General features: G+C 66.5%; 57 protein-coding genes and 1 pseudogene (2 of these 58 only partly in view). 29 read left to right on the plus strand and 29 right to left on the minus strand.

The window, feature by feature from the left end:
- From ACFYOW_RS30040 to ACFYOW_RS30060, 5 genes are all read left to right on the plus strand, one after another.
- Positions 1-1,594, plus strand: partial view of an ATP-binding protein gene (locus ACFYOW_RS30040; RefSeq protein ID WP_387293441.1) — the 3' portion only. The gene continues 1,199 nt to the left of window position 1, outside the view; the window shows 1,594 of its 2,793 coding nt (coding positions 1,200-2,793); its start codon lies off the left edge, out of view; the stop codon is at positions 1,592-1,594.
- The gene (locus ACFYOW_RS30045; RefSeq protein ID WP_040695425.1) at positions 1,591-1,998 is read left to right on the plus strand and encodes a roadblock/LC7 domain-containing protein; all 408 of its coding nucleotides are present in this window, start codon (positions 1,591-1,593) and stop codon (positions 1,996-1,998) included. The genes ACFYOW_RS30040 and ACFYOW_RS30045 overlap by 4 nt, the downstream gene beginning before the upstream one ends.
- Before the next feature lie 7 nt (positions 1,999-2,005).
- Positions 2,006-2,380 (plus strand): DUF742 domain-containing protein, encoded by a 375-nt coding sequence (locus ACFYOW_RS30050; protein ID WP_040695427.1) that lies wholly within the window; start codon positions 2,006-2,008, stop codon positions 2,378-2,380.
- Positions 2,381-2,468: 88 nt separating this feature from the next.
- The gene (locus tag ACFYOW_RS30055) at positions 2,469-3,026 is read left to right on the plus strand and encodes an ATP/GTP-binding protein (protein WP_040695543.1); all 558 of its coding nucleotides are present in this window, start codon (positions 2,469-2,471) and stop codon (positions 3,024-3,026) included.
- Positions 3,019-3,855 (plus strand): hypothetical protein, encoded by an 837-nt coding sequence (locus tag ACFYOW_RS30060; RefSeq protein ID WP_387293442.1) that lies wholly within the window; start codon positions 3,019-3,021, stop codon positions 3,853-3,855. Before ACFYOW_RS30055 ends, ACFYOW_RS30060 begins: the two co-directional genes overlap by 8 nt.
- A gap of 19 nt (positions 3,856-3,874) precedes the next feature.
- Here the strand turns inward: ACFYOW_RS30060 and ACFYOW_RS30065 are convergent, their stop codons facing one another.
- Positions 3,875-4,687 carry a VOC family protein gene (locus ACFYOW_RS30065; protein WP_387293443.1) on the minus strand — a complete coding sequence of 271 codons (813 nt, stop codon included), beginning with the start codon at positions 4,685-4,687 and terminating at the stop codon, positions 3,875-3,877.
- A gap of 124 nt (positions 4,688-4,811) precedes the next feature.
- On the opposite strand from ACFYOW_RS30065, the gene ACFYOW_RS30070 reads away from it, so the two are divergent.
- Positions 4,812-5,837: a glycoside hydrolase domain-containing protein gene (locus tag ACFYOW_RS30070; protein WP_387293444.1), complete on the plus strand. Its 1,026-nt coding sequence runs from the start codon at positions 4,812-4,814 to the stop codon at positions 5,835-5,837.
- Positions 5,838-6,262: 425 nt separating this feature from the next.
- On the opposite strand, the gene rpmF is transcribed toward ACFYOW_RS30070, so the two are convergent.
- From rpmF to mrf, 3 genes are read right to left on the minus strand one after another with little or no spacing between them, the layout of a single operon-like run.
- The gene (rpmF, locus tag ACFYOW_RS30075; protein WP_387293445.1) at positions 6,263-6,436 is read right to left on the minus strand and encodes a 50S ribosomal protein L32; all 174 of its coding nucleotides are present in this window, start codon (positions 6,434-6,436) and stop codon (positions 6,263-6,265) included.
- A 1-nt stretch (position 6,437) separates the two neighbouring features.
- A complete protein-coding gene (locus ACFYOW_RS30080) occupies positions 6,438-6,713 on the minus strand; it encodes a type B 50S ribosomal protein L31 (RefSeq protein ID WP_387293446.1) in 276 nt (91 codons plus the stop codon).
- Complete coding sequence (gene mrf / locus ACFYOW_RS30085; RefSeq protein ID WP_387293447.1) at positions 6,710-8,029, minus strand: ribosome hibernation factor-recruiting GTPase MRF; 1,320 nt, start codon at positions 8,027-8,029, stop codon at positions 6,710-6,712. Before mrf ends, ACFYOW_RS30080 begins: the two co-directional genes overlap by 4 nt.
- A 102-nt stretch (positions 8,030-8,131) precedes the next feature.
- On the opposite strand from mrf, the gene rpmB reads away from it, so the two are divergent.
- The 4 genes from rpmB to rpsR are packed head-to-tail and all read left to right on the plus strand — an operon-like array spanning position 8,132 to position 9,142.
- Positions 8,132-8,368 carry a 50S ribosomal protein L28 gene (rpmB, locus tag ACFYOW_RS30090; protein WP_387293448.1) on the plus strand — a complete coding sequence of 79 codons (237 nt, stop codon included), beginning with the start codon at positions 8,132-8,134 and terminating at the stop codon, positions 8,366-8,368.
- Between the two features lie 10 nt (positions 8,369-8,378).
- On the plus strand, positions 8,379-8,549 hold the full coding sequence (gene rpmG / locus ACFYOW_RS30095; RefSeq protein WP_387293449.1) for a 50S ribosomal protein L33: 171 nt from the start codon (positions 8,379-8,381) through the stop codon (positions 8,547-8,549).
- Entirely contained in the window at positions 8,549-8,854 is a 306-nt protein-coding gene (gene rpsN, locus ACFYOW_RS30100; protein ID WP_387293450.1) for a 30S ribosomal protein S14, read from the plus strand. Before rpmG ends, rpsN begins: the two co-directional genes overlap by 1 nt.
- Before the next feature lie 33 nt (positions 8,855-8,887).
- Complete coding sequence (gene rpsR, locus ACFYOW_RS30105; RefSeq protein ID WP_355176510.1) at positions 8,888-9,142, plus strand: 30S ribosomal protein S18; 255 nt, start codon at positions 8,888-8,890, stop codon at positions 9,140-9,142.
- A gap of 60 nt (positions 9,143-9,202) precedes the next feature.
- Here the strand turns inward: rpsR and ACFYOW_RS30110 are convergent, their stop codons facing one another.
- Positions 9,203-9,787 carry a LysM peptidoglycan-binding domain-containing protein gene (locus ACFYOW_RS30110; protein ID WP_387293451.1) on the minus strand — a complete coding sequence of 195 codons (585 nt, stop codon included), beginning with the start codon at positions 9,785-9,787 and terminating at the stop codon, positions 9,203-9,205.
- Positions 9,788-10,033: 246 nt separating this feature from the next.
- Here ACFYOW_RS30110 and ACFYOW_RS30115 point away from each other — a divergent pair, with 246 nt between their 5' ends.
- Entirely contained in the window at positions 10,034-10,492 is a 459-nt protein-coding gene (locus ACFYOW_RS30115) for a hypothetical protein (protein ID WP_387293452.1), read from the plus strand.
- Positions 10,493-10,642: 150 nt separating this feature from the next.
- On the opposite strand, the gene ACFYOW_RS30120 is transcribed toward ACFYOW_RS30115, so the two are convergent.
- The 10 genes and pseudogenes from ACFYOW_RS30120 to ACFYOW_RS30165 all read right to left on the minus strand — a co-directional run bounded on the left by ACFYOW_RS30120 (position 10,643) and on the right by ACFYOW_RS30165 (position 20,081).
- Positions 10,643-10,816 carry a hypothetical protein gene (locus tag ACFYOW_RS30120; protein ID WP_387293453.1) on the minus strand — a complete coding sequence of 58 codons (174 nt, stop codon included), beginning with the start codon at positions 10,814-10,816 and terminating at the stop codon, positions 10,643-10,645.
- A pseudogene (locus tag ACFYOW_RS30125) lies at positions 10,813-12,009 on the minus strand (family 20 glycosylhydrolase). Before ACFYOW_RS30125 ends, ACFYOW_RS30120 begins: the two are co-directional and overlap by 4 nt.
- 135 nt (positions 12,010-12,144) lie before the next feature.
- Positions 12,145-13,719 (minus strand): bifunctional phosphoribosylaminoimidazolecarboxamide formyltransferase/IMP cyclohydrolase, encoded by a 1,575-nt coding sequence (gene purH, locus ACFYOW_RS30130; RefSeq protein ID WP_387293454.1) that lies wholly within the window; start codon positions 13,717-13,719, stop codon positions 12,145-12,147.
- Positions 13,716-14,348 (minus strand): phosphoribosylglycinamide formyltransferase, encoded by a 633-nt coding sequence (purN, locus tag ACFYOW_RS30135; protein ID WP_387293533.1) that lies wholly within the window; start codon positions 14,346-14,348, stop codon positions 13,716-13,718. Before purN ends, purH begins: the two co-directional genes overlap by 4 nt.
- A gap of 117 nt (positions 14,349-14,465) precedes the next feature.
- On the minus strand, positions 14,466-16,019 hold the full coding sequence (locus ACFYOW_RS30140) for a DUF6350 family protein (protein WP_387293455.1): 1,554 nt from the start codon (positions 16,017-16,019) through the stop codon (positions 14,466-14,468).
- Between the two features lie 83 nt (positions 16,020-16,102).
- Positions 16,103-17,155, minus strand: a complete 1,053-nt coding sequence (locus ACFYOW_RS30145; protein WP_387293456.1) for a DUF5336 domain-containing protein — start codon at positions 17,153-17,155, stop codon at positions 16,103-16,105.
- A gap of 214 nt (positions 17,156-17,369) precedes the next feature.
- Positions 17,370-17,627: a hypothetical protein gene (locus ACFYOW_RS30150; RefSeq protein ID WP_387293457.1), complete on the minus strand. Its 258-nt coding sequence runs from the start codon at positions 17,625-17,627 to the stop codon at positions 17,370-17,372.
- An 82-nt stretch (positions 17,628-17,709) separates the two neighbouring features.
- A complete protein-coding gene (locus tag ACFYOW_RS30155) occupies positions 17,710-18,930 on the minus strand; it encodes a tetratricopeptide repeat protein (protein WP_387293458.1) in 1,221 nt (406 codons plus the stop codon).
- A gap of 11 nt (positions 18,931-18,941) precedes the next feature.
- Positions 18,942-19,106, minus strand: coding sequence for a hypothetical protein (locus tag ACFYOW_RS30160; protein ID WP_387293459.1), 165 nt, complete (start codon positions 19,104-19,106; stop codon positions 18,942-18,944).
- A gap of 405 nt (positions 19,107-19,511) precedes the next feature.
- A complete protein-coding gene (locus tag ACFYOW_RS30165) occupies positions 19,512-20,081 on the minus strand; it encodes a BTAD domain-containing putative transcriptional regulator (RefSeq protein ID WP_387293460.1) in 570 nt (189 codons plus the stop codon).
- A 168-nt stretch (positions 20,082-20,249) separates the two neighbouring features.
- Here ACFYOW_RS30165 and ACFYOW_RS30170 point away from each other — a divergent pair, with 168 nt between their 5' ends.
- On the plus strand, positions 20,250-21,191 hold the full coding sequence (locus ACFYOW_RS30170; protein WP_387293534.1) for an undecaprenyl-diphosphate phosphatase: 942 nt from the start codon (positions 20,250-20,252) through the stop codon (positions 21,189-21,191).
- 57 nt (positions 21,192-21,248) lie between these two features.
- On the opposite strand, the gene sucD is transcribed toward ACFYOW_RS30170, so the two are convergent.
- Both sucD and sucC read right to left on the minus strand, forming a co-directional pair.
- Positions 21,249-22,163, minus strand: coding sequence for a succinate--CoA ligase subunit alpha (sucD, locus tag ACFYOW_RS30175; protein ID WP_387293461.1), 915 nt, complete (start codon positions 22,161-22,163; stop codon positions 21,249-21,251).
- 11 nt (positions 22,164-22,174) lie between these two features.
- Positions 22,175-23,341 carry an ADP-forming succinate--CoA ligase subunit beta gene (gene sucC, locus ACFYOW_RS30180; protein ID WP_387293462.1) on the minus strand — a complete coding sequence of 389 codons (1,167 nt, stop codon included), beginning with the start codon at positions 23,339-23,341 and terminating at the stop codon, positions 22,175-22,177.
- Positions 23,342-24,043: 702 nt separating this feature from the next.
- Between sucC and ACFYOW_RS30185 the strand changes: the two genes are divergently transcribed.
- Together ACFYOW_RS30185 and ACFYOW_RS30190 are read left to right on the plus strand one after the other, a co-directional pair.
- Positions 24,044-25,126: a peptidoglycan DD-metalloendopeptidase family protein gene (locus tag ACFYOW_RS30185; RefSeq protein ID WP_387293463.1), complete on the plus strand. Its 1,083-nt coding sequence runs from the start codon at positions 24,044-24,046 to the stop codon at positions 25,124-25,126.
- A gap of 329 nt (positions 25,127-25,455) precedes the next feature.
- Positions 25,456-27,078, plus strand: coding sequence for a peptidoglycan DD-metalloendopeptidase family protein (locus ACFYOW_RS30190; protein ID WP_387293464.1), 1,623 nt, complete (start codon positions 25,456-25,458; stop codon positions 27,076-27,078).
- Between the two features lie 35 nt (positions 27,079-27,113).
- Here ACFYOW_RS30190 and ACFYOW_RS30195 read toward each other — a convergent pair whose 3' ends face one another.
- Positions 27,114-27,539 carry a hypothetical protein gene (locus tag ACFYOW_RS30195; protein WP_387293465.1) on the minus strand — a complete coding sequence of 142 codons (426 nt, stop codon included), beginning with the start codon at positions 27,537-27,539 and terminating at the stop codon, positions 27,114-27,116.
- Between the two features lie 52 nt (positions 27,540-27,591).
- Positions 27,592-30,219 (minus strand): DNA helicase PcrA, encoded by a 2,628-nt coding sequence (pcrA, locus tag ACFYOW_RS30200; protein ID WP_387293466.1) that lies wholly within the window; start codon positions 30,217-30,219, stop codon positions 27,592-27,594.
- Between the two features lie 379 nt (positions 30,220-30,598).
- Here pcrA and ACFYOW_RS30205 point away from each other — a divergent pair, with 379 nt between their 5' ends.
- A complete protein-coding gene (locus ACFYOW_RS30205; RefSeq protein WP_063036882.1) occupies positions 30,599-30,889 on the plus strand; it encodes a chorismate mutase in 291 nt (96 codons plus the stop codon).
- A 118-nt stretch (positions 30,890-31,007) separates the two neighbouring features.
- Here ACFYOW_RS30205 and ACFYOW_RS30210 read toward each other — a convergent pair whose 3' ends face one another.
- Entirely contained in the window at positions 31,008-32,462 is a 1,455-nt protein-coding gene (locus tag ACFYOW_RS30210) for an NAD-dependent succinate-semialdehyde dehydrogenase (protein WP_387293467.1), read from the minus strand.
- Positions 32,463-32,657: 195 nt separating this feature from the next.
- Here ACFYOW_RS30210 and pgi point away from each other — a divergent pair, with 195 nt between their 5' ends.
- Positions 32,658-34,295: a glucose-6-phosphate isomerase gene (gene pgi / locus ACFYOW_RS30215; protein WP_387293468.1), complete on the plus strand. Its 1,638-nt coding sequence runs from the start codon at positions 32,658-32,660 to the stop codon at positions 34,293-34,295.
- 3 nt (positions 34,296-34,298) lie between these two features.
- Here the strand turns inward: pgi and ACFYOW_RS30220 are convergent, their stop codons facing one another.
- Both ACFYOW_RS30220 and ACFYOW_RS30225 read right to left on the minus strand, forming a co-directional pair.
- Positions 34,299-34,721: an SRPBCC family protein gene (locus tag ACFYOW_RS30220; protein ID WP_387293469.1), complete on the minus strand. Its 423-nt coding sequence runs from the start codon at positions 34,719-34,721 to the stop codon at positions 34,299-34,301.
- A gap of 82 nt (positions 34,722-34,803) precedes the next feature.
- Positions 34,804-35,481, minus strand: a complete 678-nt coding sequence (locus ACFYOW_RS30225) for a nucleoside/nucleotide kinase family protein (RefSeq protein WP_387293470.1) — start codon at positions 35,479-35,481, stop codon at positions 34,804-34,806.
- 124 nt (positions 35,482-35,605) lie between these two features.
- Here ACFYOW_RS30225 and ACFYOW_RS30230 point away from each other — a divergent pair, with 124 nt between their 5' ends.
- A complete protein-coding gene (locus tag ACFYOW_RS30230; RefSeq protein WP_387293535.1) occupies positions 35,606-36,781 on the plus strand; it encodes an RNA-guided endonuclease InsQ/TnpB family protein in 1,176 nt (391 codons plus the stop codon).
- A gap of 111 nt (positions 36,782-36,892) precedes the next feature.
- Here the strand turns inward: ACFYOW_RS30230 and ACFYOW_RS30235 are convergent, their stop codons facing one another.
- Positions 36,893-37,570, minus strand: coding sequence for a class I SAM-dependent methyltransferase (locus ACFYOW_RS30235; protein ID WP_387293471.1), 678 nt, complete (start codon positions 37,568-37,570; stop codon positions 36,893-36,895).
- A gap of 74 nt (positions 37,571-37,644) precedes the next feature.
- Between ACFYOW_RS30235 and ACFYOW_RS30240 the strand changes: the two genes are divergently transcribed.
- Positions 37,645-38,511, plus strand: a complete 867-nt coding sequence (locus ACFYOW_RS30240; protein WP_387293472.1) for a helix-turn-helix transcriptional regulator — start codon at positions 37,645-37,647, stop codon at positions 38,509-38,511.
- A gap of 14 nt (positions 38,512-38,525) precedes the next feature.
- Here ACFYOW_RS30240 and ACFYOW_RS30245 read toward each other — a convergent pair whose 3' ends face one another.
- Both ACFYOW_RS30245 and ACFYOW_RS30250 read right to left on the minus strand, forming a co-directional pair.
- A complete protein-coding gene (locus ACFYOW_RS30245) occupies positions 38,526-40,145 on the minus strand; it encodes an acyl-CoA dehydrogenase family protein (RefSeq protein ID WP_387293473.1) in 1,620 nt (539 codons plus the stop codon).
- Positions 40,132-40,761 carry a TetR/AcrR family transcriptional regulator gene (locus tag ACFYOW_RS30250; RefSeq protein WP_387293474.1) on the minus strand — a complete coding sequence of 210 codons (630 nt, stop codon included), beginning with the start codon at positions 40,759-40,761 and terminating at the stop codon, positions 40,132-40,134. The genes ACFYOW_RS30245 and ACFYOW_RS30250 overlap by 14 nt, the downstream gene beginning before the upstream one ends.
- 54 nt (positions 40,762-40,815) lie before the next feature.
- Between ACFYOW_RS30250 and ACFYOW_RS30255 the strand changes: the two genes are divergently transcribed.
- Both ACFYOW_RS30255 and ACFYOW_RS30260 read left to right on the plus strand, forming a co-directional pair.
- A complete protein-coding gene (locus ACFYOW_RS30255; protein WP_387293475.1) occupies positions 40,816-41,589 on the plus strand; it encodes a crotonase/enoyl-CoA hydratase family protein in 774 nt (257 codons plus the stop codon).
- Between the two features lie 2 nt (positions 41,590-41,591).
- The gene (locus ACFYOW_RS30260; protein WP_387293476.1) at positions 41,592-43,151 is read left to right on the plus strand and encodes a hypothetical protein; all 1,560 of its coding nucleotides are present in this window, start codon (positions 41,592-41,594) and stop codon (positions 43,149-43,151) included.
- Here the strand turns inward: ACFYOW_RS30260 and ACFYOW_RS30265 are convergent.
- Entirely contained in the window at positions 43,138-44,364 is a 1,227-nt protein-coding gene (locus ACFYOW_RS30265; protein ID WP_387293477.1) for an FAD-dependent monooxygenase, read from the minus strand. The two genes, ACFYOW_RS30260 and ACFYOW_RS30265, sit on opposite strands and share 14 nt — an antisense overlap.
- Before the next feature lie 77 nt (positions 44,365-44,441).
- Between ACFYOW_RS30265 and ACFYOW_RS30270 the strand changes: the two genes are divergently transcribed.
- The 3 genes from ACFYOW_RS30270 to ACFYOW_RS30280 all read left to right on the plus strand — a co-directional run bounded on the left by ACFYOW_RS30270 (position 44,442) and on the right by ACFYOW_RS30280 (position 47,412).
- Positions 44,442-44,993 carry a TetR/AcrR family transcriptional regulator gene (locus ACFYOW_RS30270; protein WP_387293478.1) on the plus strand — a complete coding sequence of 184 codons (552 nt, stop codon included), beginning with the start codon at positions 44,442-44,444 and terminating at the stop codon, positions 44,991-44,993.
- A gap of 276 nt (positions 44,994-45,269) precedes the next feature.
- Positions 45,270-46,460, plus strand: a complete 1,191-nt coding sequence (locus ACFYOW_RS30275; protein WP_387293479.1) for an NAD(P)/FAD-dependent oxidoreductase — start codon at positions 45,270-45,272, stop codon at positions 46,458-46,460.
- 10 nt (positions 46,461-46,470) lie between these two features.
- Positions 46,471-47,412: a sigma-70 family RNA polymerase sigma factor gene (locus ACFYOW_RS30280; RefSeq protein WP_387293480.1), complete on the plus strand. Its 942-nt coding sequence runs from the start codon at positions 46,471-46,473 to the stop codon at positions 47,410-47,412.
- Between the two features lie 72 nt (positions 47,413-47,484).
- On the opposite strand, the gene ACFYOW_RS30285 is transcribed toward ACFYOW_RS30280, so the two are convergent.
- A complete protein-coding gene (locus ACFYOW_RS30285; protein ID WP_387293481.1) occupies positions 47,485-48,162 on the minus strand; it encodes a pyridoxamine 5'-phosphate oxidase family protein in 678 nt (225 codons plus the stop codon).
- A gap of 81 nt (positions 48,163-48,243) precedes the next feature.
- Here ACFYOW_RS30285 and ACFYOW_RS30290 point away from each other — a divergent pair, with 81 nt between their 5' ends.
- The 5 genes from ACFYOW_RS30290 (at position 48,244) to ACFYOW_RS30310 (ending at position 53,334) form a co-directional block, all read left to right on the plus strand.
- Positions 48,244-49,641, plus strand: coding sequence for a PLP-dependent aminotransferase family protein (locus ACFYOW_RS30290; RefSeq protein WP_387293482.1), 1,398 nt, complete (start codon positions 48,244-48,246; stop codon positions 49,639-49,641).
- Between the two features lie 167 nt (positions 49,642-49,808).
- Positions 49,809-49,967, plus strand: a complete 159-nt coding sequence (locus ACFYOW_RS30295) for a DUF397 domain-containing protein (protein WP_387293536.1) — start codon at positions 49,809-49,811, stop codon at positions 49,965-49,967.
- 174 nt (positions 49,968-50,141) lie between these two features.
- Entirely contained in the window at positions 50,142-50,387 is a 246-nt protein-coding gene (locus ACFYOW_RS30300; RefSeq protein WP_387293483.1) for a DUF2630 family protein, read from the plus strand.
- Complete coding sequence (locus ACFYOW_RS30305) at positions 50,384-51,814, plus strand: dihydrolipoyl dehydrogenase family protein (protein WP_387293484.1); 1,431 nt, start codon at positions 50,384-50,386, stop codon at positions 51,812-51,814. Before ACFYOW_RS30300 ends, ACFYOW_RS30305 begins: the two co-directional genes overlap by 4 nt.
- Before the next feature lie 14 nt (positions 51,815-51,828).
- The gene (locus ACFYOW_RS30310; RefSeq protein ID WP_387293485.1) at positions 51,829-53,334 is read left to right on the plus strand and encodes a carboxylesterase/lipase family protein; all 1,506 of its coding nucleotides are present in this window, start codon (positions 51,829-51,831) and stop codon (positions 53,332-53,334) included.
- A 1-nt stretch (position 53,335) separates the two neighbouring features.
- On the opposite strand, the gene ACFYOW_RS30315 is transcribed toward ACFYOW_RS30310, so the two are convergent.
- Together ACFYOW_RS30315 and ACFYOW_RS30320 are read right to left on the minus strand one after the other, a co-directional pair.
- Positions 53,336-54,205, minus strand: coding sequence for an Fpg/Nei family DNA glycosylase (locus ACFYOW_RS30315; RefSeq protein ID WP_387293486.1), 870 nt, complete (start codon positions 54,203-54,205; stop codon positions 53,336-53,338).
- A 152-nt stretch (positions 54,206-54,357) separates the two neighbouring features.
- A complete protein-coding gene (locus tag ACFYOW_RS30320) occupies positions 54,358-55,221 on the minus strand; it encodes an NAD(P)H-binding protein (RefSeq protein ID WP_387293487.1) in 864 nt (287 codons plus the stop codon).
- A gap of 120 nt (positions 55,222-55,341) precedes the next feature.
- Here ACFYOW_RS30320 and ACFYOW_RS30325 point away from each other — a divergent pair, with 120 nt between their 5' ends.
- A protein-coding gene (locus ACFYOW_RS30325; RefSeq protein ID WP_387293488.1) for an Lrp/AsnC family transcriptional regulator crosses the window boundary here: on the plus strand, positions 55,342-55,803 show its 5' end (the start). It continues 483 nt past the right edge of the window; 462 of the gene's 945 nt are visible here — the first part of the coding sequence; its start codon is at positions 55,342-55,344; its stop codon lies off the right edge, out of view.

Consider the following 55,803-nt stretch of genomic DNA (forward strand, 5'->3'; position numbering starts at 1 on the left):
AACCCTTTCCCGCCGTAGCCAATCCCTCGTCGAACAGCAGTTGTCGCTGATCGAGGATCTGGAACACGACGAGGACAATGCCGAGCGGCTACAGAGCCTGTTCCGCCTCGACCACCTCGCCACCCGCATGCGCCGCAACGGCGACAACCTGCTGGTGCTCGCCGGTACCGCGCTGCGCCGTGGTCAACTACATCCGGTGCCGCTATCGGACATGCTCTGGAGTGCGGTCTCCCAGGTGGAGGACTACCAGCGGGTCGAAATCGGCGCGGTGCCCGACGGCATCGTCGCCGGTGAGCCCGCTGTCGATATCGAACATCTGCTGGCCGAACTGATCGATAACGCGCTGCGCTACTCCCCGCCGACCACACCGGTCGCGGTGATGGTGGCGCGCGCGGTCGACGGCGGCTACCTGATCGAGATCACCGACCGCGGCCTCGGCATGTCACTCGAGGATCTGCAGCTCACCAACGACCGTCTGGCCTCCGGTGGTGAGGTTACCGTCGAAACCGCCCGCCGCATGGGCCTTTTCGTCGTCGGCCGCCTCGCCAAGCGACACACCATCACGGTGAGCCTGCGCCGCACCTCGACCATGGCGCAGCAGCCCGGCATCACCGCGAGCGTGCACCTGCCCGGTGCGCTGGTCGCGCCGCCGCTCGATGCGACCGATCCGAACCAGCGGGCCATCGAAGCGCAGGTCATGACCGCGTTGCCCGCGCCATCGCAACAACAGCCGCCGCGCACGCTGGTGCCGGTGCCGAGCCTGCCACAGCGTGAACCGTCGCGCTTCGCGGTCACCAGTTCCGGTCTGCCACAACGTCGTCCGACCATGCGCGTCGCCGACGCGCCTGAAGTACCGATACCCGGCGATGATCACACCGAAACCTCGGTCGACGTATTCGCCGAGAATCCGAGCAGCCGCCGCGGCGAGGACGACCGGTCCCGCATCGCGCCGTTCGGACCGCCGACCCCGACGGATGAGCCCGCCACCGGACCGAATTCGGTCATCGACGTGGAACCGCAGGTGCCCCTGGGCGCGGTCACCGATATGTGGGCCGAACAGCCCGACGAGCCAGTGGACACCGGATCGAACCCGATAGTCTCCCGGGAGCCCGCCGAGCCGTATCAGACCGCCGTCCTGCGGCCGACGCTGCCGACCAGAAAGCCCGCCGCCGCAACGGAACCCGAGCCGACCTCGACCCGACTACAACCGGTCTCGGCCGACGCCGCGACCAACACCTCTACCCGACTACAGCCGGTGCAGGGCGAATCGCCCACCCCGATCTATCAGCGGATGGTCTCGGAGTGGTTGGTCGAACCTGCGACGGCGCAACCATCGCCCTCGGCATGGACCTCCCCTGCCGACGCGGGCTGGACGGCGGCCGAGCAGGCCAGCCATCCGACCGCCGAGGCGCGCACCGTCGGCGGACTGCCGATCCGCAGGCCCGGAGCGCAATTGGTGCCCGGCGGCCTCGCGCCGGTCGAGGAACCCGGCGTTCGCGATCCGGAGGAGATCCGGAACAACTTGACCAGGCATCTCAGTGGGGTCCGCAGCGGGCGGGCCGAAGCGCAGTACAACGACGGAGGGCTTGTATGACCAACCCGAACAGCACCACGGACGAGAACCTCAACTGGCTGGTTGCCCGCTTCACCAAGGATGTGCCCGGAGTGTCGCACGCGGTGCTGGTGACGGCGGACGGTCTGCTGCAGGCGACCAGCCCGAATCTACCGGCGGACCGCGCCGAACAGCTCTCCGCGGTCACCGCGGGTCTGGCCAGCCTCGCCACCGGAGCGGCATCGCTATTCGACGGCGGCAAGGTGATGCAGTCGATCGTGGAGATGCAGCGCGGCTACCTGTTGGTGATGAGCGTCGGCAATGGGTCGCACCTGGCCGTGCTCGCCAACAAGTCGCACGATATCGGTCGGATCGGCTACGAAATGGCCCTGCTCGTCGACCGTGTGGGCACGGTGGTCACGGCCACCGCCCGGACAGCCGTCTGATCCAACGATGTCGAGTCCATTCGGCCACGGACCGAACCGGCCGACCACCCGCGTCAGACCGTATGCCCTGACCTCCGGGCGTACCGAACCCGCGGTCGACCTACCGCTCGAAGCGGTTATCGAAACCCTGTCGTACACTGCGCATCTCGATTGGCCGGCGGGCGATCTGCGCACCGAGATCCTGCGGCTGGGCACGCACCGGCTGTCGGTCGCCGAGATCGCCGCCCACCTGGATCGACCGCTCGGCATGGTCCGGGTCATGGTCGGTGACCTCGTCGTCGACGGCGCGCTACGCGTGCATTCGACACTGACCGACGAGGCGAGCTTCGACGAGCGCCGTTCCCTTATGGAGAGGACTTTGCGTGGACTCCGTGCCCTATAGGCAAGGCGGAAATTACGGGCAACCCGGCAACTCCGGATCCGGCAACACCGGACCCGCCGATGCCGATACTCGCGTCGCCTCGACCAAGATCGTGGTCGCGGGCGGCTTCGGGGCGGGTAAGACGACCTTCGTCGGCGCGGTATCGGAGATCGTTCCCCTACGCACCGAAGCCATGGTGACCCGCTTTTCCGACGGTATCGACGATCTCGCCGATACCCCGGACAAGGAAACCACCACGGTCGCAATGGATTTCGGCCGCATTATCCTGCCGGGCAACCTGGTGCTCTACCTGTTCGGTACGCCAGGCCAGCGCCGGTTCTGGTTCATGTGGGACGACCTGATCCGCGGCGCCATCGGCGCGGTGGTGCTCATCGACACCCGACGGCTGGAAGACAGCTTCGCCGCCGTCGACTTCTTCGAGGCGCGCAAGCTGCCGTTCCTGATCGCGGTCAACCGCTTCCCAGACGCGCCCCGCTTCCCGATCGCCGAACTGCGCGAGGCGCTTTCGGTGCGTGAGGGAGTGCCCATCGTGGATATCGACGCGCGCAATGCCATGGAGGTCCGCCAGGCGCTGGCGGCCGTCACCGAATACGCGATCGCCCAACTGAAGGCGCTCGAATTGGAAGGAACCGCTCGACATGCATGACGTCCGGTTGTTCGCCGCGGCGGACAACGGCGCAGTGGTGGACCAGTTCTCGATGGGGTACTGGGTCGCCGCACTCTCCTTCGGTGTTTCGGTGCTCGGCGCCGTGGTCGGGCTGGCCTGCGTACTACACGCGGCGCGATCGTCGCGGTTCCGGTTGGTGTGGGTGACCTCGGCCGCGGTGGCGCTCGGCGGCGTCGGGGTCTGGTTGTCGACCTCGGTCGCGCTGCTCGGCCTTGATATTTCGGGTACCGCGGCGCGCTTCGACGGCGGCAAGATGATTACGGCGATGGTGACCTCGTTCGTCGCGGTATTCGTCGCGCTGATCATCATCGGCCGTCGGCTGCAACTGGCCCGGCTCATCCCAGGTGGGCTGGTCATGGGATTCGGCATCGGTCTCACCCTGTATCTGGGGCTCGGGTCCATTCGCATCCGTGGTTCGATCGATATCTCCCCGTGGTTCGCGGCGGTCGCGATGGCAGTCGCGGTGCTCACCGGTGTCGGCACGCTGTGGTCGTTCCAGGCGCTGCACGGTCTGCTCGCGCGGGCGGCCACGGTGCTGCTGTTCGCCGTCGGTGTGGCGGGCATGTATTACGCCGGGGTCGCAGCCATCGACCCGAATATCGATACCACCGCGATGGCTCCGGACGGACTCACGCTGTTCGAATTCGTCTTCCCGATGTTCGTCGTCGGATCGCTCGCGCTAACGGTCCCGATCAGCGCGGTGCTCATCGCACCGGACCGGCGCGAGACGGCGGCGGCGCTCGAGGCCAAGCGCCGTTCCGACCTGCGGTCGGACCGGCTCCGGTCCGACCTCCAGTCGGTGCGCTGAGGCGACTCGAGCTCGCTGGTCAGGCCTTGGGTGCCGGCATCTCCCCAACGGTCTTGCTCGGATCGATGATGCCGATCGCCTCGCCCTGTGGGCCGGCGATGACGGCCGAGCGGCCGGCGGGTGAATCCGCGATCGCCTGCAGCACCCGGCCGCCCAATTCCGTTGTCTTGGCGACACCGGCGTCCACATCGTCGTGCTGGAACCACACCAGCCAATATGACGGCATACCATCGGCAGGCTTACCGGACTCGTCGGCTATGCCACCGACGCCCTCGGTTCTGGCCGGCGGGGTGAAGACCACGTACTCGGCGTCGCCGAAGTCGAATTCGGTGTAGCTGAAGCCGAATACGTCGCCATAGAACTTCTTGGCCGCCTCGATATCGCGGGTATGCAGCTCGTTCCAGCCGTACGCGCCGTGCTCGTTGTAGACCGCCGCGCCGTTGTGCCCCCTCGCCTGCCATACCGCGAAGACCGCGCCGACCGGATCGGTCGCGACGAACATCCGGCCGAACCCCATCACATCGAAGATCGGCACGATCACCTCACCGCCCGCCTGCTGCACCTTCGACGCGGTGGCATCGGCGTCGGTGACCGCGAAGTAGGTGGTCCAGACCGATGGCATGCCCGGCATCGACGGCGGTTTCGGACCGATTCCGGCCACCGGCGCACCGGCCTTCATCGCCATCAGATAGCCGCCCGAATCCGGGTCGCCGTCCTGGATCTCCCAGCCGAACAAGCCCTCGTAGAACTGCGCGGCCTTCCCCGGATCCTCGACCTGACAGTCGATCCAGGCCGGTGTTCCCTCGGGCCATGCCTCGTTGCGTATGGGCATCGGTCATCTCCGTTTCTAGTGAATAGGCACCTCCAGAGACCTAGTCGACCACCGGGCGCCGACAGTTTCGGCTGGTTCGGCAATGCCGCCGATTTCGGCCCACGACACCCCTACAGTGAGAGATATGCGTTTGGGGCTGGACTACGCAGCGGGCCGTCCCGGCGGCGCGGCCATACGAGCGGCCGGTTTCGATTTCGTCGTGCGCTACCTCTCCGAGGGCGGTCCGACCCTGCCCGGCAAGCAGTTGACCCCGGCCGAGGCCGACGACCTGCGGGCGAACGGCATCTCGATCGTGTCGAACTGGGAAACCACGGCGGCCAGGATGCTGGACGGCTACGGCGCCGGAATCATCGATGCCCGTGCGGGTTTGGCGCAGGTGCTGCGCTGTGGCGGGCGGTCGGATCGGCCGATCTACTTCTCCGCGGACTTCGATTCGACACCGCAGGATCAGGTGGCGATCAACGCCTATCTCGAAGGCGCGGCCACCGTGCTCGGCCCCGCGAATGTGGGTATCTACGGCGGGTTCTGGTCGATCAGCCGGGCGTTGGACGCGGGCGCCGCGGCCTGGTCGTGGCAGACCGATGCCTGGTCGGGCACCAATGTGGAGACCAGGCGCAATATCCATCAGACATTGCGGCAGGTGGTCGTCGGGGGCGTGATCTGCGATGTAAACGAAGCCGAGACAATCGATTTCGGTCAGTGGGACTTCGTACAGGAGGAACCGGACGTGACGCCGGAACAAGAGGCAGTGCTGCGCGATATCCAGATCCAGCTGCGTGGTCCGGAGCTGTCCGGTTGGCCGCAACTCGGTTCCGATGCGGAGGGCCGCTATCGCACGCTGGTCGACGGTGTGGCGGCGGCGCTACAGCGGATCAAGGAGCTGGAGGACGAATCTGCCGATTTGCGTACGCAAGTCGGCGAATTGCGCACGGAGATCAGCGAACTCGAAGCCACCACAGCTGATCTGGTGGAAGAGGTGAAGCGGTTGGACGGTCCGCATTGGCCGTGGCCGCTCTCGCTGATCGAGGGTCCGGCCGACTTCGTTGGTGAGCAACTGGCCCGGCTGGAGTCCCTGTTGCCGGACTTGCCAGGTCTGCCCGGTGGCCGGGAAGTGGGGAAATCGGCAGAGAGGCCGGAAGTTTGGCGATGAGCGGGTTCCCGGGGATCCGGTGAACCGGGGTTCCGAGAACCCGCCCTCTCGGATGAGGGTACCGGCGCGAGAGCACGAAATCATCACTGCGCCAGGACTTTTACGGACACGAAAAACCAACTCACAGTACGTAATTGATCAATGAGCTACTGTGCCGCAATCGCAAACACGGAAAACTTCCATGTGACATGCTCAACTTGAGTAGCTACTGAATTGCCAGACTCTCGAGTGGTTCCGATCCGAGACCGGCATCGAGCCCCTGTGGTCGATCGACCATCGACCCTGTGCGTTCCAGCAGCGTGCGAGTTATCGTCAGCTTGCACATACCGGTTCGTGCGAAGGAGTTCGCATGACCGTAAACCTGGTGCTCGACAAGTGGTGGCCCGGCAGAATCATCTGCCGGGCCACCGTCGTTCGAGCGCGGATCAGATCCGTTCCGGATCGATGAGCCCGCGTCGCACCGCCTGCACCAAACGGCGCGGCACCCGGTGTACGACCCCGCCGACACTGACCGGCACCAGGTCCGGCGGGGTCACCTTCCACTGCGAGCGACGGCTGCGGGTATTCGACCGCGACATCCTGCGCTTGGGCACCGCCATATCAGCCCTCCCCTCGTGAGGGCCGGGACGGGGCCCGCCTGCCGTATTTGCGCTCGAACTTCTCCACCCTGCCCTGGGTATCCAGCACGCGGTGCGCGCCGGTCCAGAACGGGTGCGAGTCGGAGGTGACGTCCACGACCAGCAGCGGGTAGGTGTTGCCGTCTTCCCACTCGACGGTGCGTGCGCTGGTGGCGGTGGACCTGGTCAGGAACCGCTTTCCGGTATTCGAATCCTCGAACACCACAGGGTGGTAGTCCGGATGTATGCCGATCTTCATTTCGCCTCTCCTCTAGGGCTTTTCGCCTGGCCGTCGATCGGCAGGCCGGTCGGTTCGCAAGGATCGGCATGCCATTCGCCGAAGGGGTCCTCCCACCGCGCGACCCGCTCAGGTGCGCGTTCCACCAGGTGCAGTTCGCCGTCCTCGACCAGCGCCCAGTGCAGGGCCTGCCGGATCTCGGCCGGGTCCGCGTCATGGACCAGGATGACCAGCGAAATATCGCGGTCGCCGAACTGCTCGTCCCAGCGCAGCGCGGCCATGGCCCGGCGCATGGGATCGACCTGTTCCAGCTCGCTCGGACTCATGGCGGCCAGCCACGGTCCCGCGCCGCCGACGCGCAATCCGCCGCCCGCCGATTCCAGCCACACCACCTCGTTCGGTTGGGTGGCCAGCCACATCCGTCCACGTGCGGTTACGACGCCGTCGAAGAGTACGTCGAGTGCTTCGTGCAGGCGGGCCGGATGGAACGGGCGGCTCGCGGCGAATTCGACAAGGGCGACACCGTATTCGGCGCCGAGCGGCGGCTGGCCGCGTAACAGCGGCGCATGGGCGTCGAAGACGCGCCCGCGCCGCGAACTGGCCGGAATACGTGCGAGCAATGCCTCGACATCGGCGGAGTCGAGCAGATCGACATCGTCGATCCAGGCCACCGGCGCTTCGGGCACTAGCCGGGACAGCACCGCGGCGAGTCGCGCCCGATCAATGGGATCGCCGGTACTGCCGTGTGCCACAACGGCATCCGCGAAGTCGACCTGACCGACCGCCACCTGGGCCACGGTCCGGTCGTCGTCGGCGGTCGCCGTTTCGCGCTCGGCGAGGGTGTCCTCGCCGGTGGCATCGGCCAACCAGGTTCGCGCGTCCACACAGGTGAGCACGGCCTCGACTCGCACGTCGCGGCCGGCCGGGCCGTCGACGCGTCCGACCACATCGGTCACGACGATATTCTCGATCGCCTGACATACCGCTTCCGCCTCGAAGGCCGGATCCAGTTCCAGCACAATACGATCCACCGATTCACGGGCGGCGAGCGCGCACAGCAGCGGCAGCAGATCGATGCGCAGGGTGCAGGAGATGCAGCCGTGCGCCAATTCGAGCACGGTCGAGGTCTCCTGCTCGCCGATGCGCACCGTGCGATGCACGATGCCCTCGCCGAGTCCGCTCAGGTCGTGGCGGATGGTGACGGTGCCCGGTGTCTCGCGCAGCGCGGTGGCCAGTCGTGCCACACCCGCCGCGGCCGCGCCGGAGCATCCGGCGAGCACCACGACGGGCGTTCTCCGGTCGGACTGCCTCCCGGGTGGGGGTAGGGCGGGTTCCACGCAGCATCCCTTTCGATAACGATTTTCATTTGCTGTCAGGCAACGGTACATTGTCGAACAGCCGTTGTCGAAAATGATTGTCAAATACTGGAAGGAGTCCGCATGTCGGCCCACTGCCAGGTCACCGGGCGCAAGCCGGGATTCGGCAAGTCCGTATCGCACTCGCACAAACGGACGAGCCGGCGCTGGAATCCCAATATCCAGCGCAAGACCTATAACCTGCCCAGCGAGGACCGGCGCATCACGCTGAGCGTCTCCGCCAAGGGCATCAAGACCATCGACCGGGACGGGATCGAGGCCGTGGCGGCCCGGATCCGAGCCCGCGGCGACAAGATCTGACGGGAGTACCATGGCCTCGAAATCGACCGAGATCCGGCCGATCATCAAGTTGAAATCCACTGCGGGAACGGGATATACGTACGTCACGCGAAAGAACCGGCGCAACGATCCGGACCGCATGGTGTTGCGCAAGTACGATCCAGTGGTGCGCAGCCACGTCGAGTTCCGCGAGGAGCGCTGATGGCCAAGAAGTCGAAGGTCGCCCGCAATGAACAGCGCAAAGAGATCGTCGCCCGCCATGCGGCGCGCCGCGCTGAGCTCAAGGAACTGATCCGCAAGCCGACCACCTCCGAGGAAGCCCGCGCAGCGGCACAGTCGGCGCTACAGCGGCTGCCCCGCGATGCCAGTCCGGTACGATTGCGCAATCGGGACGCCGCGGACGGACGACCGCGCGGTCATCTCCGGAAGTTCGGACTCTCCCGCGTACGTGTACGCGAGATGGCCCATCGGGGTGAACTCCCCGGTGTGCACAAATCGAGCTGGTAGACAACCACTGATCTCGAGAAGGATACCCGTCACATGGCAGTCAAGCGAGCACCCTCGAAGAAGGTTCGCGCCGAGCAGGCCCGTCGCCCGAAGAAGAACCCGCTGATCGCGGCGGGCGTCGAGACGGTCGATTACAAGGACATCAACCTGCTGCGCACCTTCATCTCCGACCGCGGCAAGATCCGCAGCCGCCGGGTCACCGGGCTCACCCCGCAGCAGCAACGCCAAGTCGCCGTCGCGGTGAAGAACGCCCGCGAGATGGCACTTCTGCCGTTCACCAGCCGGTAGACACCGACGTGGAAGGGCCCCGAAGCTGAATCAGCCTCGGGGCCCTTCGTCGTCAGCACGTCACGGGATGGTGAGCACCTGTCCGGGGTTGATGGCATCCGGATTGTCGATGGCGCTGGCGTCGGCGATCTCCTGGTAGCGGTTGCCGTCGCCGTAGAAGCGCTCGGCGATCGCCCACAGGGTGTCGCCCGGCTCGACCGTGTAGGTCTGGGCGGCCGGCGGCGGGGGCGCAACCTCTTCAGCGGCGGGCGCGGCGGCCTGCTCGGCAACCGGCTCGGGCTCCGGCTCCGGCTCCGGGGCAGGCAACGGGTTGTCGGTCTGGGTGTCCGACGCCCACAGCGCACTGCCGTCCGTGCCGTACAGCACCACATTGCGGTCGGCCTGCACGGTCAGCCGGTCCGCTTCCCGGCCATCGGTTTCGGTGGCCCAGGCGGCGCCCTCACCCTTGTAGAGCACGAAGTTGCCGTCCTCCTGCAGGACGGCCCGCTCGACACCTTGATCGTGAGTCAGGGTGGACCACACGACATTTCCATCCGGTTCCGACAGCACCAGATTGCCATCGGGCTGCAGGGTCAGGGTGTACGCATCGCCGACCAGAGTCTGGCCGAGCCCGAGTTCTTCACCTACGCGCAGCGTGTCGCCCACGTTCTTCCTTTCGAAGGTTTACTGTGCCAAGCATTCCGACTCGATGCGTGCCGGTGGGCGCGCATCGGCCCCCGAATGTACTGTGCGGGCGAGCGGCGCGGAGGTATTACGCGCATGCTTAGCCGAATGTTCACTGTGTGGGCTTCATCGCTCTATCATCTTGTCGCACAAACTGACACAATCGTTCTCCTGGTTTGCTGGCCCGGTTCGTCTCGATGCTTCGACGCGTGGATTAGGGTGGTCGGTATGTATCGGATGTCGCGAGTTCGGCCCGCCGCAGTCGCCGTCGCATTGTTCGTCGGCCTCGCCGTCACCGCATGCGGTGGCTCCGATAACGGTGGGGCACAAGGGAAGACAACGACCACGAGTGCGGCGAAGAGTACGCCGACCGAAGGTACACCCGCCGACGCGGGCCGGATGTTCGTCGCCGATCCGACGATCGTTGGCGCGCATCCGATTCCGTTCACATCCTGGTCACGGGTGGCCGATGATCGGATCGCGGTCAACTTCGAGACCGGATCGCCGGAGTGCTACGGCGTGGATGCCGGGGTGACCGAGACCGATTCGACGGTCACCGTGGAACTGCGCTCCGGTACGCGCGCCGATGCCGTCGGCCGAATGTGCACCATGATCGCGGTTTTCGGTACCCTCGAGGTGCCGCTGAAGGCTCCACTCGGCAGCCGACAGGTCCTCAGCGCGGTCTAGACCGGGTTCGGCGACTGCGTCCGCGAGGGCGGCGAATTCGAGGTAGGTTGCGGGTTTGGCTGGGCCCCAGGTCTTTTGCGCCATGACGCGCAACGGCATCGTGATCGATGCGGCTATCCGGGCCGGAGTTTGTGCGGTCGGGTCGTCGCACTATACGTATGAACCGGAGCCGAGATTGCTCGCATTCTGGTCCGGAGTCAGGCGGGTGCCATCCACGAAAAGTGTTGGGTCCCAGAGCTCGTAGGCCAGTGGCGCGGGAATATTGCCGATGGCGGCCGGTCCGCCGGTCACATAATAGGTGGGTGTGAAGGCCGCATTCTTCACTTGATGGCCGACGGCGATGAGATCCGGTGCGGTGCGTGCATTTCCGAAGAACGGCAGGGGCAGCTGCGGGATGCCCGCGCGGCTCCAGAAGTCGATGACGATATCGCGGTCGGGCGTAATGGTTCCTTCGCCGGTGTGCACTCCGTCGTTCCAGATGCGCGGACGTTTGCCGTGTGTGCGCGCACGATCTCGGCGCCCCAGTTGATCAGGCCGAGGTAGACATCGACCGGTTGGGCCTGCGGGCCGTAGGTGGCGCGGGCGTATTCGCCCAGTTGCGGGTATTCGTCCATGGAAACGACGTGGGTGCCCTGCAGTAGGAACTCGTCTGCGCCGAGATGCCAATAGCGGCCGGGGAATTGGGGCAGGAACTCCTCCAGGATGTCACGCATCAAGTCGTAGCTTTGCGGGTTCGAGATATCGATGGCGGAGTCCGAGACGACTCCGGCCGCGCTACGCAGCTTCAGCTCAGGATGCGCCGCGAGGATTCCGTTCATATGGCCGGGGAAATCCACCTCCGGCACGATCTCGACCTGATAGCGCGCCGCGTATTCGATCAGATCCCGGATGTCTTACTTCGAATAGTGTTCCGGCGCAATGATTTCCGGATTACGTACGCTCTCGAGTCGAAATCCGAAGGTGTCCGAGAAGCGCAGGTGCAGCAGGTCGAGTTTGAGCTGGGCCATGCGCCGGATCTGATCGCGCAGCATATCGACCGGCATGAATTCGCGGCCGACGTCGAGCATGAGTGAGCGTTCGGGGTAGTCGGGCCAATCCGTCACGGTGCCGCCGGGAATCGCGGTGTTCCTGCGCAGCATCTGCAGTGCGGACCTGGTGGCGTAGAAGGTTCCGGCCGTGTCCGAGCCCTGGAGATCGAGGGTGTCGCCGACCACTATCCGGTACGACTCCGCAGTGTTCGGCGCGCCGTCGACCGGACCGTTCCGCAGCACGATATCACCCGGACCGCCGGACGAACCCGACTGTGCCACAACACCATTGCCGCTAACAGCGCGTAGGCTGTCCGCAAGATCGACTGCGGCCTCGCGCAGCCTGTCTCCGGCATACACCACTCGCGCATGTGCGCCGAGTACGAACCCGGTACCGCCGGGAGTCCAGCTCTTCACCGACGGAACCGTCAGCGGTGCGGCCTGTTCGGCACGCGCCTGGGGCTGCGCGACGAGCGCCAGGGCCGCCATGGCCACCACACCGGATGCCACGCACGAGTCGCCATACCGGTCACTCTACGAAAACCGTCCAGCTCTGCCCGGCAGTTGACTTATGACACGCAAAAAGGGCGGGAGCCGGTGGCTCCCGCCCTCTTCAGGGATAACTCAGTGCGCGAAGTGGCGAGATCCCGTCAGGTAGAGGGTGACTCCCGCTTCCCGGGCCAGGTCGATGGTGTCCTGGTCGCGGACCGAGCCGCCGGGCTGCACGATGGCCCGGATACCGGCCTGGATGAGCTGCTGCGGGCCGTCGGAGAACGGGAAGAACGCATCCGATGCGGCGACCGAACCCTTGGCGCGGTCACCGGCGCGCTGCACCGCGAGACCGACCGCATCGACCCGGTTGACCTGGCCCATGCCGACGCCCACCGAGGCGCCGTCGTGGGCGAGCAGGATCGCATTGGACTTCACGGCACGGCAGGCGCGCCAAGCGAACTCGAGATCGGCAAGGGTTTCCGCATCGGCCGCATCACCCGCCACCAGGGTCCAGTTCTGCGGGTTGTCGCCCGGGGCGTCGAGGATGTCGCGGCTCTGCAGCAGTGCGCCGCCGCTGATCGGGCGCAGTTCCGCACCGGCGCGCCGCGGCGGCTCGGCGACCAAGATGCGCACATTCTTCTTGCGCTGCAACACCTCGACGGCACCGTCGGCATACGACGGCGCGACGATCACCTCGGTGAAGATATCGGCGACTTGTTCGGCCATCTCCACGGTGATCTCACCGTTGGCCGCGATCACACCGCCGTAGGCGCTCACCGGATCGCATGCGTGAGCCTTGCGGTGCGCCTCGGCGAGATCCGCACCGATCGCGATGCCACAGGGGTTGGCGTGCTTGATGATCGCTACCGCCGGCGCCGAATGGTCGTAGGCGGCGCGCCAGGCGGCGTCGGCATCGGTGTAGTTGTTGTACGACATTTCCTTGCCGTGCAACTGCTTTGCTTGCGCGAGGCCACGGCTGCCGTCGTTCTGGGTGTACAGCGCGGCGGCCTGATGCGGGTTCTCGCCGTAGCGCAGCACCGAGGCGCGCTCCCAGGATCCGCCGATCCAGCTCGGGAACTGCTGTGCGGCAGCCTCATTCGACTCGCTAGCCGGGGCGAGCACGCTGGTCATCCAGCTCGCGACCGCGACGTCATAGCTTGCGGTGTGCTGGAAAGCCTTGGCCGCCAAAGCGGTCCGCTCGGGCAGTGTGAAGCCGCCCGCCTGCACCGCGGCGAGTACGTCGTCGTAGTCGCCGCTGTCGACGACCACAGCGACCGACGGATGGTTCTTGGCGGCCGCACGCACCATGGACGGACCGCCGATATCGATCTGCTCGACGCATTCGTCATTGCTCGCACCGCTGGCCACGGTCTGGGTGAACGGGTACAGATTCACCACCACGAGCTGGAAGGCCTCGACGCCGAGCTCGACCAACTGGTCGACGTGTTCGGCCTTGCGGGTATCGGCGAGGATGCCCGCGTGCACCCGCGGGTGCAGGGTCTTGACCCGGCCGTCCAGGGTCTCCGGGAATCCGGTCAGATCCTCGACCTTGGTCACCGGGATGCCCGCGTCGGCGATCTTGCCCGCCGTCGATCCGGTCGAAACCAGTTCGATACCGGCGGCGTTCAGTCCGGTCGCGAGCTCGATCAGCCCCGTCTTGTCGTAGACGCTGATCAGCGCCCTGTGAATCCCCTTACGCTCACTCACCGAAGTACCCGCTCATCTGGAATTACTGCCTTTCGTCCGTCGGAGACAATGCCTCTGGTGGCGACGGCAGCGACAACCTCCGCCAGCAACCGTCGCTCGACAACCTTGATGCGCTCGTGCAGCGTGGCCTCGTCGTCATCGTCGAGCACCGGCACCGCCTCCTGGGCCAGGATCGGTCCGGTATCGATGCCGGAATCGACCAGGTGCACGGTCGAACCGGTGACCTTCACGCCGTAGGCGAGTGCGTCGCGGACCCCGTGCGCGCCCGGGAATGCGGGCAGCAGCGCGGGGTGAGTATTGATGATCCGGCCGCCGTAGCGAGCCAGGAAGACCGGGCCGAGGATCTTCATGAATCCGGCCGAGACCACCAGATCGGGTTCGTACGCGGCGACCGCATCGGTCAGCGCGACATCCCAGGCGGCGCGATCGGGGAAATCCCGCACGGCCATCCGGAAGGCCGGAATCCCCGCGGCGGCCGCGTGTTCGGTGGCCTGGCAGACGCGGTCCACGCCGACGGCGACGACGGTCGCCGGATACTCCGGAGCGGCGGCGGCCTCGATGAGGGCGCGCAGCAGGGAACCGGTGCCAGAGGCCAGCACGACGACGGTTGCCGGGGTCGCGGATGGCACCCACGGGGCATTCGAGGACGGCTGGGGGTCGGCAGCCGGCGGAGTGGGCAAGCTCAGCGGTCTACTCCTGCATGTCGGTCGAAAGGGCGGAGGCGGTATTACACCGCCAAGTAGAGCCTAACGACCGTCCACCCGGTCACTTTCCGGCAGGTCCGCCTCGACCACTTCGGCATCGACGATGTCGGGGAAGGTATTGCTGCCCGCGGCGCCCGAGGTGGCGATGGCGGGCTGCTCGTCGACCAGTTCGCCGTCGAGTTCCACGTCGAAGTCGGGACCGGCGTAGTCCTCGTATTCGTCGTCGTATTCGTCGTAGTGCTCGTCCTCGTAATGATCGTCGTAGTGATCGCGGTCTTCGTAGTAGTCGTCTTCGTAGTAGTCGTCGTCGTAATCCGTGTACTCGTCGTCGTACCCGGTCACCGGCGCGCCGATGGGAACGACGACCCAGCGCGCGAACACCAGACCCACATATCCGGTTACGGCCAACCAGCCGAAGGCCACCACCGCGAAGATCGGCAGGTCGAGCCCGAACTGTCCGAACGTTCCGAGGTCGCCGCCCGCCACCACGCCGAGCAGTACCAATGTCACGGTCGCCACCCCTGCTGAGGTCAGCGTCGCCCAGGGCGCGGCCGCGCGGTCGTGGGAGGTCCGTCCGATATCGAGCCCGCCGAGCACACCCACCGCGGCCGGAAGCAACAGCAGCACCGGCCACCAGCCTTCGGCGGGTCCGGTCGGCACCGCCGCCATGAGCGGAACGGCCGGAATCGGTCCGCCGACAACGGAAAACACACCGATCGAGGCATCCCCGAACTGCGCGCCGGAGCCGACGAGGACTCCGACCGTCGCGATCACCACATTCGGCAGATATGCCAGCGAGAGCAGGATCAGCCCGAGCACACCCGCCGCATTGCCCGCGGTGTGAAAGGTGTCACCAATGCGCGACCAGTGCGCGAGGAAGGACACGACGACGACCGCGGTGGCGCAGGTCAGCAGGCGTAGGACTGTTCGCCCCGCGCCGAATGCGCCCGCGATCGCCCAGTCCGGCAACCGCAGCAGGGTGAACAGCCGACGCCGACTGCGGCTCGCGATGCCACCGACCGCGGCGATCAGATGCACGGCGCCGACCCAGCCGAAGGCGGCCAGCGTATTCGGCGGCTGCAATGCCACGACACCGGAGGCGTCCTCGGCTACCGCCAGACAGACGGCAGTGACCAGCAGCGGTCCGGACAGCGCCGCACCGACGATCCAGCCGAGATCCGCGCGCGAACTGTCCGGCTCGACCGCGCGGGCGCAATCGCGACCGGTCGCCCAGACCAGCAGACCGGTCGGCAGCAGCGGTAGGAGTTCGAGTGAGGTTTTGCCGATCACCAGCGGAACCTGATGTGCCGCAAGCCAACCCGCGGCGATCGCACCCGAGGTGCCGGCCAGGTTACTGCCCGAGGACAGTAGGGCGGCCAGCATGAGGACGACGACGGCGACGAGTGCGTAGGTGGTCGGTCGGGCCGCGACCAGGAGCAGCACGCGGGCGCGCTCGGGGGTCAGCGATAGAAATCCGGCCTCGTCGAAAACGTCCGCGGATGTGCGCGGCGTCGATCGGTCGCTCCGCGCCGAACGTTCCGGCGCGCCGCGGGACTCGGCGGTCCGGCGAACAAGAGAGGATCTCGAGGAGCTCATGGAAATTCAGCGTGGCAGCTCCCCCGGCGCGAGCGGGTCAGGCGCGCCGACCCGTTCTGTGGCGCGCCGGGAGAGCCGACGAACTACTTGTTCTCGTCCGGACGGAATGCGTGGGTGGCGTCCGAGGACGGGTCCGAACCGGATTCACCGCCGAACGGCTGGTTCTGCTGCCCCTGCTGTCCCTGCTGGCCCTGACCGAAACCCGGTGTGCCGTACTGCTGTCCGGACTGCGGGGTCCCGAAGTGCTGGGTGGCACTCTCATCCGGGCGCGGCTGCGCGGCGGGCGACGAACCGTAGGGCGAACCCTGCTGCGCCGCACCGTATCCGGGCTGCTGACCATAGGCGGGCGGCTGCTGGCCGTAGGACGGCTGCTGGCCCTGACCGTAGGTCGGCTGGCTCGGCTGACTCTGACCGTAGGGCTGCTGCGACTGGTACTGCGGCGCGCCTTGGCCGTACTGCCCCGGCTGGCTCTGGCCGAACTGACCCGGCTGCCCCTGACCGTACTGGCTCGGCTGCCCGAAGGCCGAGGGCTGCCCCTGTCCGAACGCACCCTGTTGGCCGTAACCGCCGGAGCCGAAACCGCTCGGCGGGGCCTGCGGGGTGGCGGGCTTGGGTGCGGGTGCGGTCAGGATGCCGGATTCGAAGAGCACGGCCACGACGGCGACGGCCGTCTGCACGAGCGCGAGGAATAGCAGCACGTACGCGCCCCACTTCAGCTCGACGTTCAGATTGTCGGGCGTGGTGAAGGACAGGAACAGCGTGCCGAGGAAACCGGCGGCCGATGCCGCGGCCGCGGCGCCGATCCAATTCTGCTTGGGCAGCAACGAAAGTCCGGCGAGCAGGCCGCCGAGCAGCAGGATGGCCAGTAGTCCCGCCGCGCCGAAGTACTGGAAGAGGCTGAGCGTGTCATTATCCTCGACCGTGACACCTCGCACTTCCCGCGGCTTCTGACCGAAGAACGGGAGGAAGCCGAGCAGGAAGTTGATTACACCGAGCGCGGCGACGCCGACCACCAAGAAGTACGGCAGGCCCTTCGCGGTGGACTCGGTGCCGGTACCAGCCGATTGGCCGGAGCTGGAAGGTGCGGGTGGCGTCGCGGGTGCGTTGTACCCGGAGCCCCCGGTCGGGTATGACATGGTGGTCGTCTCCTAGGTCGAGTCGTACGTCGTCTGAACGGCTGGATCTCTACCTGACGCTACTGCACTCGCTTGCCCGGGTCACCCTTAACCAACTGGCCGGGCGACCGAAAAACAGCGTATACGCTGGTCCTTTGTGGATCTGCGCCGACCGATAACAATTCTGCGCTACCACCTCCGATGGGAACGCACTTCTCCAGTGCGCCCCAAGTGACTAGCGGGGCACGACATACCAGGCGCCGTAGCTGCCGACGCAGTCGAAGTCCTGCCATTCGCCGGTCCGGATGCCCTCGTTGCCGCGAGCGAGGCACTGGTGTTCGTATTCGAAAGGGCCGAGGTTGCCCGGCTGGGCCTGGCCCGATCCGGTGCCGAACGGGCCCGCGACGGCGGGGGCGATGCCGCCGATGAAGCCGGCGACGGTGCGGGCGGCGATGGACGCGATGCGGGCGGGGCGGATGCGATTGATGGTCATTGTCTGCGCCTTGTCTCTGGTCGGTTCCTTTGGCGATGACCAGAGTCCAGCGCGGCCGTCTCAGCGCGATTTCATCCGCATTTCACGAGGTAGTGCCCAATTTTTCGAGTCTTTTGAGGTAGCGCTGCCACCCGAAGCCACTGGCCAGGTAGGCGGACCGGGTGCGCTCGGCCAACTCGCCGTCCGGGTCGCCTCGGCCGCGCCGCAGCGCGACTTCGATCGCGCGGGCCGCGAGTGCCGGGACACCGCTGGGAGCCGCCGCGTCGTGCTCCGCGAGCAGTCCTGCGGCCTCCTCGAATTGGCCCTTGGCGATGAGAACGTCGGCGAGTTCGAGCCGGGCCAGACCGGCCTCCTCTTCGTGGGCCAGGGCAGAGCGGCAATAGGATTCGGCCGCGTCGAGTTGTCCGGCGGCCAACGCGACCGCGGCACGGGTGAGGTCGTTGAGCGGCAGGATCTGTCGATCGTCGAGCCGGCGGGCGTAGCGGTCGGATTCTTCGACCATCGCCAATGCGTCCTCGGTGCGGCCCAGATCGAGCAGTGCCTTGGCCTGATTGCTCAGGCCGCGAGACAGGCTGTGCTCATCGTCATTGGCGCGGTCGACCTCGGTGGAGCGCTGGTAGGCGGCGAGAGCGCCTGCCGCGTCACCCGAATACAACAGCGCGGTGCCGAGTGCGTCGGCGAAGGATGAGGACTGCGTGACGCGCACCGCCAGCCGCTCCCCCTCGCACAGGCGCTGCACCGCCTCCGGGAGTCTGGCGCGTTCGATATCGACGATGCCCTGGTAGTAGCGCACGGTCTGGGCGAGTTCGATGTCGTCCAGCGGCGCGGCGAGTTCGCTTGCTCTGGCCAATTGTGCTGTGGCGGAATCGAAGTCGCCGGTCATCAGGGTGTGGAAGCCGTAATGGCTCAGCGCCTGCGCCAATTCGGCCTGCGAAGTGCCGGCGGGCGGTGACTCGATCAGTGCGCCGTAGTGGCGTCGCGCCTCGCGGAACCAGGCCCTGGCCAGCCAGGGGACGTGCATTGCGATGGCGAGTCGTAAACCCGCGGCGGCTCTCGGTGTTCCGGGTGCGTTTTCGAGTGCGGCGAGAATATTCGGCCATTCGGCGAAGACCGCGGCCACGGATTCTGCCGTTGCGAAATCGTCGGGCTCGCCGATGTCGCGCACCAGATCGAGACACCAGTCTACGTGCCGGGTACTCAGCGGATCGGTCTCGTTGGTTTGCGCCAGTTGTGCGAATACGTAGTCGCGGACCGTCTCCAAGAGCACGAATCGTCTTGTCGCACCGTAGTTCTGGACCGTCACCAAGCTTCGGTTCACCAGGTCCGCGAGCGCGGCGCGATATCGCCGCCTTCAAGATCCGCTGCGGGCGTGACAGCTTCGGCCGCTTCCAGCGTGCACCCGCCCGCGAATACCCCGAGCCTGCGCAGGACCGCCCGCTCCCGCTCGGCCAGCAGTTCATAACTCCAGTCCAGGGCCACCCGCAGACTCGTATGCCGCCCTGCCCCGGCATCGCGCGCGCCCCGCCGACCAACAGCCGCACCCGATCATCGATGCGCTGCGCGAGTTGCGAAATCGTGAGCGTCCGAGTGAGGCCTGCGGCCAACTCGATTCCCAGTGGCAGCCAATCCACCGCCGCACAGATCCTGACGAGTTCCGCACGTTCATCGACGGTGACCAAACCGTGTAATCCGGCACGTTCGGTGAACAGTGCGACGCCATCGCCACGTTCCAGCGGGCCAAGCGGATAGACCGACTCGCCTGCCACTCCCAGCGCTCGCTGCGAAGTGATCAAGATGCCGGAACCGGCTGCGGTAGTGGCTAATTCAGCTACCGACTCGATCAGATGCTCGGCATTGTCGAGGATCAACAAGACTTGCTGTGCGTTATCGCGGGTGCGGGCCGAATTCGCCGATGCCGCGAGCGCGCACTGCGCACTCGAGTCGCCGCGCGCATGCGACGAATCCAGCGCACCGTCTCGGCGCGGGCCGCGACAGTCGCCAATCGTCGAGCCGGTCCCCCTCGGCCGCCGCATACGGAACACTGCGCAGATCGGCCAGCGCGGCGCCACGCCACAACCCCAGCGCCTCTCGCGCGGCCGCCGCGACAACGGCATGGTCACCAGCCCGACGCGCGGCATATAGCCGCTGCGCCGCCGCCTCCGCGGTCACCAGATCCGATGCCCTCGAGCTCGCGTGATATCCGGCAGGCGTCCGTCCTATGACCTCCGCATGCGCCCCGAGCGCCGCCCGCGGCCGCGAAACCACCACCCGCAACCGCTGCACCGGCCGTTCGACGTCGGCCCCCCACAAATCCTCGGCCAGCCGCCCATCCGGAACCGGCACGCCGTTCGCCAACGCCAACCGCGCCAGCACGGCCCGCTCCAACGGCCGATCGATGCCGACACTCTCCTCGCCCGCCCACAACTGCACTGGGCCCAGCACCAGCACGTCCACGCCTCACAGCATGGCAGCGCCGCTTTGTCCGCGCACACCCGGTCGCCCGAGCACTGCTCGATTGCTGTATAGGCCCTGAGATCCCAACGGCGATAAGCATTCCAAAACGGACACAGGTCTGTTTCAGGGCGGTGTCGTGGTGGGTCGGGCGTGCCAAGCTGTCAGGCGATGCTCACCTACACCCAAGCCGTTGTGATCGGCGCACTGCAAGGCATAACCGAACTGTTCCCGATTTCCAGCCTGGGTCATTCCGTTTTGGTGCCCGCGTGGCTGGGTGGGTCCTGGAGCGATCTGGTCACCCAGGGCGATTCTGATTCCGGCACACCGTATCTCGCCTTCGTGGTCGGACTGCATGTGGCGACTGCGATCGCGCTGCTGGTGTTCTATTGGCGCGACTGGGTCGAGATCGTGGCCGGCTTCCTGACCACACTGCGCACCCGCCGGATCGAAACCTCGACACAGCGCCTGGCGTGGCTGGTGGTCCTGGCGACCGTGCCGGTCGGCGTTCTCGGGTTGCTGCTGGAACATCCGTTGCGCACGTTGTTCGCGAAACCCCTTGCGGCGGGCCTGTTTCTGACGTTGAACGGAGTCGTGCTGGTCACCGGTGAGGTGATGCGTCGCCGCAGCCAGCCGACGCTGTCCGACTACGGCCGCCGCTTCGCCGAGTCCGAGGCACGGGCCAAGGCCATCGAAGAGGGATATTTCGTCGCTACGGCGGAGGAGCCGACCGGCCTCGGCGATCTGTCGGCCAAGGACGCGTTGATCATCGGTGTCTCGCAGGCAGGCGCACTGTTCGCGGGCATCAGCCGCTCCGGCATGACAATGGTCGGCGGCCTGCTGCGCGGTTTGGACCACGAGGACGCAGCGAAATTCGCCTTCCTGCTTGCCACTCCGGTCATTCTGGCGGCGGGCGTGCTGAAGCTGCCGACGCTGGCCGGTCCGCAGGGCGACGGAATCCTCGGCCAGGTACTGGTCGGATCGATCGTCGCGGGCGCCGCGGCGTATCTGGCGGTCCGCTTCCTGGAGCGCTACTTCAAATCGAATTCGCTGCTGCCGTTCGCGGTGTACAGCCTCGTCTTCGGAATCGCTTCGGTAGTCCATTTCTTCTGATACAACGCCGAAGGCCGCCACCCCAATCGGGGTGGCGGCCTTCGTTCGATCAGCGAATCAGGCGGTGACGCTTGCCTTCTCCAGGATCTCCCGCGCCAGCGCGGCGGTCTCGGACGGCGTCTTGCCGACCTTCACACCGGCGGCCTCGAGCGCGTCCTTCTTCGCCTGGGCGGTACCGGCCGAACCGGACACGATGGCGCCCGCGTGGCCCATGGTCTTGCCCTCGGGAGCGGTGAAGCCCGCGACGTAGCCGACGACCGGCTTGGTGACATTGGCCTTGATGTAGGCCGCGGCCCGCTCCTCGGCGTCGCCGCCGATCTCACCGATCATCACGATCAGCTTGGTCTCGGGATCCTTCTCGAACGCCTCGATGGCGTCGATGTGGGTGGTGCCGATGACCGGGTCGCCGCCGATGCCGATGGCGGTGGAGAAGCCGAAGTCACGCAGCTCGTACATCATCTGGTAGGTCAGGGTGCCGGACTTCGACACCAGACCGACCGGGCCCTTGCCGGTGATGTTGGCCGGGGTGATGCCGACCAGCGACTCGCCGGGGGTGATGATGCCGGGGCAGTTCGGGCCGATGATCCGGGTCTTGTTGCCCTTCTCCACGTTGTAGGCCCACGCGTACGCGGTGTCCTGCACCGGAATGCCCTCGGTGATGACCACGAGCAGCGGGATCTCCGCGTCGATGGCCTCAATGATGGCGTCCTTGGCGAACTTCGGCGGCACGAAGGCGATGGAGACGTCGGCGCCGGTCTCCTTGATCGCCTCGGCGACGCTGCCGAACACCGGCAGCTCGACCGCGTTGCCGTCCTTGTCGGTGTGCGCGACGGTGGTGCCCGCCTTGCGCGCGTTGACGCCGCCCACGACCCGGGTGCCGGCCTTGAGCATCAGCGCGGTGTGCTTGGTGCCCTCACCGCCGGTGATGCCCTGGACGATGACCTTGGAATCCTTGTTGAGGAAGATAGACATTTCCGGTTTCCTTACTTGGCCGCTGCCAGTTCGGCGGCCTTGTCGGCGCCTTCGTCCATTGTCTGCGCAAGTGTGATCAGCGGATGCGCGGCGTCGACGAGAATCTTGCGACCCTCGTCCACCTTGTTGCCGTCGAGACGGACGACCAGCGGCTTATTCGCCTCGGCACCGAGGATTTCCAGCGCCTTCACGATGCCGTTCGCGACCGCGTCACAGGCGGTGATGCCACCGAAAACATTGACGAACACGCTCTTGACCTGGGCATCACCCAGGATGACATCGAGGCCGGCGGCCATGACCTCGGCCGAGGCGCCACCACCGATGTCGAGGAAGTTGGCGGGCTTGACGCCGCCGTGGTTCTCGCCCGCGTAGGCGACCACGTCGAGGGTGGACATGACCAGACCCGCACCGTTGCCGATGATGCCGACCTCACCGTCGAGCTTGACGTAGTTGAGGTCGTTCTCCTTGGCCTTGAGCTCCAGCGGATCGGTCGCATCCTTGTCCGCGAAGGCCTCATGGTCCGCGTGGCGGAATTCGGCGTTCTCGTCCAGGGTGACCTTGCCGTCGAGCGCGAGGATCTCGTTGTCGGGGGTACGCACCAGCGGGTTGACCTCCACCAGGGTGGCGTCCTCGCCGATGAACACCTCCCAGAGCTTCTGGATGGTCACGGCCGCGGCGTCGAGCACGTCGGCGGGCAGGTGGCCCTGCTCGGCGATCGAGCGGGCGAACGCGAGGTCGACACCCTTGACGGCGTCGACGGGCACCTTGGCGAGGCGCTCGGGCTTGGTCGCGGCGACCTCTTCGATCTCCATACCGCCTTCGACCGAGCACATGGCCAGGTAGGTGCGGTTGGAGCGGTCCAGGAGGAAGGAGATGTAGTACTCCTCCGCGATGTCCTTGGCTTCGGCGACAAGGATCTTCTTGGTGATGTGGCCCTTGATATCCAGGCCGATGATGTTCTGCGCGTGCGTGAGCGCGTCGTCCGGAGTGGCGGCGAACTTGACGCCACCCGCCTTGCCGCGGCCACCGGCCTTCACCTGGGCCTTGATCATCACCGGCTTGCCGATTTCCGCCGCGATGGCGCGGGCGTCCTCGGCCGTGTCCGTGACGCGGCCCTCGGACGAAGGCACTCCGTGCTTAACGAAGAGCTCCTTCGCCTGATATTCGAAGAGATCCATGTACTCACCGTCTCGTCTGCGTTGTGATGACAACGTCTTTGTTGGCGGCCCGACGTCGGAAGCGGGTCGGGTCGGACTTTAACCAGTCACATGGAGGGCCAAACGGCCACGTTCATCCTAAGTGGCGCAGGTCACGGGGTGCTGCCCAGGGCGGGAAAACGCCTGGCCAAGGCTACTCGCCAGTAGGTTGCTGACGGCGCGGCAGGTAGAGCCGCCGAACTGGTTGACCGACGGCCTTCTACTACGGTCCGTCGTCGCTCTGCCTCACCCGCGTGCCCCGATCGCAGTGAGATATTCCGGTGCGTTACCGTGATCAATCTCACATGTTTGGATTGATCGCACGTAGCGCTTGCGGACCTCGCAATCGTTTCGTTACCGTCATTGCGGTCGATGTCACAACACGGTCACGACTAGGAGGACGGCAAGCTTGACGCAGCACAGCACTCCGCAGACGGAGAGCCGTTCCTTAATGCCTCTGACCAGGCAGTTCGACACCGTGATCTCTCGCTATACGATGTGGCACCACCGATGAACCATCGCTCGACCTTCGCAACCGAAAATCGCGCTCGCTCCGGACATCGTTACCGGTCCGATGACGAGGGATTCGGTGGACATTCCAGTGCTGCGATAGATCCCTTCGGGACTTCGTCGCGGCGTGCCGGTGGGCATCGATATGCGACCGGCGGACACGAGGACAGCTCGTTGAGTGCGAACGATTCTTGGGCACAATCCGATTCCGCTTGGGGACAGTCGCAGGCCGACTCGTCGCCACAAGTTGATTCGTGGGAACAGTCGCAGGCTTGGACGCAGGGCGATTCCTGGGCCGATGGCGGTGCGTGGGCGTCCGAAGATTCCTGGACTCCCGAGGGCAACGAGACCTGGCACGCCGACTCCGAGGCGTCATGGACGCCGGAGGCGGACGGGTCCTGGGACGCCGACGAGTCCTGGGATGGCGAATCGTGGGATGGCAGCGACTCTTCCTGGGAGTCCGAGGATCCGGAAGGGCCGGCCCGGCCCACTGTGATCCCGGGCCGCCGGGCGAACCGCGGTAATGGTGGCGCGCATCGGATGCCCGCGCCCCCGGCCTCGCTCAAGGGCCGCGCCGCGGTCGTCGCCGTCGCCGCGGGCGCGGTGGTCGCCGCCGGACAGGCCGCCTTCGCCTCGCCCGAACAGCCTTCGCAGGCCGTCGATTACGAGGCCGCCGGACAGATTCACGAAATCGCGGCGCAGTCGGTCAGCGTGGCCGATCCGAATACTTCGCCGGATTCGCCTCAGGTGCTCAATGTTTCGGCGCCGACCAATCTCGGTCAGTTCGGCGACATGCTGCAAAAGGGGCAGAAGTTCGCCGACGATCTGGCGGCGCAGGAGGCCTCGAAACTCCGCCCGCTGTTCACCAAATTCGCGGCAGGCAATTTCACCTCCGGATTCGGCGCCCGCTGGGGCGTACAGCATCTCGGCGTCGATATCGCGGGCCCGATCGGCACGCCGATCTACGCCGTCGCCGACGCCACCGTGATCGAAGCAGGTCCGGCATCCGGATTCGGTATGTGGGTGCGACTGCTGCACGATGACGGCACCGTCACCATCTACGGTCACATCGACACCGCGACGGTGTCGCAGGGTCAGCGCGTGCTGGCCGGTGATCAGATCGCCACCATCGGCAACCGTGGTTTCTCCACCGGCCCGCACTGCCATTTCGAGGTCTGGTTGAACGGTGTCGACAAGGTCGATCCGCTGCCGTGGTTGGCGACGCGCGGTATCAGCTTGGGCCCGCAGCGCGACTGATTGATTTCCGGGCAAGGGACCCTTCGGAGTCGGTGTATCTCCGCGCGCTTGGACCCGAATTCAAAGCGCAGCAATAGGATTCATCGAACGACTGGTTGCGGTACCGCTATCGATTCGTTACCGTCGATGGACCCGTTCCCCTTCCGTAGTTGTGACCGGAGGATAGATATCTCCATGCGCGTTGCGAACACCTCGAGCGCCGTCCACGACACTCGAAGACCAGGAACTTTCGAACCTTCCTCGTATTCAGGACAATTCGGGCGCGCCAGTGGTGTGATGCGGTTACCGCGATGACGCGAGAGTGGCTATCGGGCTCCGATGAGCGAGGGGTGCCGGTTCAGCATTGCATAGCTAATTCTCGGCAATCTTCGGGGCGGTCGAACGGCGTCGATTCCTGGCAGCTGAATGATCAATGGTCGCAAGCGGATTCACCGTTCAGCAGTGGTATTCAGAGCTCCAGCGAAGGACGTAATTACGCCGCGTGGCAAGACCACGCGTGGCAGAGCTACGGGGGCGGCCAGTATCACGGCGGGCAGGGCTACAGCACAGGCCAGAATCAGGGCGCTGGCCAGATCAACGACGCAAACCACGATTACGGCGACATCCCGCTTTACAGCGCGGGCAACGGAAGCTGGCACGGGTTCCCCGCTGGCCGCGATGAAAGCCTGGACTGGAATGGCGGCGCCCTCCAGGATCACGGCGCAAGCCAGAGCGACGGCACAAGGCCGAGCGACGACGCAGGCCAGAACTACAACGCAAACCACGATTACGGCGACATCCCGCTCTACAGCACGAGCGATGGCAGCTGGCACGGGTTCGGCGACGGCCGCGATCAAGGTCTGGACTGGTACGGCCGCGCGACCGAGGACCCCGGCAAAATCCAGAGCGACCGCTCGCGCCAGGATCACGGCGCAAGCCAGAGCGACGGCACAAGCCAACACCACAGCGCACGCCAGGATCACGGCGCAAGCCTCGGCCACAGCACGAGCCTGGGCGGCGACAGTCTGCTTTACAGTGCGGGCAATGCCGACTGGCGCGGGTTCGATGGCGGCCTCGATGAGGGCGTGGACTGGGATGGGATCGCGCTTCGGGATCGCGATGTCGCTCGGCGCGACGACGCTTTGCGGAATCGCGGTGGGGTTCGGGGTGGTAGCGATTTCGGGGGCGGCGCTCGAGATGTCGAGGGGCGGGCGGGGACGAGTGCCCCTGCCGATTCGGCCGGGCAGCGGAAGCGGCGGGGTGGTGCGCATAGGGTGCCTGCGCCGCCGCGGGCGTTGAAGGGGCGGGCTGCGGTTATTGCGGTAGCGGCGGGGGCGATTGTTGCTGCGGGGCAGAATTTGGCTGCGGGTAGTGAGAAGTCGCCGCAGACAGCCGAATTGCAGGCTGTCGGGCAGCAGCAGGCGCTGGAGCCCGTGAGCGGTGAGCTGCCGACGACACCGGAGTTGCTCGACACGGCCACACCGACGAGCCTCGGACAGTTCTCCGATGTGCTGGAGAACGGCGATATGTTCGCGCAGGACTTGGAGGCGCAGGTGGAGGCGACGCTGCGGCCACTGTTCATGAAATTCGCCTCGGGCTCCTTCACCTCCGGATACGGCGAGCGCTGGGGCGTGCTGCATCCCGGTGTCGACGTCGCCGCCCCCATCGGCACACCGATCTACGCGGTCGAGGACGGCACTGTCATCGACGCCGGTCCGGCAGCGGGTTTCGGCATGTGGGTACGGATGCGCGGCGACGACGGCACCGTCACGGTGTACGGCCACATCAACACCGCGCTGGTCTCGGTAGGCCAGCACGTCCTCGCGGGCGACGAGATCGCCACCGTCGGCAACCGCGGCGAATCCACCGGCCCGCACTGCCACTTCGAGGTCTGGCTCAACGGCACCGACCGCATCGACCCGCTCCCCTGGCTCGCCACCCGGGGCATCAGCCTCGGCCAGGAACGCGACTGACCCCTCACTAACGGCCCCGAGCCCTCAGCCGGGGTCTACGGCGCGGCAGCGATTGCCAGTCCGATCAAACCCACGACCTTGACTACCTCCAACCCGATATACCAATAGTGAGCGTGCGAGCGTGGCACCTCCGCGCCCGCGAGCACGCGGTCCGAGCGGCGGGTCAGCAGTGGCCGGACCGCGAGAAGTTGGATTGCGAAGATCGCGGCGGCGATGCCGAGCCAGATCCGAACGGCACCGCTGGGTGCGACGACCAGGGTCGCCACGATCAACAGGGCGGCGAGGACGGTCTCCACGATATTCAGCGCCCGGAATACCAGCCGTCCGATGCCGAGGCCGAGTGGCACGGTGATGCCCGGCGCCCGGAACTTCAGCGGCGCTTCCAGGAACGAGATGGCCAGCACCATGCCGAGCCACAGCATCGGAAGCAACCACAGCAGGTATTGCGCGACGGTTTCCATGTCGCGCACGCTACCGACAGCATCGTCGATGGATCAGGGGCCAAGGCCCCTATCAGAGCTTGACCAGGGTGCGGCTGTATTGCGGGATGAGGCGGATCTTGCCTGCGGTGCCGAAGTCGATGGTGACGGTCGCCAAGGGGCCGAAGCCGTCGGCGGCTACCACGCGGCCGAGGCCGTACTTGTCATCGCTGACTCGATCGCCAACCGCCAGTACGAGATTGGCATTGTTGCGGCTTGCACCGCCGGGTGCGGGGCGGCGTGGGGCGCGGTCGCTGACGCCCGGGCGCGGCTGATTCCAGCCGTCGCGGGTCCAGTCGTGTTCCAGGCCGTCGTCGTCGCCGCGGCGGCGGATGCCGCGGGTGAGTGGCGAACCCTTCGGCTCCAATCGCTTCCAGTCGACGAGGTGGGCCGGAATCTCTTGCAGGAATCGGGATTCCGGATTCGAGACCGGCTGCCCCCAGCCGGAGCGCACCACCGCGCGGGTGACATAGAGCCGTTGCCGCGCCCGGGTGATGCCGACGTAGGCGAGGCGACGTTCCTCGGCCAGTTCGGTCGGATCGCCGAGTGCGCGCATATGCGGGAACTGCCCGTCCTCCCAGCCGGTCACGAAGACCACCGGGAATTCCAGTCCCTTGGCGGTGTGCAGCGTCATCATGGTGACCACGCCGGTGCCCTCCTCGGGCAGCTGATCGCTATCGGCCACCAGCGACACGCGTTCCAGGAAGGCGGCGAGCGAGCCTGGGTCGGGTTCGCCCTCGGCCACCTCCGGCACCAGTCCCTCTTCCCGGGCGGCCACGGCATTGTTGTATGCCTCGGAGCTGAATTCCCGCGCGACGCTCACCAATTCGTTGAGGTTGTCGAGCCGGGCACCGTCCTGGGGATCGTCGGAGCCCTCCAACTCGGCCCGGTAGCCGGTGCGATCGAGAACCGCCTCGACCATATTGCCGAGGTCGGGGAAGTCCTGATCCGCCTGCGCACCGGCCGCCCGCACCTCTTCGAGCAGGTCGAGGAATCCGGCGATCGCGCGCTGCGCCCGCGTATTCAGCAGTGCCACTTTGCCATCGGCCGCATCGCGCAGTGCCTCGGCGAAACCGATGCCGCGCTGTTCGGCATGTACCGCCACGCAGGCCTCGGCCCGGTCGCCGATGCCGCGGCGCGGGGTGTTGAGGATGCGGCGCAGGCTCACCGTGTCCTCCGGATTGTCGAGCACGCGCAGATACGCGACGATATCGCGCACCTCCTTGCGCTCGTAGAAGCGCACGCCGCCGACCACCTTGTACGGCAGTCCCATGCGAATGAAGATTTCTTCCAGCGCGCGGGAGTTGTTGTTGGTGCGGTAGAAGACCGCGACATCGCTGTAGTTGGCATCGCCCGCGTCCACCAGCCGGTCGATCTCGCGCGCCACGAACGAGGCCTCGTCGTGCTCGTTGTCGGCGACGTAGCCGGTGATCAGATCGCCCTCACCGGAATCGGTCCACAGCCGCTTGTCCCGGCGCTTCTCATTGCGCGAAATCACCGCGTTCGCCGCGGACAGAATGTTCTGGGTGGAGCGGTAGTTCTGTTCCAGCAGAATGGTTTCCGCATCCGGGAAGTCGCGTTCGAATTCCTCGATATTGCGGATGGTCGCGCCGCGGAAGGCGTAGATGGACTGGTCCGCGTCACCGACGACGCACAGTTCGCTCGGCTCGACCGCGTCTTCGGCCTGCGCTTGCGCGTGATGCCCGACCAACTCGCGAACCAGGATGTATTGGGCGTGGTTGGTGTCCTGGTACTCGTCGACCAGCACATGCCGGAACCGGCGACGGTAGTACTCGGCGACCTGCGGATGGTTCTGCAGCAGCGCCACCGTTTCGCCGATCAGATCGTCGAAGTCGAGTGCGTTCGCCGAACGCAACCGGCGCTGATATTCGGTGTACACGCGGGCGACGAGCCGGGGCAGTTCGGTTTCGTCGGTTTCGGCATCGGCGGTGGCCTGCTCCGGCCCGATGAGCTCGTTCTTCAAATTCGAGATGGCGGTGGCCAGCAACCGCGCCGAATATTTCTTGACGTCGATATCGAAGTCGCGGCTGATCATGGTGAGCAACCGCCGGGAATCGTCGGCGTCGTAGATGGAGAAATTGGAATTCAGGCCGGGCAGCAGCGCGGCCTGCATGCGCAGGATGCGAACGCAGCTGGAGTGGAAGGTCGAGACCCACATGTTGTTCGCGCGCGGGCCGACCAGCCCGCTCACTCGCTCGCGCATTTCGGCGGCGGCCTTATTGGTGAAGGTGATGGCCAGAACCTGACCAGGGGTTACGCCCCGAGCAGCCAGCAAGTAGGCGATCCGCCGGGTGAGCACGGCGGTCTTGCCCGAACCCGCGCCCGCGACGATCAGCAGCGGCGCACCGGTGTGCACGACCGCGGCGCGCTGCTGCGGGTTGAGACCGTCGAGCAGCCGCTCGGCCTCCTCCGCGCGACGTTGCTCACGTTCGGCGCGACGCTTTTCTTGTTCGACACGGTGCTTGTCGTCCACGACACGCCGCGACGCATCATCGACGGCCGGATGCGGGACCCCCGCAGCGGTTGGCACGGCAGACTCGCCCATCTCCTCGGTGCGAGCAGCGTCGACCTGCGGTTTCTGGGCTGAATCCTGGTGCCGAGTCCGCCCGGCCTGCGTCTTGGGAGCCACCGTGATGTCCATCGCCCATCCACGCTACCGGCGGGCACCGACAGAGATGAAGTCCCGGTCGACATCGGTGTCCGTTCAGCGAACGGCAGGTGAACCGCCCCGGGTCGACACGGGCGTCGCAACGTGCAAGCCTTACTCGGGAGATTCACAAAATGAGGTGTTTTGCATTGCTTCGGCCCCGTGGCAGACTGGCCTACATGACCTGCGCGACCGCCGCGAAGTATCCGATTCGGCTGACCGCCGGATATCGTGACCGCGGGCTTTGTACCTGAACGCGCTGCCTGGGGGAGGATTGCAAGACCTACCAGGTTTGTTTTACACGGTGAAAGAACCGATCGGTAACGAGCTCGGCTCACCGGCCGATCCATGTTCTGACACGAGGAGATGAATGATGAGCACCCCCGCCACGACCGGGTCCGATTCGGCTCTGCCCCACACCGAGGCCGAGATCGACAAGCTCCGCAAGGAGATCGACCAGCTCGACGCGGAAATCCTGGCCGCCGTCAAGCGCCGCTCCGAGATCTCCCGGATCATCGGTCGCACGCGCATGGCCTCCGGCGGCCCCCGCCTCGTACACAGTCGTGAGATGAAGGTGCTCGAGCGCTTCAGCGAACTCGGCCAAGAGGGTCACACCCTCGCCATGCTGCTGCTGCGCCTCGGTCGCGGCCGACTCGGCCACTGACAGTTTCCGGCCGCCACCAGCGGACCGATCGGACCACGCGGCGTTCGCAAGATCGCCGCCTTCCACAAGGCCGCCCCGGGTGTATTTCACCCCGGGGCGGTCGTTTCATGTCTGCGGGTCAGGTCAGGGCGATGTACTTGGTGGACAAGTACTCCTCGATACCCTCGATACCGCCTTCGCGGCCGAAGCCGGAGGCCTTGACGCCACCGAAAGGTGCTGCGGGATCGGAAATTACGCCGCGGTTGATGCCGACCATGCCGGATTCGATGCCCTCGGCGATGCGCAGGGCGCGGTCGAGATCGCGGGTGTAAACGTAGCTCACCAGGCCGAATTCGGTGTTGTTGGCGGCGGCGAGGCCCTCCTCCTCGGTGTCGAAGCCGACGATGGGGGCGACGGGGCCGAAGACCTCCTCGCGCAAGATCCGAGCATTCGCGGGTACCTCGCTGAGGATGGTCGCGGGATAGAACCAGCCGGGGCCGCCGGGCGCCTTGCCACCGAGGCGGACCTGCGCGCCGACCGCCACCGCGTCATCGACGAGTTCGCTGACGGTATCGAGCTGCTCCTCGTTGATCAGCGGGCCGAGTGTGGTGTTCGGATCGGTGCCTGGTCCGAGGGTGACCGTATTCGACATCGCCTCGACGAGTTTGGTGGTGAACTCCTCGAGCACGCCGTTCTGCACGTGGAAGCGGTTGGCCGCGGTGCACGCCTCGCCGCCATTGCGCAGTTTGGCCAGCATCGCGCCCTGGACGGCGGCATCGATATCGGCATCGTCGAAGACCACGAACGGTGCGTTGCCGCCGAGTTCCATCGAGGTGCGCAGCAGTCCGTTCGCCGACTTCTCCACCAGCTTCTTGCCGACCTCGGTGGACCCGGTGAAGGTGAGTTTGCGCAAGCGTGGATCGTCGAGCAGCGGCTGGGTGACAGCGCCGGAACGGCTGGAGGTGATCACCGAGAGCACCCCGTCCGGCAGCCCCGCCTCACTGCACAGCTTGGCCAGCGCCAACATCGTCAGCGGTGTGGCCGACGCGGGCTTGACGATCATCGTGCAGCCCGCGGCCAGTGCGGGTCCGATCTTGCGGGTGCCCATGGCGAGCGGGAAGTTCCACGGCGTGATGGCCAGACACGGCCCGACCGGCTGTTTGTGCACCATGATCCGCCCGGTGCCAGAGGGCGCGTGCAAGTAGCGCCCGTGCACCCGCACAGCTTCCTCGCTGAACCAGCGGAAGAATTCGGCGCCGTAGCGCACCTCGTTGCGGCTTTCCGGCAGCGCCTTGCCCATCTCCAGCGTCATCAGCAGCGCGAATTCCTCGGCGCGCACGGTCAGCTGGTCGAAAACCCGGCGCAGGATCTCGCCGCGCTCCCGCGACGGTGTCGCGGCCCATTCGGCCTGCACCGCGACGGCCGCGTCGAGCGCGCGCACGGCATCTTCCGGCGTGGCGTCGGCGACTTCGGCCAGCACCTGCCCGTCGGCCGGATTGTGCACCGGGAAGGTGCCGCCCCCGGTGGCGTCGACGGGACCGCCGATCCACAGCTGCGTCGGCACGGATTGGAGTACTTCGCGTTCGGACACCATGTACCCCAGCCTAAGCCGCGCGCTCGCGCATCACCCTCGACTCATCGATCCGAAATTCGCCGACCTATTCGAGCGGGCTGCACCCCCGTCCGAGCGACACGCGAATGATCGCCACGGGTAGCCGTCAGGACAACATCGGCGAAAGTATGCGGTCCCTGCCTGCGCGCCCGATCGAGTGCTTGTAACCTCGCGGACGTGAGCAGCGACATCACCGCATCGGCGGCCTGGCGGAAACTGCACGAGCACCATGCCGCCGTCGCCGGACGACACCTGCGTGAATTCTTCGCCGAGGATCCCGACCGCGGCCGCGAGCTGATCGTCCAGGTCGGGGACCTGCACATCGACTACAGCAAGCACCGCGTCACCCGGGAAACCCTGCATCTGCTGGTCGAATTGGCGGATGAGGCCGGGCTGGCCGAACGGCGCGACGCGATGTACCGCGGCGACCACATCAACACCTCGGAGGACCGTGCGGTCGAACATGTCGCGCTGCGCCTGCCCGAGGGCGAATCGGTCATCGTGGACGGCGTGGATGCGGGCGCCGAGGTGCACGAGGTGCTGCGGCGGATGGGCGAATTCACCGACGCGGTGCGCTCCGGTGCGTGGCGCGGCGCGACCGGCGAGCGCATCAAGACCGTGGTGAATATCGGCATCGGCGGTTCGGATCTCGGCCCGGATATGGTGCACCGCGCGCTGCGGCACTATGCCGATGCCGGGATCGGCGCCCGATTCGTCTCGAATGTCGACCCGGCCGATCTGCTCGCGAAGCTCGACGGACTCGATCCGGCCGGCACGCTGTTCATCGTTGCCTCCAAGACGTTTTCGACGCTGGAGACGTTGACCAATGCCACCGCCGCCCGGCGCTGGCTGGTCGCCGCGCTCGGCGAGGACGCCGTCGCCAAGCATTTCGTGGCCGTCTCGACGAATGCCGAGCGGGTCGCCGAATTCGGCATCGACACCGCGAATATGTTCGGCTTCTGGGATTGGGTCGGCGGTCGCTATTCGGTGGATTCGGCGATCGGGCTTTCGGTGATGGCGACAATCGGCAAGGAGCGCTTCGCCGAATTCTTGGCCGGAATGCACGCCGTCGACCGGCATTTCGCAACCGAGCCGCTGGACCGCAACGCTCCGGTACTGCTCGGCCTGCTCGGCATCTGGTACTCGAACTTCTTCGGCGCGGAATCGCGTGCGGTGCTGCCCTATTCGAACGATCTGTCGCGCTTTCCGGCCTATCTGCAGCAGCTGACCATGGAGTCCAACGGCAAATCGGTCCGCGCCGACGGCACCCCGGTGACCACCTCGACCGGCGAAATCTTCTGGGGCGAACCGGGAACCAACGGCCAGCACGCCTTCTACCAGTTGCTGCACCAGGGCACCCGGCTGATTCCGGCCGATTTCATCGGATTCGCCCAGCCCACCGCTGATCTGCCCACTATCGACGGCACCGGCAGCATGCACGACATCCTGATGAGCAACCTGTTCGCGCAGACCAAGGTGCTCGCCTTCGGCAAGACTGCCGAGGAGATCGCGGCCGAGGGCACCGATCCGAAGGTAGTGCCGCACAAGGTGATGCCGGGCAATCGGCCGAGCACGACAATCCTCGCGCCGCAACTCACCCCCTCGGTGGTCGGCCAGTTGATCGCGCTCTACGAGCATCAGGTATTCGTCGAGGGCACCATCTGGGGCATCGACAGCTTCGACCAGTGGGGCGTGGAACTCGGCAAGCAGCAGGCGCTCGCGCTGGCCCCCTTGCTGACGTCTCCGGAAGAGCCACAGTCGCAAGGGGACTCGTCCACCGACGCCCTGATCGGCTGGTATCGCGACAACCGCTGAGTCTCAGCCCAGCGCTTGCGCCGTCTTGATCAGGGCGGCGACGACCTCCGGGAAGTCGGCGGTGATCTCCGGACCGATTTCGGGGCCGACGGTATCGGCGGCGTCGCCGATGATCTCGGTCCGGTAGACGACGCGGGTCCACCCCTCGCCCACCGGCTCCAGGCGGTGCTCGGTGACGACGGTGAAATCGCCGCCGTCCATTTCATCGGTGAACAGTTCGCCGGGTTCGATCTCCACCAGGCGCATGCGCACGATGTCGCCGCCGGGGAGCGTCATGGTGAACGAGGTGCCGACCTCGAACGGGCCGTCGATTTCGATCTCGTCGAGCCCCTCGTTCCATTCGGGCCAGGACTCCACATCCGACCAGCACCGCCACAGCGCCTCCGGTGCGACCGCAGTCTCCGCGCTGTATTCGTACTCCCACATCCCGCTTGCTCCCGGCTGCCTCGACACGATTTGTCGAGCGAGATCATGTCACCTCCAGCGTGATTCGGCGACGCGGCGCACATCACCCCTCGGTGTAGTAGCGACCGCCGCGCTGACGCAGGACGAGGTCGGCTCCGTGCCTGGTATCTGCGATCAGATCGGCATTGGGTAGATCACTGTCGTATACCTTGATTTTCGCGGCGTCAGGGGTGCGGCCGCCGCGAATGTGGCGGCGCAGCAGGCGTTGTTCGAGCACCTCGCGGGCCACGTCCAGGTACCAGACCTCGTCGAGGAATTCGCGGACGCCTGACCAGGCGCCCTCGGACAGCAGCAGGTAGTTGCCCTCGGTGATGGCGATCTCCTGCCGATCGAAGACGACACCGGCCGGGGTCGGTTCCTCGACGGCCCGGTCGAAGGTCGGCCACGGCACCGGCTCGCCGAGTGGGGTATCGCGTAGGCGGCGCAGGGTTTCCACGAAGGCGGTCACGTCGAAGGTGTGCGGTTCGCCCTTGCGCTCCAGATTCGCCGTCGCGCGCAGTACGGCGTTGGGCAGGTGGAAACCGTCCATCGGCGCGATCTCGGCGATTCGAGCACCGGATCGGTTGTTCAGATCATCACGAATGGCCTTGGAGAGCGTGGATTTACCCGCACCCGGCGGACCGGTGATGCCGAGCACGTACCGTCGGGCGCACCCCGCCGCCCGGATCCGAAGGTGCTCGACCAGCGAGCGCAACGGCATTTCGACGGAAGTCCGTGTCATCGAAATCACAGTACTCAGCCTGCGTGCCCGCGCCGCTAATTTGCGAGTGTGGCTGGGCAAGTCGGCCTATCGTGGCTGTGTGCAGTTGCGGTACAACTTCCGGCTATACCCGACACCTGCACAGGTGGTCGCTCTGGCTCGGACGTTCGGGTGTGCCAGGGTGGTGTTCAACGATGCTCTACGTGCGCGGCAGGATGCGCGCGCCGCTGGTCGTGCGTACCCTACCGACGCCGCGCTGTCGAAAGCGCTGACCGAGTCGAAGAAGACCGCGCAGCGGGCTTGGCTGGCCGAGGTGTCGTCGGTGGTGCTGCAGCAGGCGTTGGCGGATCTGAATACTGCTTATCGCAACTTCTTTCAGTCGGTCACCGGCAAGCGTGGGGGCGCAAAAGTTGGCCCACCTCGCTACCGGTCCCGCAAGGACAACCGGCAGGCGATCCGGTTCACACGCAATGCGTGTTTCATGGTCACCTCCAGCGGGAAGCTGCGGCTACCGAAGATCGGGGATGTGGCGGTGCGCTGGTCGCGGACATTGCCATCGGATCCGTCGTCGGTCACTGTGATCAAGGATGCGGCGGGACGCTATTTCGCGTCGTTCGTGGTGCAGGTCGACGACGAACCGTTGCCCACGGTGGGCACCGAAGTCGGTATCGACCTGGGGCTTTCCACGTTTGCGGTCCTGTCGGACGGCACGGTGATCGAGTCACCGAGGTTTTTCCGGCGTGCTGAGCGACGACTCCGAAAGGCGCAGCAAGCACTCTCGCGAAAACAGAAGGGCAGCAACAACCGGGCGAAGGCCCGCGTGAAGTTCGCCGCGGCGCACGCCAAAGTCGCCGCCACGCGTAGGGACTGGGCGCACAAGCATTCCACGACGATTATCCGCGAAAACCAAGCGGTGTACGTGGAAGACCTGTGCGTCACAGGGCTCGCGCGGACCAAACTGGCGAAATCCGTTCACGATGCGGGGTGGGGCTTATTCGTTCGCCTGCTGCGGGAGAAGGCCGCCCGCTGTGGGCGGCACTTCGGCAAGGTGAACAGGTTCTTCCCGTCGTCGCGGCTGTGCTCGGTCTGTGGCGTGGTGAGCGGGCCGAAGCCCTTGAATATTCGTGAATGGACGTGTGTGTGCGGTGCGGTGCACGACCGTGACCTCAATGCCGCCATCAATATCCTCGCCGCCGGACGGGCGGAGAGGCAAAACGCCTGTGGAGGCCAGGTAAGACCGGAACCCGTTCCGGCGCAGGCCGATGAAACAGGAACCCACCAAGAGAACCCTCGGGTTCTGGCAGGAATCTCCGACCTTTAGGCCGGGGAGGACGTCAATGTTTCATTTTCCGGATCTCGCGGATGGTCGGCTCACAGAGGTCATCGAGCATTGCGATACGGCGCTGGTCGAGCGGGTGCTCCAGCGCCTCGGCTAGTTCGGGCGGGTGCCCCGATAGAAGGTGACGCGACCCAGACGACGGTGACGTTGGGAGGCGACCACGGTGCAGTCGAAGCCCACGGTGCGCAGGAGTTGGGGGATGCCGTCGCCGAGGTTGTCGTGGGCATGGTGGTTGTGCAGCAGCAGCCGGGCCATCAGGCCGTCGTCCGGAGTCACCTCGCCGCCGATATCGAGGATGTGCAGGCTGCCGCCAGGACGCAGAACGCGCAGCGCTTCGGCCAGTGCGGCGGTTTTGATGTCGGTTTCGAGGTGGTGCAGCATCATCGATGACAGGATGCGGTCGAATTCTTTATCCGGATAGGGCAGTTCCTGGGCGTAGGCGCGTTCGAAGCGGATTCCGTTCAGGCCGTTCGCTTTTCGCTCGGCGCGGGCGAGTGCGAGCGGGTCGGGATCGGAGCCGATAACCTCTGCCGCAGGTTGGGTTCGTTTGGCCCGCAACGTGAGATTACCTGTGCCACAGCCGATTTCCAGTACGCGCTGACCAGGTTCGAGTTCGGCCTGCGCGACGAGGGTTTCGTGGAGTTTGTACATGCCGAGCAGGCGGGTGAGCAGATCGTAGGTGGGCAGCAGTGCGTCGCGACCCGCTGCGGGCAGGTAGTCGTGCTGGTTGCCCATGGCTTTGAGTACCGAATGTGGATGATCTTTGGTCATGATTCTCATGGTGCTCGCAGATCCAGCTCGATAATTGGGTGATTATCGGCCGAATTTGGACTATTTTCGGTGTCATGACCGAGGCTACCCGGGTGGTGCGGCACCGCCGCGGTGTTCCGGTGTACGACTATCGCAGTGATCAGGTCACGCCGCCGGTGTCGCTGCTGCGCTTCGATCGTCATGCCGAACTCGGGCACCGCCCGCATATTCACAACTTTCCGGTATTGCTCTACGTCCGGTCCGCCGGTGTGGTGTACGTCGTCGCGGCAGGTCAGGTGATCGAGGCGGCGCCACCGCATGAGTTCGAAGGCGCGGTCGGGGTGTTCTTCGATCCCGCGATGCTCGGCGATGCCGGACGCGCGCCATGGCCCGCGTGGCGAGCGCATCCGTTGCTGTTTCCATTCCTGCACGAGCATTCGGGTGGGGTGCTGGAGTTGACTGTCCCCGTGGAACGAAGACCGTTGTGGGACAATGCGATTGCCGCCATTGATGCCGAGCTGGCACAGCGGCAGGAGGGATATCGGCAGGCCGCGTCGGCACATCTGACACTACTGCTCATCGACCTCGCGCGGTTGGCCGCCGATGTGGTGGGCGATCTGCGGCGCAGCGGCGAACCACTGCTCGCCGAGGTGTTCGACGTGATCGACCAGCGACACACCGCACCGCTGTCGCTACGCGATGTGGCGGATGCGGTCGGCATGACGCCGGGACATCTGACCACCGTGGTGCGCCGCCGCACCGGGCGCACGGTGCAGGCGTGGATCACCGAGCGTCGGATGACCGAGGCGCGCCGTTTGCTGGCCGAGACGAATCTGCCGGTCGGTGAGATCGCCCGGCGGGTCGGGATCCCGGACGCGGGCTACTTCACCCGCTTGTTCCGGCGCAACAACGATCTGTCACCTCGGCAATGGCGCACCCAGCCTGGTTCGCTCGCGCGCTGACGCGAGCGGCCGGGTCAGGTGAGGGCGCGCGCGATGATGTCGGTGGTGTTCACGCCGGTGGGGAGGGTGCCGAAGGCGATGCCCCAGTCGTCGCCGAGGCGGGTGGCGCAGAAGGCGTCGGCGACCGCGGGGTGGCCGTGCCGGACGAGTTGCGCGCCCTGCAGGACCAGGGCCATGAGTTCGACGACGCGGCGGGCGCGGTATTCGATTTCGTCGAGGTCGGAAAGTTCCTTGCCGAGGCGGGCGATGGCATCGTCGAGTCGAGGGTCGGCACCAGAGGCCAGCGAGACTTCGTTGAAGAAGGCCTCCACCGTTTCGGGCTGACGGCCCATGGCGCGCAAGGCATCCAGCGCCGCCACATTGCCGGAGCCTTCCCAGATGGACATGAGCGGGGCCTCACGGTAGAGGCGCGGCATACCGGATTCCTCGGCATAACCATTGCCGCCGAAGCATTCCAGGGCCTCGGCCGCATGCGCGGGAGCACGCTTGCAGACCCAATACTTGGTGACCGCCAACGCGATTCGGCGCAGCGCGGCCTCGGCGGGGTCGGTGCTCGCGCGGTCGGTCGCACCGGCCAGGCGCATCATCACCGTGGTGGCGGCATCGGATTCGATCACCAGGTCGGCGAGCACATTGCGCATCGCGGGTTGGTCGATCAGCTTGGCCCCGAACGCTTCTCGGTGCCGCGCGTGATGCGCGGCGTAGACGGCGCCGACACGCATGCCGGTGGCGGAGCCGATGACGCAGTCCAGGCGGGTCATATTGACCATTTCGATGATGGTCTTGACGCCGGCCCCTTCTGCGCCGACCAGCCAGCCGGTGGCATTCTCGTATTCGATCTCCGAGGACGCATTCGACTTGTTGCCGAGCTTGTCCTTGAGGCGTTGGATTCGGATGGGGTTGCGGGTGTCGTCCGGAAGGACGCGCGGCAGCAGGAAGCAGGACAGACCGCCGGGCGCCTGAGCCAGGGTGAGGAACATGTCCGACATGGGCGCCGAGGTGAACCACTTGTGGCCGACGATGCGGTAGCTGCCATCGGGTTGCGGTGTGGCGGTGGTGGTGTTGGCGCGGACGTCGGAGCCGCCCTGCTTCTCGGTCATCGACATGCCCGCGATGAGACCGGCCTTGGTCGACGGTTGACGCAGGCCGAAATCGTAAGTGCGGGAACCGAGTAGCGGTTCGTACCTGGCCGCGAGTTCCGGATTGTGGCGCAATGCGGGCACGACGGCGTAGGTCATCGAGATCGGACACATATGCCCGGCGTCGGCGACACCCCAGGTGTAGAACTTGGCCGCGCGGGCGGCATGGGTGCCGGGCCGGTCGTCGAGCCAGGGCGAGCCGTGGAGTCCGTGCGCGACAGCGACTTTCATCAGCTCGTGCCAGTACGGATGGAATTCGACCTCATCGATGCGGTTGCCGTAGCGGTCGTGCGTATGCAGGACGGGCGGGTATTCGTTGGCGAGGCGGCCCCACTCCTGAGCATCGAATCCGCCTGCGAGCCTGCCGAGTTCGCGCACTTCCGATTCGGCCCAGCCTGCGCCCTCGCGGTGCAGTCCCTCGAGCAGGGCCGGGTTCTGCGCGACATCGAAGGGCACGATGTCGGGAACCTGGTTGAAGACTTCATGCGTCGGCATCGGACACTCCTGAGTCGGATTCTTCGCGCACACCGAGTGCGCGTAACGCGAAACTGATGAGTTCGGGCACAACGGATTCGCTGTGCGGGGCATCGGCCAGCGGGCCGACCAGGACCTCGCCGATCGCGCCGACGAGCGCGGCCGCGCTGGTCTTGGCATCCTGCGCGGGCAATTCCCCGCGCGAAACACCCTTCGCGACAGCGGATTCGAACGCTTCGGCAAAGGCGCGTCGGAAGCGCAGACGCTCGGCATCGACCACGGTATCGACGGGTTCGACGAGCAGGACGTAGGCGAGTTTCGGATTCTTCAGCGCACGGCCGGCGAAGGTTTCCACTGCCGCGGTCACCCGCTCGACGGCCGTTCCCGAGCCGCTTGCGGTAACCACTGCGGCCACTTCGTGCGCGACCACCTTCCGGAATACCGCGCTCACCAAGTCGGCCTTGCCACTGAAGTTCTTGTAGACCGTTCCGGTGGCCACGCCCGCCTCGGCGGCAACGGCCGCCATGGACAGTCCGGCATAGCCCGCGCGGGACAGCACCTTGGTCGCTGCCTGCACGATCAGGCCCGCCTGGGCATCGAGGCGGGCCTGCACAGCAGGGGTTCTGCGGTAGGCCATACAAGAAGTGAACCACAAATTCATTTCTTCACACAAGGGTACTTCTGACGGCGTATGGTCGTCATCGTGACTGTGCGAATCGAACGCAACGGGCCCGTGACCACCGTGATCCTGCACCGCCCCCAGGCACGCAATGCCGTCGACGGTCCGACCGCCGCGGCCCTGGTCGACGCATTCCGCGAATTCGATGCCGATCCGGATGCGGCGGTCGCCGTGCTGTGGGGCGACGGCGGCACCTTCTGCGCGGGCGCGGACCTGAAGGCGCTCGGCACCGAGCGCTCCAATCGGGTCACCGAGGACGGTGACGGTCCGATGGGTCCGACCCGGATGCGGCTGTCCAAACCGGTGGTCGCCGCGATTTCCGGATACGCGGTCGCGGGCGGACTGGAGTTGGCGCTGTGGTGCGATATGCGAGTTGCCGAGCAGGACAGCACCTTCGGCGTGTTCTGTCGCCGCTGGGGTGTGCCGCTGATCGATGGCGGCACGATTCGGTTGCCGCGCATCATCGGCACCGGGCGCGCGATGGATATGGTGCTCACCGGTCGTGCCGTCGCCGCCACGGAGGCATTGCAGATCGGGCTGATCAATCGGGTGGTGCCGAATGGCGAATCCCGCACTGCCGCCGAACAACTCGCCGCCGAACTGGCCGCACTGCCGCAGACCTGCCTGCGCTCGGACCGCATGTCGCTGCTGGAGCAGGACGGTATGGACGAAGAGGCCGCACTGCTCAACGAGTACCGACACGGCCTGAAGGCGCTGGCCGACGGAGCCTTGGACGGCGCACAACGGTTCGCCGCCGGTGCGGGCCGTCACGGTGCGCGCTCCTGACAATGGCTGCCGCCCAACGGTTGAGCGTCGTCGACGAGATCTTCCTGCGCACGCATCGCGGGCTCGGCACCCCGATCGCCCTCCAGGGTTTGTGGCGCACGGCCGATCGCGTCGATCCCGAGTTACTGCGGCGGGTGCACGCGGCACTGCGGGTCGGGCACCTGGGGCGCAGAGTGATTCGGCCTTCGGTTCCGGGTGCGCGTCGCAGTTGGCGGGCGAACACTCGGGCGTATCGGCTCGAGTTCACCGACGGCACCATCGCTAGCCGGGACCTGCTCGAGTGGGCCGATGAGCAGGGCGCGAACCTCGATCCGGAATACGGTCCGGGTTGGCGATTGTCGACCGCCGCCCTGGATGACGGCGGATCGATTGTGTCGCTGACCTGTTCGCATGCGCTTGCCGACGGGAGAGCGCTGGTGCTCGCGATCGATGATGCGCTGGGTGGCCCGAGCCTGACCACGTCGTCGGTGCAGACCATGCGTTCCCTGGATACCGTGTCAGGTATGGCGTCCGCGCCGGCGACGATGCGTGCGATCAGCACGCTATCAACGAAATCTACTGCGCCAGAGGAAAAGTCGGATACCTCTCGGCCCGCCGACGAGTTGGCTTATCCGAAGCGGCTGGGCCGATCTGATGCGGGCGGCTCAATGACGAGGCCGAGACCTGCGTCGACATCCACTACATGGGAACCAGACCGGTCCGACGCGCGCGTGAATGCCTCGCTGGGCCGGGAAACCCGAGCTGCGGCATCGGATTGGTCCGATGCTTGGCGGCAATGGTCGATCGTTGTGCGCGGCACGTTTCGCGCGCTTCGTCGCGGAATCCCCGAACGTCCCGCCCAGGCGGCATCTGCTCGCGAACACGGGTTGTCGACCCGTCAACGCGGGTCGATCGCTGGACGCCCAGGGGCTGAGAGCGCGCCGACCCTCAGCGTCGTACTGCAGTGCCCCGCTGCTGACTGGGAGTCGGCGGCTGCGACGCAAGGCGGTACGGCCAACAGCCTGTTCATCGGCCTGATCGCGAAGATGTTGTGGGCCAGTGGATTTTCCGGTGAGACGATCGATGCCAGCCTTCCGGTCGACACCCGCGACGAGCCGCGCGTCGACAATGACCTCGCGATGACCGAGATCACCATCGGGCGCACCGATACTCCGGCCACGATTCGTGAGAAGGCCCGAATCGCCTACGAGCGGCGCATGTCCAGCCCCGGCGGGATGCCGGAGGAACTGCTGCAGGTGATTCCGGATCGCTGGGCCTACGCCTTGTCCAGGGGTGCCGGTGAACGAGACATCCTGTGCTCCAACATCGGAACGCTCCCCGACTCCCTGCGCACCCTCGGCCCACATCGCTGCACCGGCGTCGCCGCCCGCGCCATCCATCCCGGCCTAACCGCGGACCAACTCCCCCGCACCCGCCTATCCGGCTATCTCTGCCGCATCGCCGACACCTACACCCTCGCCGTCGTCAGCCTCGACCCCGCCCACATCGACACCCTCGAAACCCTCCGCACCCTGGCCCACGAAACCGCCACCGCCCTCGGCCTCCCGATCACCCTCTGGTGACCGCGGCGGCAGGCGAGGGTGGGTAGTCCTCGACGGTCATGGAGTTGTAGAGGCGCGCGCTCTTGGTGGTGAGACGGATGAAAGCGCGGCTGGGTCCCGCGGGCAGGGCGGAAATCAGGCGGCTGCCCTTGACCAGTCCCGAAACACCGAGGCGCGATGTGGGGATCAGGGTTTTCGCCGCGCTCAGTGCGACCGCGCGACTGCCGCGTACGCGCTCGGCCATCGCGCGCTCGTAGGCGGGGAAGGCGCGCTCGTGGTCGCCGCCCGCGCGTGCCAACTCTCCGGCGAGGACGTACGCGCCGACGACGGCCAGGGTGGTGCTGCCGCCGACGGCCGGGCCGGGGCAGTAGCCCGCGTCGCCGACGAGTGTCACCCGCCCCCGCGACCAGGTGTCCATATGCAATTGGGTGATCGAGTCGAAGTAGAACGCCGGGGTGCGGTCGAGTTCGCCGAGCCAGCGGTCCACCTCGGCGTGCATGCCGCCGAACGCATTGCGCAGCAAGTCCTTCTGCCGGGGCACGTCACGGTGGTGGTAGTCGAGCTCGCGCTCGCTCCGGAACAGGAACAAAGCCCGTGCTTCGCCGAGGTGCCGCGCGCCGTACATGCCTGCAGTACGGCCGACGCCGACGTGGATGCGGAGCTCGCCGTCGAGACCGAACCCGTTGGGCAGGGTCAGCACCCCTAGGTACGCCCCGATGAAGTCGCTGAAGTGGGACTCGTCACCGAAGACGAGGCGGCGCACGTTGGAATGCAGACCGTCCGCGCCGACGACGAGGTCGAAGCGGCGCGGCGCGGCGTTCTCGAACCGCACCTCGCCGTCGGGCGAGATCGCGGTGATCGAGTCGCCGAAGATGTGCTCAACCTCGTCGCGCGCGGCGTCGTAGTAGATCTCGCTCAGGTCGTCGCGCATGATCTCGACGTGCCGGTCGGAGGTGGCGCCGAAGATCTTGGAGAGGTCCACCTGGACGGGACGTCGTTTGCCCTCCGGGTAGAGGGTCATCCGCTTGGTGCCGGTGGCTCGCTCCTCGACGCGTGAGAGCACGCCCATCTTCTCCGAGATATCCATCGCGGGCCGGAACAGGTCGACCGCGTGGCCGCCGGTCTTGCGCAGAGCCGGTGCGCGCTCGACAACGGTGACGGAGAAGCCGTGCCTGGTGAGCCAGTACGCCAGCACCGGCCCGGCGACGCTGGCGCCGGAGATGAGTATCCGCATGAGCATGTATCCTTACTTAACGATAAGTAAGCGTAGCACTCTTACTTACCTATCGTTAAGTAAGATAGGCTCGCGGCATGCCTCGCCCCTCCGACACCAAGCAGCGGATCCAAGAGGTCGCCCGCGAGCTCTTCGCACAGCAGGGTGTGCATCGGACCGGCCTGCAGGAGATCGCCGACCGGCTCGGCATCACCAAACCGGCGCTCTACTACCACTTCTCCTCACGCGAGGAACTGGTCCGCAGCATCGTGCAGCCGATCATCGACGAGGAAGAGGCGTTCCTGGAGGGGCAGGAGGCGCTGCGCGAGGTCGAGCCCCGCGCCCTGCTGGAGGGCTACTTCGACTTCCACTACCGCCACCGCAAAGACATCGTGCTCATGCTCGCCGAGCTGACCACGCTCGCCGACCTGGGCCTGATCGACCTGGTGCTGGCCTGGCGTGGGCGACTGGTGAAGCTGCTGTGCGGCCCCGGACCCACACTGGAGCAGGCCACCCGGGCCGTGATCGCCTTCGGCGGCCTCCAGGACTGCACGATCCAATTCGCCGACGTACCGAAGGACAAACTCCGCCGCGCGGCCGTGGACGGCGCCTGCGCCACCCTGGGCATCGACCCGCGCCCCGAAGCCTGACAAAGCCCCCGGCGGATGTCACCCGCACAAACCCGACGCATATCCAGTGACTACCTCGCAAAGGTGTGGCTTGTGCGAGGTAGTCACTGGGTATGCGAGACCACGCATGTCCTGACTGGTTTCGTCGATGCGGTCGAGATCCTGCTCGGGCCGACGTGGTTCGGAATGCAGTTCCGCCGAGCGACTCACGAGGGTGACCCACGTCACTGGAGAGTGCTGTCAGGAATTCGGGGGCTGTCTCGTTCAGGAAGCACGCGAACCAGACAGGAGCGAATCATGAAGCACCGCATCGTCGTCCTCGGGGCCGGATACGCCGGAGCCTTCTCCGCCGGATATCTGGCACGCCAACTCCACTGCGACGACTTCGAGATCACCGTCGTCAACGCCGAACCCGATTTCGTCGAGCGGCTGCGCCTGCATCAGCTCGCCGCAGGACAGGATCTGCGCCACCGGCCGCTGGCGGAGGTGTTCGCGGGCACCGGTATCCGGTTACGACTCGCGCGGGTGACCAACGTCGACGCCGAGCACCGGACGGTCACAGTCGCCGACGGCGAGGGCATCGACCGGCTCGAATACGACACCCTGCTCTACGCGCTCGGCAGCACTGCCGCCGACCACGGCGTTCCGGGCGTCGAAAAGCACGCCTTCCACGTGGCCGCGCGACCGTCCGCGCTGCGCCTGCGCGCACGCCTGGACGAGCTGGGCGAGGACGGGGAGGTGCTGGTAGTCGGGGGCAATCTGACCGCGATCGAGGCCGCCACCGAGCTCGCCGAATCCCGTCCAGGACTTCGGGTCAGCCTCGCCACCAGCGGCGAACTGGGTGGCTGGCTGGGCACGAAGGCGCGCCGTCACCTGCTGCGTACCTTCGACCGGTTCGGTATCACGGTCCATGAGCACACCACCATCGAGCGCGTCGAGGAGGCGGCGGCGGTGGCCGACGACGGCACCGTTTTCGCCGCCGACGCGACCGTGTGGGCCGCCGGTTTCGCGGTCCACCCGATTGCCGCCGCCAGCGGCCTCGAGGTGGTAGCCAACGGCCAGATCACGGTCGACCGTCAGATGCGGTCGGTCTCGCACCCGGATGTCTACGTTGCCGGTGACAGCGCCTTCGTCATCGGCGAGAACGGTCGGCCGTTGCCGATGTCGTGCGCTTCCGCGGGATTCACCAGCATGCAGGCGACGGCCGCGATCATCGGAGACCTGACCGGGCGCAAGATCTCGACGACCGCGCTGTCGTATGTCGGCAACCACATCAGCCTCGGCCGCAAGGACGCGATCTTCCAGCTGGTCGACCGCGACGCGCGATCGAAGTCGTGGGCCCTGTGTGGCCGCACGGCCGCGCGCGTCAAGAAGGCAATCCTGGACACTTCCGCTTGGAGCCTGAGCCACCCGACCTTCGGAATGCCGAGTCACAGGTACCGCTTGGCCACCACCGGAGCGCACTCGCGCGACGTGGTCGCCGCATAGAGTCGCGCTCATGGACACTGCCACCGTGGCGCGTTTCGAGGCCAGCCGGAATCGACTGGCCTCGCTCGCCTACCGTCTGCTCGGCTCGGCCGCCGACGCCGAGGACACGGTGCAGGACGCGTTCCTGCGGTGGCAGGCCGCCGACCGGGGGTACGTCGAGGTGCCCGAGGCTTGGCTGACCAAGATCGTCACCAACCTGGCGCTCGACCGGCTCCGCTCGGCAAAGGTGCGACGCGAACGCGCGGTCGGCGCCTGGATGCCAGAACCGCTTCTCGACGGCGATCCGATGCTCGGCCCGGCCGACACCGTCGAGCAGCGCGAATCGGTGACCCTGGCGGTGCTGACCCTCATGGAGCGGCTGTCGCCGGTCGAACGGGCCGCTTACGTGCTGCGCGAGGCCTTTGCGTACAGCCACGCCGAGATAGCCGAGATTCTCGGCATCACCGAGTCCGGGAGTCAGCAACACATCCACCGAGCGCGGCGTCGAATTGCCGCCGCCGGCAACGGCAATGACATCGACCGTGCCTCCGCGCGTCGAATCGTCGAGGCGTTCGTCGATGCCGCCTCCTCGGGCCGAACCGAACGGCTGGTGGCGCTGCTGACCGACGATGCGACCGGCATCTCCGACGGCGCCGGCCTAGGACTGGCCGAGAAGCTGATCCGGTACTCGACCCCGGAGCGGATCGCGAGCGCGGTGCGGGCCGGCTTCAAACCGTCTCCGGCCAAGCGGAGACTCGCCGGTGGCTCGCCCTCGATCCATGCCGTCGTGGTCAACGGCTGCCCGGCCATGCTCGCCACCCTCGACGACCAGGTCCTTGGCGTCGTGATCCTGGAGATCCGTGACGACAAGATCGCAGGCGTGCGCGGCATCGCCTCCCCGGATCGACTCGGTCGCCTCACTGAGGAATGGCAGCGGCGCGAGCATGACATCCCGCTGATCGAATCGTGGTAACCGGCTGTCCGACAATCGATCTCACGTTCGTCGGCAATTCCGGTCCGCGCCGACTTCACTGAGCCGGTTGGGTCAACGGGCGGGGACGATATCGGTTCGATCGAGTACGTCCTGTGGGACCTCGACGCCCGGCTCCAGATCGTCCGAGGAGATCGGAGCGTCCCAAACCTGACGCATGGGCAGGACACCCGCCCAGACGCCGCCGGTTTCGATATCGGCGGCATCGTCCTTGGGGCCGTCGGTTCGGACCTTCACCGACGCCTCGGTCAGGTCGAGCGAGAGGACCATGGTGGCGGCCATTTCCTTTTTGTTCGGCTGCCGCACGCGATCCCACGCACCCGGGGCGGAGTGTTCGACGATGACCCGCAGCGCGTGCATGCGCTCGTCGGGATCGGTGAGTTCGACGGCGCGGCCGCGCACTACGGCCGAGCGGAAGTTGGCCGAGAAGTGCATGGCCGAGCGGGCGTAGACGATACCGTCGACCAGGGTGACGGCAATGGAGATATCGCCGGTCAGTGCTGCCCGCAGGTTTCCGGCTCCGGTCGAGCCGTGCAGGTACAGCGTGTCGCCGTCGCGGCCGTAGACGGTCGGGAGCACGACCGGACTGGCGCCGAGCAGCACGCCGAGGTGGCAGACCAGGCCCGCGTCGAGGACCGCGTCCAGTTCGGCACGGTCGGTCCGGCCACGCTCCTTGGAACGTGTCAGGGTGGTACGTGGGGTAGGCGAAAGCGGCGGCCGAGAGTTCGTCATGCCTCTAGCGTGGAGCCGGAAGTGGCATTCTGAAATAGCCAATTCATGGAAATTTGAACAGTCCAATTCGGGAGGTGCGCGATGTTGGAGGAACTTCCGCTCGTCCTCGACCGCGAGGCTGAGCAGCCATTATCGGTTCAAGTCGCGGAGGGCCTGCGCGCCGCGGCGAGCAACGGACTCCTGCGCGCGGACGATCGACTTCCCTCGTCGCGAGCGCTGGCCCAGCGCCTCGGCGTGAGCCGCACGGTGGTCGCCGCGGCCTACGACCAACTGCACGCCGAAGGCTGGATCGCGGGCCGCCGCGGCTCGGGCACCTACCTGACCACCGCCCCCGCCGAACCACCCGCACGACCGAGCACACACAGCACCGCCGAGCACGCGCCGGACCTGCTCGACCTCGGCCCCGGCGCGCCCTGCATCGAGGCCCTCGACCAGGCGGCCTGGCGACGCGCCTGGCGCGCGGCCGCCGAGGACTCCCCCATCATCCGAAAGAATCGCGGCGGCGAACCGGAATACCGCGCGGCCATCGCCGAACACCTGCTGCGTCACCGCGGCCTCGGTGCGGGCAGCAAGTCCGTGTTGCTCGCTACGGCCGGAACCAGTTCGGCCGTAGGCGAACTCGCGGCCGCCCTACTGCGGCCCGGCGACGCCATTGCCATGGAAGATCCGGGCTATCAGCGTGCCGCGGGCGCATTCGTCGCGGCCGGCGTCCGGGTACTACCGGTGCCGATCGATACCGACGGCCTGCGAGTCGACCGACTGCCCCACGCCATCAAGGCCGTGTATTGCACTCCCGCACATCAATTTCCACTCGGCACGCGCATGCAAGCGGCGCGACGCGTACAACTCGTCGAATTCGCCAGGCGCGCTGGACTACTCATCATCGAGGATGACTACGACGGCGAATTACGTTACGACACCGCCCCTTTGCCGCTGCTGGCCGCAATGGCTCCGGACGTCGTCGTCCATCTCGGCACCACGAGCAAGATCCTCTCGCCGACCTTGGGTATCGGCTGGCTCGTCGCTGCCCCGGATATCACCGAAGCCGTTGTCGCGCACCGCGAACGAACCGGTACCGGCCCGAGTCCCGCGGGGCAGCGAGTACTCGCCGCATTCGCTGAGCACGGCGATCTCGCCAGACACCTGCGCCGACTGCGCCGCGCCGTACCCCCACGCCGAACCCTGGTCGTGGACGAGCTTCGCCGCCGCGGACTCGAAGTACTCGGCGACGATGCCGGTTCACACGTGGTGGTGCCACTGAATTCGGCCGAAGCCGAACGCCGTGCCGTGGCCGTGGGCCGAACACACGGTGTGGCACTGGACGGACTGTCCCGCCATCACCTTGTGGCACAACAACATCCACTCGCCGTAGCCGTTGGCCCGCACACCTTCGGCATCGCCCTCGGCTACACGGCACTGAGCTGGACCGAGCTGCGCACCGCGATCCCGATTGCCGCAGAATGCCTTACACATCCATAGCGCCCTCCCCCAAAGTTAGACAAATTGCTGCGCCACCCACTCCGGCTGCTTGCCGAGCGTAGTGATATGGCGGTCGAATGCGGCGTGGGCGACCACCATTCGACTGCGTTCAACGGAGCTCCGGCCCGTCGGTGCGTAAGAACAGCTTGGGCGCGGTTGCTTTTCCCATAGTCGTCGGGCCATCCGTCTTCGTCGATCGCGAGCAGCTTTTCGTCGGCGGGGTCCGCGACTCCAAGAACCCAGCTGGCCCCGCACTCGTCTTCACCCCCGGCGAATGGGACGCCTTCACCGCTGGCGTGTCCAACGGCGGATTCGACCGCGCGTAGTCCCCGCGAGAACTCTCGACCGCGCGTAGTCCCGCGAGAAAGCATCAGGCCCGATCCGCACAGCTCGGATCGGGCCTTTTCGTGCCAGCGGAACCAGCCGCTACGGCGCCGATCAGCCCCAGGCCGATTCCCGAAGGACCGTGACCGCGCCGACGCGGTCGTAGCATGGTCCCCATGACGGAACAGGACATCCTGGCGCGTATCAAAAATCTGGTCGATCGCGAGCATGATTTGCGGTCCAGGGCGACGGCGGGTGCGGTGGATCCGGTAACCGAGCGGCAGCAGCTCGCCGCACTCGAAGTAATGCTCGATCAGGCCTGGGATCTGCTGCGGCAGCGCCGGGCGCGCATCGACGCCGGGGCCACGCCCGACGAGGCACAGGAGAACCCGGCCCGTCAGGTCGAGGGTTATCTCCAGTGACCTCCGATTCCACCGCCGAATACGACGTCATCGTGATCGGTGGTGGGCCTGCGGGCGAGAACGCCGCCGCCTACGCCATCGCGGACAGCGAGCGCACCGCCGTGATCGTGGAACGGGAACTGGTCGGCGGTGAATGTTCGTATTGGGCATGTATGCCGAGTAAGGCGCTGCTGCGACCGGCCCATGTGCTGTCCGGCGCCAAGGCGATGGCCGGAATCACCGCGAGCGGGCTCGATGTCGATGCGGTCTTGAAGCGGCGCGACGCCTTCACGCACAAGCACGACGACAGCTCGCAGGTCGACTGGGCCAACGACAATCGCATCGAGGTGGTCCGTGGGACGGGACGGCTCGCGGGCGAGCGACTGGTCGAGGTCGGCGGGCGACAGCTGCGCGCCCGGCACGCGGTGGTGCTGGCCACCGGGACCAAGGCCGCGGTTCCCGATGTGCCCGGATTGCGCGATGCGCTGCCGTGGATTTCCCGGGATGCGACCAATCTGCACGAGGTTCCGCGCCGGGTGGTGATCATCGGCGGCGGTGTGGTCGCATGTGAGGCGGCTACCTGGCTTGCCGCGCTCGGCGCGAGTGAGATCACCATGCTGGTCCGCGGCAATGCGTTGCTGGGCAATGCCGAACCTTTCGCGGGGGAACGCGTTGCCGCTGCGCTGTCCGATGCCGGTGTTCGGGTTCTGTTCGGCACCCAACCCACACGGGTGGTGCGCGCCGATCCGAAGGACTCCGGCGAGGGCTGGATTCACGGCGGTGTGGTGACCGTCGAGACCGACGAAGGCGAGATCGAGGCCGACGAGATCTTGGTCGCCGCCGGGCGCGGACCGGCGACGGCGGAACTCGGACTGGGCTCGGTCGGGCTGGCGGACGGCTATGTCGAGGTGGACGACCGGTTGACGGTGCGCGGCATCGACGGCGACTGGCTGTATGCGGTCGGCGATGTGAATCACCGTGCGGCGCTTACTCATATGGGGAAGTACCACGCCAGGGTGTGTGGTGATGTCATTGCAGCGCGGGCCGAGGGGCGCGCGCTGACGGATGCGCGCTACACGGCGACGGCCGACCACGGGCAGGTGCCGCAGGTGGTATTCACCGCACCGGAAGTCGCGTCTGTCGGGCAAACCGAGGCGGCGGCGCGTCAAGCGGGCTATGCGGTGGAAACCGTAGAGATCGATATCGCGGTCGCCGGATCGGCGCTGGCACGCGACGACTACGCGGGGCGAGCGAAGATCGTCATCGATACCGCGACCGACACGCTGCTCGGGGCCACTTTCGTGGGACCGGAGGTCAGCGAGCTGATCCACGCGGCGACCGTTGCCGTGGTCGGCAAGGTGCCACTCGCGACGCTATGGCACGCAGTGCCAGCCTATCCGACGGTGAGCGAGCTCTGGTTGCGTCTGTTGGAGGCCCGCCGCTCGTAGTTACCATCGGAAAGATGTCCGATATCACGACCGCCGACGGAGTTGTCCGCGGTTACCGCGGCCGCCGCGTCCTGCGCTGGCGCTCCCTGCCCTATGCCGCCCCACCGGTCGGCGACCTGCGATTTCGCGCACCGCAGCCGGTGGCCCCGTGGACCGGTGTCCGCGAGGCCACCACATTCGGGTTCGCCGCGATGCAGCATCGGACCGGTGCCAGGATCGGGCCGCGCCGGTATCAACCGACCAGTGAAGACGCCCTGACACTCAATGTCGTCGCGCCGATCGAACCATCGTCGACACCCCGGCCGGTAATGGTGTTCATTCACGGCGGCGGATATCTGATCGGCACCTCGGCGCTCGGTCTGTATTCCGGTGCGCGACTGGTGGTCGGCGGCGATGTGATCGTGGTGTCGCTGAACTACCGGCTCGGTGCGTTCGGCTACGTCGATTTCGGTGAATTCAGCACGCCCGAGCGACCTTTCGACAGCAACCTCGGACTGCGCGATCAGGTCGCGGCGCTGGAGTGGGTGCAGCGTAATATCGCAGCGTTCGGCGGGGATCCCGGCAATGTCACCATTTTCGGCGAATCCGCCGGTGCCCATGCGGTGCTCTCCCTACTGGCCACACCTGCGGCGAAGGGGCTGTTCCATCGCGGCATCGCACAGAGCCCGCCCGCCGATTGGGGTATGAGCACCGAAGATGGTCGCGCTTTCGCTCGCCGATGTATAGACGCGCTCGGCGCGACACCCGATACCGCGGCAAAGGCACTGATCACCGCCGGTGCCAACGACATTCGGCACGCGGTCGACAAGACCAGTAATAAGGTGCTGCGGGAGCGGCCCGGATTGTTCCCGATCGCGCCTGTCGTGGACGGCGACTACCTGCCACAGTCCCCGATCGATGCGATTACCAGCGGTGCCGCACACAAGGTTCCGCTCATCATCGGTACCAATCGCGATGAGGGCACATTGTTCGCGAAGTTCGCCGACGAACTGCCGACCACTCCGGGACGCCTGCATGCCCTGCTCACCCGTGACGGTGGTGCGGAACTCGAATCCCGCGTCATCGCAGCCTATCCGGGCTATCCGGATGCGAAGGTCGCCGTTCGCGCCGGTGGGGATTATGTGTTCTGGCGGCCGTCTGTCACCGTGGCGGCGGGGCACAGTCGCTACGCACCGACGTACTCCTACCGTTACGACTTCGCACCGCGCGCACTGCGTCTCGCTGGGGTCGGCGCGACCCATGCCACAGAGCTGATTCCTGTCTTCGGTGCCGCCGATTCACCGGTCGGCCGGGCCTTCACGGCTGCGGGCGGGCGGCGGGGGATGCAGTCGGTCACTCGGCAGTTCCAGGACAATTGGCTCGCATTCGCGCGGACCGGGCGGCCACTCCCCTCCTGGCCCGCCTATACCGAGGACCGGCGCACAACGCTGATCATCGATGAGATCACCCGGCTGGAGAATGATCCGGACGAGGCCAAACGTATTGCCTGGCAAGGCATCCGGGTGCCTACGTTGATCTGAACTACTTCAGTAGGCGCGACATGCGGCGGTCCGCGAGTACCTTTCCACCGGTCTGGCAGGTCGGGCAGTACTGGAAGGAGCGCTCGGCGTAGGAAACCTCGCGGACGGTGTCGCCGCAGACCGGGCAGGGCAGGCCGGTGCGGGCGTGTACCCGCATGCCGGAACGCTTTTCGCCCTTGAGGCGGGCGGCGTCCTGGCCGACCGAGCGCTGCACGGCGTCGGCGAGCACCGAGCGCATGGCCTCGTAGAGCACCGAAATGGTCTCCGCCGACATGGTTTTGGTGTTGGCGAAGGGCGAGATCTTGGCGGTGTGCAGGATCTCGTCGGAGTACGCATTGCCGATTCCGGCGAGCAGCGCCTGGTCGACGATCGCGGTCTTGATGCGTTGCGATGCGCCGTGCAGGATTTCGCCGAATTGCTCCTCGGTCACCTCGAGTGCGTCCGGGCCGAGGCGCGAGATGCCGGGTACGAGTTTCGGATCGTCGACGATGTACACCGCGAGCCGCTTCTTGGTGCCCGCCTCGGTCAGGTCGAATGCGGGCGTCATGCCCTCCGGGGTGAAGAAGTGCACCCGCAGTGCGAGCGGGCTCTTGCCGCCCGGTTTGGGTGGTGTCTGGCTCGGCTCATCGATCCACCGCAACCACCCGCCGCGCGACAGATGGGTGATCAACCAGAGCCCGTCGCACTCCATCCCGAGAAATTTCCCCCACCGGCCCGCCCCGGTCACATCGCGCCCGGACAGCGCCGTAACCGGCGGATCGAACGTCTTGACCGCACTCAAGGCCGCCACATCGACACGCCCCACCACAGCGCCGACCGCGTGCTCCCGCAGGAACTGCGCCAACGCCTCCACTTCCGGTAGCTCAGGCACGACCCTCAGGCTACCCGGACCCACCGACATCGGCGCAGTTCACGCACGCGGGCGGATCAAGATCAGGTGGCCATGGTGGCGGGGGCTTCTCGGGCGATGCCGCCACGAATTGCACCTGATCTTGATCGCGGGGCGCTCGACGCCGGGCGGCGCTAGGCAGCGGCCGCGGGAGCGAAGTGGGTGTGGTGGTTCTCGGCCCAGGTGCGGAAAGTGCGGGGTGGGGTTCCGGTGATGTGCTCGACGGTGGGGTGTACTACCGAGGTGAAGGCCTCCAAGGCGGTGGCGCGCAAGGCCATGATCGCGTCGGCCATTTCGTCGGGGACGCCGTGGTCGATGATCGACTGGCGGGCGGCGGCAGGTTCCACTTCGACGTAGCGCAGCGGGCGGCCCAGTACGTCGGCGAGGATTTCGGTCTGCTCGCCGGGGGACAGCGGCTGCGGGCCGCTCAGGGTGTAGATCTCCCCCTCGTGGCCGTCGGTGGTGAGTGCCGCAGCGGCGACGGCGGCGATGTCGTGCGGGTCGACTACAGCAATGCGCCCCTGTCCGAACGGTGCGTAGACCGCTCCGTGATCGCGAATCGAACCGGCCCAGTGCAGCGCATTGGCCATGAATCCCAAGGGGCGCACCATCGTCCACGGGACTCCGCTGTCGCGGACCGCCTGCTCTCCGGCGCGGTGCCAGGTGGGAATCGGATCGGTCGCGGTGTCGTCACCGGTGCGGCCGGATGACAACTTGACGATGTGCCGGACGCCCGCATGAGCCGCCGCCTGCGCGAGATTCGCATCGTGCGTGGTGATTTCGGGGCCGCTGGACAACAAGAACACCCGATCGACACCGCGCAACGCATCGGTGAGGCTGTCGGGATCGCCCAGGTCCGCGCGTACCACCTCGATGCCGTCGGGCAGGCCGGCGAGTTCGGGCCGCCGGGTCACCGCCCGCATCGGAACATCCTGCGCCAGCAACTGGCCGACCAACTCACGGCCTACCGTTCCGGTCGCTCCGGTCACCAGAATCATCGACTTCTCCTTCGTCTGCCGGGCCGAGCAGCCCGAGGCAAAGTCCACCTTGGGCAGAAGCGCCGAAATACACCATCAACCGACGAAGATCAGCGGATACTTTCCATATCAAGTCCAAATATGAAAGATATTTCCATGCTCGATGACGTAGACCGCGGCCTGATCCACGCCCTGCACATCGATGGCCGCGCATCGTTCAGCAAGATCGCGGCGGTCCTGGACGTCTCCACCCAGACCGTCACCCGCCGCTACCAACGCTTACGCGCCACCGCCGGGCTGCGCGTGGTCGGCCTCGCAGATCCGAGCCACGCCGCACATACCCAGTGGCTGGTGCGCCTCACCACCACGACGGCCGGCGGCCAGAACCTCGCGAACTCGCTGGCTCGCCGCCCCGACACGTCATGGGTCAAACTCATCTCCGGCGGCACGGAAATCCTTCTGGTAGTGAATATTCCGCGCGGCGACGCTTCCCGCTCGATACTGCTGCGGGACCTCCCCCGTGCCGCGGGCATCACCGCCGTCTCCGCGCACTACGTTCTGCACACCTATCTCGGCGGACCGACCGCATGGCGCGGCCACATC

It is taken from the genome of Nocardia sp. NPDC006982, from assembly GCF_042869435.1.
Taxonomy (GTDB): domain Bacteria; phylum Actinomycetota; class Actinomycetes; order Mycobacteriales; family Mycobacteriaceae; genus Nocardia.

Coding starts and splice junctions, on each gene's coding strand:
- ACFYOW_RS30045 (WP_040695425.1), top strand. CDS start 1,591: ATGACCAACCCGAACAGCACCACGGACGAGAACCTCAACTGGCTGGTT.
- ACFYOW_RS30050 (WP_040695427.1), top strand. CDS start 2,006: ATGTCGAGTCCATTCGGCCACGGACCGAACCGGCCGACCACCCGCGTC.
- ACFYOW_RS30060 (WP_387293442.1), top strand. CDS start 3,019: ATGCATGACGTCCGGTTGTTCGCCGCGGCGGACAACGGCGCAGTGGTG.
- ACFYOW_RS30065 (WP_387293443.1), bottom strand. CDS start 4,687: ATGCCCATACGCAACGAGGCATGGCCCGAGGGAACACCGGCCTGGATC.
- ACFYOW_RS30070 (WP_387293444.1), top strand. CDS start 4,812: ATGCGTTTGGGGCTGGACTACGCAGCGGGCCGTCCCGGCGGCGCGGCC.
- rpmF (WP_387293445.1), bottom strand. CDS start 6,436: ATGGCGGTGCCCAAGCGCAGGATGTCGCGGTCGAATACCCGCAGCCGT.
- ACFYOW_RS30080 (WP_387293446.1), bottom strand. CDS start 6,713: ATGAAGATCGGCATACATCCGGACTACCACCCTGTGGTGTTCGAGGAT.
- rpmB (WP_387293448.1), top strand. CDS start 8,132: ATGTCGGCCCACTGCCAGGTCACCGGGCGCAAGCCGGGATTCGGCAAG.
- rpmG (WP_387293449.1), top strand. CDS start 8,379: ATGGCCTCGAAATCGACCGAGATCCGGCCGATCATCAAGTTGAAATCC.
- rpsN (WP_387293450.1), top strand. CDS start 8,549: ATGGCCAAGAAGTCGAAGGTCGCCCGCAATGAACAGCGCAAAGAGATC.
- rpsR (WP_355176510.1), top strand. CDS start 8,888: ATGGCAGTCAAGCGAGCACCCTCGAAGAAGGTTCGCGCCGAGCAGGCC.
- ACFYOW_RS30115 (WP_387293452.1), top strand. CDS start 10,034: ATGTATCGGATGTCGCGAGTTCGGCCCGCCGCAGTCGCCGTCGCATTG.
- ACFYOW_RS30140 (WP_387293455.1), bottom strand. CDS start 16,019: ATGAGCTCCTCGAGATCCTCTCTTGTTCGCCGGACCGCCGAGTCCCGC.
- ACFYOW_RS30145 (WP_387293456.1), bottom strand. CDS start 17,155: ATGTCATACCCGACCGGGGGCTCCGGGTACAACGCACCCGCGACGCCA.
- ACFYOW_RS30150 (WP_387293457.1), bottom strand. CDS start 17,627: ATGACCATCAATCGCATCCGCCCCGCCCGCATCGCGTCCATCGCCGCC.
- ACFYOW_RS30170 (WP_387293534.1), top strand. CDS start 20,250: ATGCTCACCTACACCCAAGCCGTTGTGATCGGCGCACTGCAAGGCATA.
- sucD (WP_387293461.1), bottom strand. CDS start 22,163: ATGTCTATCTTCCTCAACAAGGATTCCAAGGTCATCGTCCAGGGCATC.
- sucC (WP_387293462.1), bottom strand. CDS start 23,341: ATGGATCTCTTCGAATATCAGGCGAAGGAGCTCTTCGTTAAGCACGGA.
- ACFYOW_RS30195 (WP_387293465.1), bottom strand. CDS start 27,539: ATGGAAACCGTCGCGCAATACCTGCTGTGGTTGCTTCCGATGCTGTGG.
- pcrA (WP_387293466.1), bottom strand. CDS start 30,219: ATGGACATCACGGTGGCTCCCAAGACGCAGGCCGGGCGGACTCGGCAC.
- ACFYOW_RS30205 (WP_063036882.1), top strand. CDS start 30,599: ATGAGCACCCCCGCCACGACCGGGTCCGATTCGGCTCTGCCCCACACC.
- ACFYOW_RS30210 (WP_387293467.1), bottom strand. CDS start 32,462: ATGGTGTCCGAACGCGAAGTACTCCAATCCGTGCCGACGCAGCTGTGG.
- ACFYOW_RS30220 (WP_387293469.1), bottom strand. CDS start 34,721: ATGTGGGAGTACGAATACAGCGCGGAGACTGCGGTCGCACCGGAGGCG.
- ACFYOW_RS30225 (WP_387293470.1), bottom strand. CDS start 35,481: ATGACACGGACTTCCGTCGAAATGCCGTTGCGCTCGCTGGTCGAGCAC.
- ACFYOW_RS30235 (WP_387293471.1), bottom strand. CDS start 37,570: ATGACCAAAGATCATCCACATTCGGTACTCAAAGCCATGGGCAACCAG.
- ACFYOW_RS30240 (WP_387293472.1), top strand. CDS start 37,645: ATGACCGAGGCTACCCGGGTGGTGCGGCACCGCCGCGGTGTTCCGGTG.
- ACFYOW_RS30245 (WP_387293473.1), bottom strand. CDS start 40,145: ATGCCGACGCATGAAGTCTTCAACCAGGTTCCCGACATCGTGCCCTTC.
- ACFYOW_RS30250 (WP_387293474.1), bottom strand. CDS start 40,761: ATGGCCTACCGCAGAACCCCTGCTGTGCAGGCCCGCCTCGATGCCCAG.
- ACFYOW_RS30255 (WP_387293475.1), top strand. CDS start 40,816: ATGGTCGTCATCGTGACTGTGCGAATCGAACGCAACGGGCCCGTGACC.
- ACFYOW_RS30260 (WP_387293476.1), top strand. CDS start 41,592: ATGGCTGCCGCCCAACGGTTGAGCGTCGTCGACGAGATCTTCCTGCGC.
- ACFYOW_RS30265 (WP_387293477.1), bottom strand. CDS start 44,364: ATGCGGATACTCATCTCCGGCGCCAGCGTCGCCGGGCCGGTGCTGGCG.
- ACFYOW_RS30270 (WP_387293478.1), top strand. CDS start 44,442: ATGCCTCGCCCCTCCGACACCAAGCAGCGGATCCAAGAGGTCGCCCGC.
- ACFYOW_RS30275 (WP_387293479.1), top strand. CDS start 45,270: ATGAAGCACCGCATCGTCGTCCTCGGGGCCGGATACGCCGGAGCCTTC.
- ACFYOW_RS30280 (WP_387293480.1), top strand. CDS start 46,471: ATGGACACTGCCACCGTGGCGCGTTTCGAGGCCAGCCGGAATCGACTG.
- ACFYOW_RS30285 (WP_387293481.1), bottom strand. CDS start 48,162: ATGACGAACTCTCGGCCGCCGCTTTCGCCTACCCCACGTACCACCCTG.
- ACFYOW_RS30290 (WP_387293482.1), top strand. CDS start 48,244: ATGTTGGAGGAACTTCCGCTCGTCCTCGACCGCGAGGCTGAGCAGCCA.
- ACFYOW_RS30300 (WP_387293483.1), top strand. CDS start 50,142: ATGACGGAACAGGACATCCTGGCGCGTATCAAAAATCTGGTCGATCGC.
- ACFYOW_RS30310 (WP_387293485.1), top strand. CDS start 51,829: ATGTCCGATATCACGACCGCCGACGGAGTTGTCCGCGGTTACCGCGGC.
- ACFYOW_RS30320 (WP_387293487.1), bottom strand. CDS start 55,221: ATGATTCTGGTGACCGGAGCGACCGGAACGGTAGGCCGTGAGTTGGTC.